Origin of the sequence: Psychrobacillus sp. OK032, assembly GCF_900111345.1 — a bacterium.
Classification (GTDB): Bacteria; Bacillota; Bacilli; order Bacillales_A; family Planococcaceae; genus Psychrobacillus.
The window spans coordinates 1-57671 of sequence record NZ_FOGY01000005.1 but is presented as its reverse complement, the minus strand read 5'-3'; the positions used below and the strand labels follow the sequence as shown (position 1 = coordinate 57671).

Annotated in this window: 60 protein-coding genes, 1 rRNA gene and 2 riboswitches (1 of these 63 running past the window's edge); of the genes, 44 read left to right on the top strand and 17 right to left on the bottom strand. The window is 37.2% G+C overall.

The features are described 5' to 3' along the window. From BMZ04_RS10975 to sufB, 15 genes are all read left to right on the top strand, one after another. Window positions 1-866 carry the end of an acyl-CoA dehydrogenase family protein gene (locus BMZ04_RS10975; protein WP_093269858.1) on the top strand. Its footprint begins 916 nt before the window's first position, so the window shows 866 of its 1782 coding nt (coding positions 917-1782); its start codon lies beyond the left edge, outside the window; the stop codon is at window positions 864-866. A gap of 200 nt (window positions 867-1066) precedes the next feature. Continuing rightward, window positions 1067-1429: an arsenate reductase family protein gene (locus BMZ04_RS10970; RefSeq protein WP_093269856.1), complete on the top strand. Its 363-nt coding sequence runs from the start codon at window positions 1067-1069 to the stop codon at window positions 1427-1429. 74 nt (window positions 1430-1503) lie between these two features. Beyond that, complete coding sequence (gcvH, locus tag BMZ04_RS10965; protein ID WP_093269852.1) at window positions 1504-1884, top strand: glycine cleavage system protein GcvH; 381 nt, start codon at window positions 1504-1506, stop codon at window positions 1882-1884. Between the two features lie 76 nt (window positions 1885-1960). Continuing rightward, the gene (locus BMZ04_RS10960) at window positions 1961-2311 is read left to right on the top strand and encodes a toprim domain-containing protein (protein WP_093269848.1); all 351 of its coding nucleotides are present in this window, start codon (window positions 1961-1963) and stop codon (window positions 2309-2311) included. A gap of 11 nt (window positions 2312-2322) precedes the next feature. Then, entirely contained in the window at window positions 2323-2643 is a 321-nt protein-coding gene (locus BMZ04_RS10955; protein ID WP_093269843.1) for a thioredoxin family protein, read from the top strand. Window positions 2644-2684: 41 nt separating this feature from the next. Continuing rightward, window positions 2685-2789: riboswitch (SAM riboswitch) on the top strand. A gap of 399 nt (window positions 2790-3188) precedes the next feature. Next, window positions 3189-4214, top strand: a complete 1026-nt coding sequence (locus tag BMZ04_RS10950; RefSeq protein ID WP_093269839.1) for a methionine ABC transporter ATP-binding protein — start codon at window positions 3189-3191, stop codon at window positions 4212-4214. Further along, window positions 4207-4875 carry a methionine ABC transporter permease gene (locus BMZ04_RS10945; RefSeq protein WP_093269834.1) on the top strand — a complete coding sequence of 223 codons (669 nt, stop codon included), beginning with the start codon at window positions 4207-4209 and terminating at the stop codon, window positions 4873-4875. Before BMZ04_RS10950 ends, BMZ04_RS10945 begins: the two co-directional genes overlap by 8 nt. A gap of 62 nt (window positions 4876-4937) precedes the next feature. Continuing rightward, window positions 4938-5744, top strand: coding sequence for a MetQ/NlpA family ABC transporter substrate-binding protein (locus BMZ04_RS10940; RefSeq protein ID WP_093269831.1), 807 nt, complete (start codon window positions 4938-4940; stop codon window positions 5742-5744). 1117 nt (window positions 5745-6861) lie between these two features. Then, entirely contained in the window at window positions 6862-7815 is a 954-nt protein-coding gene (locus BMZ04_RS10935; RefSeq protein WP_093269827.1) for a nuclease-related domain-containing protein, read from the top strand. A 298-nt stretch (window positions 7816-8113) separates the two neighbouring features. After that, window positions 8114-8269 (top strand): hypothetical protein, encoded by a 156-nt coding sequence (locus BMZ04_RS22380; RefSeq protein ID WP_177184412.1) that lies wholly within the window; start codon window positions 8114-8116, stop codon window positions 8267-8269. A 343-nt stretch (window positions 8270-8612) separates the two neighbouring features. Continuing rightward, on the top strand, window positions 8613-9392 hold the full coding sequence (sufC, locus tag BMZ04_RS10930; RefSeq protein ID WP_093269824.1) for a Fe-S cluster assembly ATPase SufC: 780 nt from the start codon (window positions 8613-8615) through the stop codon (window positions 9390-9392). An 18-nt stretch (window positions 9393-9410) separates the two neighbouring features. Further along, on the top strand, window positions 9411-10718 hold the full coding sequence (sufD, locus tag BMZ04_RS10925; RefSeq protein ID WP_093269820.1) for a Fe-S cluster assembly protein SufD: 1308 nt from the start codon (window positions 9411-9413) through the stop codon (window positions 10716-10718). After that, window positions 10718-11947: a cysteine desulfurase gene (locus BMZ04_RS10920; RefSeq protein ID WP_093269815.1), complete on the top strand. Its 1230-nt coding sequence runs from the start codon at window positions 10718-10720 to the stop codon at window positions 11945-11947. Before sufD ends, BMZ04_RS10920 begins: the two co-directional genes overlap by 1 nt. Next, window positions 11937-12380 (top strand): Fe-S cluster assembly sulfur transfer protein SufU, encoded by a 444-nt coding sequence (sufU, locus tag BMZ04_RS10915; protein WP_093269812.1) that lies wholly within the window; start codon window positions 11937-11939, stop codon window positions 12378-12380. The genes BMZ04_RS10920 and sufU overlap by 11 nt, the downstream gene beginning before the upstream one ends. Window positions 12381-12395: 15 nt before the next feature. Then, window positions 12396-13793 (top strand): Fe-S cluster assembly protein SufB, encoded by a 1398-nt coding sequence (gene sufB / locus BMZ04_RS10910; protein WP_093269808.1) that lies wholly within the window; start codon window positions 12396-12398, stop codon window positions 13791-13793. Window positions 13794-14339: 546 nt separating this feature from the next. Here the strand turns inward: sufB and BMZ04_RS10905 are convergent. Continuing rightward, window positions 14340-16946, bottom strand: coding sequence for a cation-translocating P-type ATPase (locus tag BMZ04_RS10905; RefSeq protein WP_093269802.1), 2607 nt, complete (start codon window positions 16944-16946; stop codon window positions 14340-14342). 216 nt (window positions 16947-17162) lie between these two features. On the opposite strand from BMZ04_RS10905, the gene BMZ04_RS10900 reads away from it, so the two are divergent. The 8 genes from BMZ04_RS10900 (at window position 17163) to BMZ04_RS10865 (ending at window position 24832) form a co-directional block, all read left to right on the top strand. After that, entirely contained in the window at window positions 17163-17534 is a 372-nt protein-coding gene (locus tag BMZ04_RS10900; RefSeq protein WP_093269797.1) for an MntP/YtaF family protein, read from the top strand. Window positions 17535-17614: 80 nt separating this feature from the next. Next, a complete protein-coding gene (locus BMZ04_RS10895) occupies window positions 17615-18466 on the top strand; it encodes a DUF72 domain-containing protein (RefSeq protein WP_093269793.1) in 852 nt (283 codons plus the stop codon). Beyond that, the gene (locus BMZ04_RS10890) at window positions 18466-19284 is read left to right on the top strand and encodes a sulfite exporter TauE/SafE family protein (RefSeq protein ID WP_093269790.1); all 819 of its coding nucleotides are present in this window, start codon (window positions 18466-18468) and stop codon (window positions 19282-19284) included. Before BMZ04_RS10895 ends, BMZ04_RS10890 begins: the two co-directional genes overlap by 1 nt. A gap of 70 nt (window positions 19285-19354) precedes the next feature. After that, complete coding sequence (locus BMZ04_RS10885; protein ID WP_093269787.1) at window positions 19355-20722, top strand: bifunctional metallophosphatase/5'-nucleotidase; 1368 nt, start codon at window positions 19355-19357, stop codon at window positions 20720-20722. Between the two features lie 39 nt (window positions 20723-20761). Further along, window positions 20762-21538 carry a sporulation protein YunB gene (gene yunB, locus BMZ04_RS10880; protein WP_093269784.1) on the top strand — a complete coding sequence of 259 codons (777 nt, stop codon included), beginning with the start codon at window positions 20762-20764 and terminating at the stop codon, window positions 21536-21538. A gap of 48 nt (window positions 21539-21586) precedes the next feature. Then, window positions 21587-21770, top strand: a riboswitch (Lysine riboswitch). Between the two features lie 93 nt (window positions 21771-21863). Next, window positions 21864-23435, top strand: a complete 1572-nt coding sequence (locus BMZ04_RS10875; RefSeq protein ID WP_093269779.1) for a Na+/H+ antiporter NhaC family protein — start codon at window positions 21864-21866, stop codon at window positions 23433-23435. A 105-nt stretch (window positions 23436-23540) separates the two neighbouring features. Then, complete coding sequence (gene lipA, locus BMZ04_RS10870) at window positions 23541-24476, top strand: lipoyl synthase (RefSeq protein ID WP_093269775.1); 936 nt, start codon at window positions 23541-23543, stop codon at window positions 24474-24476. Window positions 24477-24490: 14 nt separating this feature from the next. Then, complete coding sequence (locus tag BMZ04_RS10865) at window positions 24491-24832, top strand: YutD family protein (RefSeq protein WP_093269772.1); 342 nt, start codon at window positions 24491-24493, stop codon at window positions 24830-24832. A gap of 820 nt (window positions 24833-25652) precedes the next feature. Here BMZ04_RS10865 and BMZ04_RS10855 read toward each other — a convergent pair. Then, a complete protein-coding gene (locus BMZ04_RS10855) occupies window positions 25653-25919 on the bottom strand; it encodes a DUF3055 domain-containing protein (protein ID WP_093269763.1) in 267 nt (88 codons plus the stop codon). Window positions 25920-26004: 85 nt separating this feature from the next. Between BMZ04_RS10855 and BMZ04_RS10850 the strand changes: the two genes are divergently transcribed. Together BMZ04_RS10850 and BMZ04_RS10845 are read left to right on the top strand one after the other, a co-directional pair. Continuing rightward, window positions 26005-26466, top strand: coding sequence for a DUF86 domain-containing protein (locus BMZ04_RS10850; protein WP_093269759.1), 462 nt, complete (start codon window positions 26005-26007; stop codon window positions 26464-26466). After that, window positions 26453-27217, top strand: a complete 765-nt coding sequence (locus tag BMZ04_RS10845) for a TIGR01457 family HAD-type hydrolase (RefSeq protein WP_093269756.1) — start codon at window positions 26453-26455, stop codon at window positions 27215-27217. The genes BMZ04_RS10850 and BMZ04_RS10845 overlap by 14 nt, the downstream gene beginning before the upstream one ends. Window positions 27218-27237: 20 nt before the next feature. On the opposite strand, the gene BMZ04_RS10840 is transcribed toward BMZ04_RS10845, so the two are convergent. Further along, a complete protein-coding gene (locus BMZ04_RS10840) occupies window positions 27238-27474 on the bottom strand; it encodes a YuzB family protein (protein WP_093269753.1) in 237 nt (78 codons plus the stop codon). Between the two features lie 127 nt (window positions 27475-27601). Between BMZ04_RS10840 and BMZ04_RS10835 the strand changes: the two genes are divergently transcribed. After that, window positions 27602-28669, top strand: a complete 1068-nt coding sequence (locus tag BMZ04_RS10835; protein WP_093269747.1) for an NAD(P)/FAD-dependent oxidoreductase — start codon at window positions 27602-27604, stop codon at window positions 28667-28669. A 95-nt stretch (window positions 28670-28764) separates the two neighbouring features. Here the strand turns inward: BMZ04_RS10835 and BMZ04_RS10830 are convergent, their stop codons facing one another. Continuing rightward, entirely contained in the window at window positions 28765-29097 is a 333-nt protein-coding gene (locus tag BMZ04_RS10830) for a YuzD family protein (protein WP_093270676.1), read from the bottom strand. A gap of 83 nt (window positions 29098-29180) precedes the next feature. On the opposite strand from BMZ04_RS10830, the gene BMZ04_RS10825 reads away from it, so the two are divergent. Next, a complete protein-coding gene (locus BMZ04_RS10825) occupies window positions 29181-29414 on the top strand; it encodes a NifU family protein (RefSeq protein WP_093269744.1) in 234 nt (77 codons plus the stop codon). Window positions 29415-29569: 155 nt separating this feature from the next. Here BMZ04_RS10825 and BMZ04_RS22810 read toward each other — a convergent pair whose 3' ends face one another. The 3 genes from BMZ04_RS22810 to BMZ04_RS10815 all read right to left on the bottom strand — a co-directional run bounded on the left by BMZ04_RS22810 (window position 29570) and on the right by BMZ04_RS10815 (window position 31640). Next, complete coding sequence (locus tag BMZ04_RS22810) at window positions 29570-29914, bottom strand: hypothetical protein (protein WP_255367898.1); 345 nt, start codon at window positions 29912-29914, stop codon at window positions 29570-29572. Beyond that, the gene (locus tag BMZ04_RS22805; protein ID WP_255367897.1) at window positions 29911-30402 is read right to left on the bottom strand and encodes a hypothetical protein; all 492 of its coding nucleotides are present in this window, start codon (window positions 30400-30402) and stop codon (window positions 29911-29913) included. Before BMZ04_RS22805 ends, BMZ04_RS22810 begins: the two co-directional genes overlap by 4 nt. A gap of 452 nt (window positions 30403-30854) precedes the next feature. Beyond that, window positions 30855-31640, bottom strand: coding sequence for a DUF2225 domain-containing protein (locus tag BMZ04_RS10815; protein ID WP_255367896.1), 786 nt, complete (start codon window positions 31638-31640; stop codon window positions 30855-30857). A gap of 150 nt (window positions 31641-31790) precedes the next feature. Between BMZ04_RS10815 and BMZ04_RS10810 the strand changes: the two genes are divergently transcribed. The 5 genes from BMZ04_RS10810 (at window position 31791) to BMZ04_RS10795 (ending at window position 35055) form a co-directional block, all read left to right on the top strand. Beyond that, window positions 31791-32153 (top strand): HesB/IscA family protein, encoded by a 363-nt coding sequence (locus BMZ04_RS10810; protein WP_093270672.1) that lies wholly within the window; start codon window positions 31791-31793, stop codon window positions 32151-32153. A gap of 230 nt (window positions 32154-32383) precedes the next feature. After that, on the top strand, window positions 32384-33595 hold the full coding sequence (locus BMZ04_RS10805) for an NAD(P)/FAD-dependent oxidoreductase (protein ID WP_093269737.1): 1212 nt from the start codon (window positions 32384-32386) through the stop codon (window positions 33593-33595). Between the two features lie 318 nt (window positions 33596-33913). After that, window positions 33914-34408: an NUDIX domain-containing protein gene (locus BMZ04_RS10800; RefSeq protein WP_093269733.1), complete on the top strand. Its 495-nt coding sequence runs from the start codon at window positions 33914-33916 to the stop codon at window positions 34406-34408. Window positions 34409-34507: 99 nt separating this feature from the next. Further along, window positions 34508-34633 (top strand): YuiA family protein, encoded by a 126-nt coding sequence (locus BMZ04_RS22375; RefSeq protein WP_177184411.1) that lies wholly within the window; start codon window positions 34508-34510, stop codon window positions 34631-34633. Window positions 34634-34728: 95 nt separating this feature from the next. Beyond that, entirely contained in the window at window positions 34729-35055 is a 327-nt protein-coding gene (locus BMZ04_RS10795) for a YuiB family protein (RefSeq protein ID WP_177184410.1), read from the top strand. 87 nt (window positions 35056-35142) lie between these two features. Here BMZ04_RS10795 and BMZ04_RS10790 read toward each other — a convergent pair whose 3' ends face one another. Next, complete coding sequence (locus BMZ04_RS10790) at window positions 35143-35619, bottom strand: divergent PAP2 family protein (RefSeq protein ID WP_177184409.1); 477 nt, start codon at window positions 35617-35619, stop codon at window positions 35143-35145. A 120-nt stretch (window positions 35620-35739) separates the two neighbouring features. Between BMZ04_RS10790 and BMZ04_RS10785 the strand changes: the two genes are divergently transcribed. Further along, window positions 35740-37242 (top strand): leucyl aminopeptidase, encoded by a 1503-nt coding sequence (locus BMZ04_RS10785; protein ID WP_093269726.1) that lies wholly within the window; start codon window positions 35740-35742, stop codon window positions 37240-37242. A 59-nt stretch (window positions 37243-37301) separates the two neighbouring features. Then, entirely contained in the window at window positions 37302-37601 is a 300-nt protein-coding gene (locus BMZ04_RS10780) for a hypothetical protein (RefSeq protein ID WP_093269723.1), read from the top strand. 52 nt (window positions 37602-37653) lie between these two features. Here BMZ04_RS10780 and BMZ04_RS10775 read toward each other — a convergent pair whose 3' ends face one another. Continuing rightward, a complete protein-coding gene (locus BMZ04_RS10775) occupies window positions 37654-37806 on the bottom strand; it encodes a cation:proton antiporter (protein ID WP_255367894.1) in 153 nt (50 codons plus the stop codon). Window positions 37807-37965: 159 nt separating this feature from the next. On the opposite strand from BMZ04_RS10775, the gene BMZ04_RS10770 reads away from it, so the two are divergent. Then, window positions 37966-38526 (top strand): DUF5366 family protein, encoded by a 561-nt coding sequence (locus BMZ04_RS10770; RefSeq protein WP_093269717.1) that lies wholly within the window; start codon window positions 37966-37968, stop codon window positions 38524-38526. A gap of 21 nt (window positions 38527-38547) precedes the next feature. Here BMZ04_RS10770 and BMZ04_RS10765 read toward each other — a convergent pair whose 3' ends face one another. Further along, window positions 38548-40419, bottom strand: coding sequence for a transglycosylase domain-containing protein (locus BMZ04_RS10765; RefSeq protein WP_093269714.1), 1872 nt, complete (start codon window positions 40417-40419; stop codon window positions 38548-38550). Window positions 40420-40571: 152 nt separating this feature from the next. Further along, entirely contained in the window at window positions 40572-41807 is a 1236-nt protein-coding gene (locus BMZ04_RS10760; RefSeq protein ID WP_093269711.1) for an MFS transporter, read from the bottom strand. Between the two features lie 139 nt (window positions 41808-41946). Between BMZ04_RS10760 and BMZ04_RS10755 the strand changes: the two genes are divergently transcribed. Both BMZ04_RS10755 and BMZ04_RS10750 read left to right on the top strand, forming a co-directional pair. Next, on the top strand, window positions 41947-42684 hold the full coding sequence (locus tag BMZ04_RS10755) for a peptidylprolyl isomerase (RefSeq protein WP_304442097.1): 738 nt from the start codon (window positions 41947-41949) through the stop codon (window positions 42682-42684). Window positions 42685-42700: 16 nt separating this feature from the next. Next, the gene (locus BMZ04_RS10750; RefSeq protein WP_093269706.1) at window positions 42701-42925 is read left to right on the top strand and encodes a hypothetical protein; all 225 of its coding nucleotides are present in this window, start codon (window positions 42701-42703) and stop codon (window positions 42923-42925) included. Between the two features lie 847 nt (window positions 42926-43772). On the opposite strand, the gene BMZ04_RS10745 is transcribed toward BMZ04_RS10750, so the two are convergent. Further along, window positions 43773-44939: a MalY/PatB family protein gene (locus BMZ04_RS10745; protein WP_093269702.1), complete on the bottom strand. Its 1167-nt coding sequence runs from the start codon at window positions 44937-44939 to the stop codon at window positions 43773-43775. Window positions 44940-45015: 76 nt separating this feature from the next. Between BMZ04_RS10745 and BMZ04_RS10740 the strand changes: the two genes are divergently transcribed. Then, window positions 45016-45276, top strand: a complete 261-nt coding sequence (locus BMZ04_RS10740; RefSeq protein ID WP_093269698.1) for a DUF1871 family protein — start codon at window positions 45016-45018, stop codon at window positions 45274-45276. A 48-nt stretch (window positions 45277-45324) separates the two neighbouring features. Here the strand turns inward: BMZ04_RS10740 and BMZ04_RS10735 are convergent, their stop codons facing one another. Next, a complete protein-coding gene (locus BMZ04_RS10735; RefSeq protein ID WP_093269693.1) occupies window positions 45325-45537 on the bottom strand; it encodes a helix-turn-helix domain-containing protein in 213 nt (70 codons plus the stop codon). Between the two features lie 97 nt (window positions 45538-45634). Further along, the gene (locus BMZ04_RS10730; RefSeq protein ID WP_093269688.1) at window positions 45635-46972 is read right to left on the bottom strand and encodes a sodium-dependent transporter; all 1338 of its coding nucleotides are present in this window, start codon (window positions 46970-46972) and stop codon (window positions 45635-45637) included. A 361-nt stretch (window positions 46973-47333) separates the two neighbouring features. On the opposite strand from BMZ04_RS10730, the gene yugI reads away from it, so the two are divergent. Beyond that, the gene (gene yugI / locus BMZ04_RS10725; RefSeq protein ID WP_093269683.1) at window positions 47334-47705 is read left to right on the top strand and encodes a S1 domain-containing post-transcriptional regulator GSP13; all 372 of its coding nucleotides are present in this window, start codon (window positions 47334-47336) and stop codon (window positions 47703-47705) included. A 159-nt stretch (window positions 47706-47864) separates the two neighbouring features. Here yugI and BMZ04_RS10720 read toward each other — a convergent pair whose 3' ends face one another. Further along, the gene (locus BMZ04_RS10720; protein ID WP_093269680.1) at window positions 47865-49184 is read right to left on the bottom strand and encodes an AAA-type ATPase lid domain-containing protein; all 1320 of its coding nucleotides are present in this window, start codon (window positions 49182-49184) and stop codon (window positions 47865-47867) included. Window positions 49185-49319: 135 nt separating this feature from the next. Here BMZ04_RS10720 and pruA point away from each other — a divergent pair, with 135 nt between their 5' ends. The 4 genes from pruA (at window position 49320) to BMZ04_RS10700 (ending at window position 54798) form a co-directional block, all read left to right on the top strand. Then, window positions 49320-50864, top strand: a complete 1545-nt coding sequence (gene pruA, locus BMZ04_RS10715) for an L-glutamate gamma-semialdehyde dehydrogenase (RefSeq protein WP_093269675.1) — start codon at window positions 49320-49322, stop codon at window positions 50862-50864. Window positions 50865-51026: 162 nt separating this feature from the next. Beyond that, window positions 51027-52223 (top strand): ornithine--oxo-acid transaminase, encoded by a 1197-nt coding sequence (locus BMZ04_RS10710; protein WP_093269670.1) that lies wholly within the window; start codon window positions 51027-51029, stop codon window positions 52221-52223. Window positions 52224-52302: 79 nt separating this feature from the next. Continuing rightward, window positions 52303-53547: a Glu/Leu/Phe/Val family dehydrogenase gene (locus tag BMZ04_RS10705; RefSeq protein ID WP_093269665.1), complete on the top strand. Its 1245-nt coding sequence runs from the start codon at window positions 52303-52305 to the stop codon at window positions 53545-53547. Window positions 53548-53634: 87 nt separating this feature from the next. Then, entirely contained in the window at window positions 53635-54798 is a 1164-nt protein-coding gene (locus tag BMZ04_RS10700; RefSeq protein WP_093269660.1) for an iron-containing alcohol dehydrogenase, read from the top strand. Between the two features lie 304 nt (window positions 54799-55102). Here the strand turns inward: BMZ04_RS10700 and BMZ04_RS10695 are convergent, their stop codons facing one another. Beyond that, on the bottom strand, window positions 55103-56092 hold the full coding sequence (locus tag BMZ04_RS10695; RefSeq protein WP_093269655.1) for a cation diffusion facilitator family transporter: 990 nt from the start codon (window positions 56090-56092) through the stop codon (window positions 55103-55105). Between the two features lie 16 nt (window positions 56093-56108). Continuing rightward, window positions 56109-56828, bottom strand: coding sequence for an MgtC/SapB family protein (locus BMZ04_RS10690; protein ID WP_093269651.1), 720 nt, complete (start codon window positions 56826-56828; stop codon window positions 56109-56111). Window positions 56829-57354: 526 nt separating this feature from the next. Between BMZ04_RS10690 and BMZ04_RS10685 the strand changes: the two genes are divergently transcribed. Further along, a 16S ribosomal RNA gene (locus tag BMZ04_RS10685) occupies window positions 57355-57671 on the top strand; the annotation flags it as partial.

Sequence of the window (57671 nt, the reverse complement as noted above, 5' to 3'; positions counted from 1 at the left end):
AATTAGCGACAATGGCGTCTAAATTATATGCAACTGAAAGCTTAATCTACCGTACAGTTGGTTATTTTGAGGAGCGTATGAGCAGATTGAGTGAAGCAGAGCAAAAAGATGGGAAAGCAATTGCAGCGTCAATAGCGGAATATGCAATTGAATGTTCTATTAACAAAGTAGTAGGTTCAGAAGTGCTCGATTATATCGCAGACGAAGCGGTTCAGCTACATGGTGGATATGGCTTCATGCAAGAATATGAAGTAGAACGCATTTATCGTGACTCTCGTATTAACCGTATTTTCGAAGGAACAAATGAAATTAACCGACTAATCGTTCCAGGAACTTTCTTGAAAAAAGCAATGAAAGGCGAATTGCCACTCCTTCAAAAAGCACAAAGTCTTCAAGAAGAGCTACTCATGATGATGCCGGAAGAAGTAGGTGATGAACCATTAGCGCAAGAAAAGTTATTAGTAGCGAATGCAAAGAAAATTGGTTTACTAGTAGCAGGTCTTGCAGCACAACGATTCGGCACAAAACTAGAGGCAGAGCAAGAAGTACTTGTGAACATTGCTGATATTGCAAATAACTTATTCGCCATGGAGTCTGCAGTATTACGTACAGAAAAAGCAATAGCTCGTGATGGAGTAGAAAAGGCGAACCAAAAACTACTTTATACGCAAATCTTCTGTCAAGAAGCATTCGAAGAAATTGAAAAAGATGCGAAAGAAACTCTAATCGCATCTATAGAAGGCGATACATTACGCATGATGCTTTCCGCTCTTCGTAAACTAACTCGATACACGCCGTATAATGTTATTACTAAAAAACGTGAAGCATCGGTTAAGTTGATTGATGCGGAGAAATATGTCGTTTAACTTTACTCAGCGAATAGGCATGTCGCATTCATGCAACAACGGTTAGCTGATCTGCATGACGCGACCTTTTATCACAATTCAAAATCTGGACATAATTACGACTCGGCGTAATGATTGACCTCACCGCAAAAATACTGTGAACCGCAAATGCGCTTCACAGTATTTTTTGATATGATAAGAAGAAAAAAAGGTGAGAAATAATGACGATTCAATTTTTTGGTTATCCTAAATGTAGTTCATGTAATAAAGCAAGTAAGTGGTTGAAGGAAAATGATGTAGAATTTACATATCATCATATTGTTGAGAATCCTCCTACAAAAGAGTTAATACAAGAAATATTAGAAAAAACAAACATCGAATTAAAGAAACTTTTTAATACGAGCGGTACGAAATACAGAGAGTTGCAATTAAAGGAAAAGCTACCAAATATGACGGAAGCGGAACAAATCGAAACGCTAGTATCTGATGGGATGCTTGTGAAAAGACCACTTGTTTTTAATGATGAACATTTGACACTTGGTTTTAAAGAAGAAGAGTTTGAACAAATTTGGACAAAGTATTAAAGTAGTTGTTTTTACGATAAAAATATGTGAATATTATAGATGAATGTAGAACATATTTGAGAGGGGTATAATTTATGAGCACACCAAAAGAATTGAAGTACTCAGAAGAGCATGAATGGGTAAAAACAGAAGGTGGAAATGCACGTATCGGTATTACTCATTTTGCACAATCTGAGCTTGGGGATATCGTGTTTGTTGAGCTTCCACAAGTGGGAGACGATATTAAAGCAGGAGATCCATTCGGTAGTGTAGAATCAGTTAAAACTGTTTCAGAACTTTATGCGCCTATTAGTGGGAAAGTTGTTGAAGTAAATAGTGAGCTAGAAGATAGCCCTGAATTTGTAAACGAATCTCCGTATGAAAATGCATGGATGATCGTTGTAGAACCATCAGATACTACAGAAATCGATGGTTTATTAACTGCTGATCAATACGAAGAATTAATTTCAGAATAATAATCAAAACGCCGGTTGTTTGTCGGCGTTTTTTTCATATACTAATTTAACGATGATGATTAGGGAGAGAAGCTAATTGGCTAATGTTTTTAGTGAAAAGGTAATTCTCGTCGAAGGAAGGTCGGATAAGCTTCAACTTTTACGACTTCTTGATGAATCCCCAGAAATTATTTGCACCAATGGTACGATCTCCAATGTGAAGCTGGAGGAAATTTTAAGCCCATATGATGATTTGCCGATCTATGCTTTTTTAGATGCGGATAAATCAGGCGAACAAATACGTTCAATCGTCCGAAAGGAATATCCAGAAGCAATTCATCTATACACCAATCCGATGTATTGTGAAGTGGCAAACACCCCTTTCAAAGTTTTGGCTTCTATATTGAAACGTGTTAATATTAAAGTGAAAAAAGAATTTTTACTTTAGGATGATGTTTTGTGAATGAATGGACGCGTGAACAGTGGGAGCATTATAAAAATGACAACGAGCTTTCACTATTCTATCTCTATACACCGATGTGCGGTACTTGCATGGTGGCAAGTAAGATGATGCTAGTTATTAATGAATTAGTGCCGAATCCAGTAGGCCAAGCAAATATAAATTATTTAGAAAACCTTGCAATGGAATATGAAATAGAAAGCGTCCCATGCTTATTGATCGCCAAAAAGGGACACGTATATAAAAAAATATACGCATTTCAATCGGTTCCTTTTTTGTTAGAAACCATAAAAAACATTGACGATCAAGCTGTGATATGATAATATACGTCTTGCTGAGCTTTAAAAATTAAATAGTGTTACTCTTATTAAGAGTGGTGGAGGGAAGTGCCCTACGAAGCCCGGCAACCGTCATGAGAATGAAATGGTGCCAAATCACGCAAAGCGTATGCTTTGGGAAATGAGAGAATGGATAAGTTCTTTTTAGATGAAAACTTACTTCCCTTCTGCTCTTTTGCAGGAGGGATTTTTTACTTTATTCAGTGGCATTAAACCCTGCGCCTGGTTACTCGTCGCAAATAATAACTGCTGAATATTAAGGAACTCTGGCTAAGATCGCCGCGTCCTGTGGCAACGATTGCATGACCCACATCCTGTGGGACTCGGGCGCCTGAGTGACTAACATCCTGTTGGCCCAAAGCCTCCAGCGGATGCCGCAGATTTTGAAAGGTGTGGAACGTTGTTAGCCTAAACACGTCACATCCAGGTGACAACGGCAACTGACCTGTATCACGCAGGTCTCAGCTCAATTCAAAATCTGGGCACAATTACGGAGAGGCGTAATTGATTAGAAAGGTGAGATTTACATGATAAGTTTAAAAGACGTTTCGAAGAAGTTTAATACGAAACAAGGTACAATAATTGCTGTTGATGATGTAAATCTTGACATAAAGCAAGGCGAAATTTTCGGCATTATTGGATATAGTGGTGCTGGAAAAAGTACATTAATCCGGTTGCTCAATGGATTAGAGAAACCAACTGGTGGAAAAATAATCGTAAATGGAAAAGAAATTACTTCGATAAACGAGGACAAGCTTCGTCAAGTTCGACACAAAGTAAGTATGATTTTTCAACATTTTAACTTGTTATGGTCTAGAACAGTTGCAGAAAATATTGCTTTCCCGCTTGAAATTGCCGGAGTTCCAAAGGATCAGCGATTGGCACGCGTCAATGAGTTGATAGAACTTGTCGGGTTAGAAGGAAGAGGGAATTATTATCCTTCGCAACTATCAGGTGGACAGAAACAGCGTGTAGGAATTGCCCGTGCATTAGCAAATCGTCCAGAAGTTTTACTTTGTGATGAAGCGACATCTGCACTTGATCCAGAAACTACGGATGCTATTTTAGATCTTTTAGTCAGCATCAATGAGAAACTTGGTTTAACCATCGTATTAATCACACACGAAATGCAAGTCATTCAAAAGATCTGTAATCGAGTGGCAGTAATGGAAGGTGGGCGTGTTGTAGAAGAAGGGGATGTGCTAGAAGTCTTCCAAAATCCACAACAACCTATTACGAAAAGGTTTGTTACACAAGTTTCTGACACGACACAAACAATGCAAACGATACAAAACTTAGTGGATTTATATCCAAACGGCAAGTTAATCAAACTCACTTTTGTTGGAGAACAAACCGAGCAACCAATATTATCTAGGCTCATCAAACAATTCAAGTTGGAAGTTAATATCGTTCAAGGGAATATTTCGCACACAAAAAGTGGTGCATTTGGAACATTGATTCTTCAATTAGATGGCGACGCATCAGCGATAGATGAAGCAATACAATTTATTCATGAACAGAAAGTAAGTACAGAGGTGATCAACAATGATTAATACGCTTTTCCCGAATGTTGATTGGCCTAAAATGTGGGAAGCCGCACTAGAGACATTATATATGACAGCAGTTTCCACTATTTTAACTGCAATTTTTGGTTTAGCACTTGGGCTTTTATTATTTTTAACAAGTCCACAACAAGCATGGGCAAATAAATTAGCGAACTGGTTAACAGGGGCTTTTGTTAATATTTTCCGATCAATTCCGTTTATTATTTTAATTATTTTATTAATCCCTTTTACAAAATTACTTCTTGATACAATTCGTGGTCCGAATGCGGCGTTCCCTGCTCTTGTCATTGGGGCTGCTCCGTTCTATGCACGTATGGTGTTAATCGGTTTACGAGAAATTGATAAAGGTGTTTTAGAAGCGGCCAGATCAATGGGTGCGAAAACGTCTACTATTATATGGAAGGTTTTACTTCCTGAATCGATGCCAGCTTTAGTTTCTGGGATTACTGTCACTTGTATTTCACTCGTTGGATATACGGCAATGGCGGGAATAATTGGTGCCGGCGGATTAGGAACACTTGCGTTTTTAGATGGCTTCCAACGCAATCAAACGGATGTCACATTAATGTCAACGATTTTAATTCTAATCCTTGTATTTATTATTCAATGGATTGGCGATATGATCACTATGAAAATTGACAAACGGTAATGGTGTTCACGGGTTTACCCGATCACATATAAAAATGGGGAAAATAAAAGGAGAGAATTAGCATGAAAAAGTTTTTAGCAGGAGCATTATTATCAGTAAGTGCACTGACACTTGCGGCTTGTGGAGAAGAAGAAAGTAATCAATTAGTAGTAGGTGCTTCAAACACACCACATGCTGTCATTTTAGAAGAAGTAAAACCAATCTTGGAAGAGCAAGGTATTGAATTAGTTATAGAATCTTATCAAGACTATGTATTACCAAATAAAGATTTAGAATCTGGTGAGTTAGATGCTAACTATTTTCAACATATTCCATATCTAGAGGATCAAATTGCTACATTTGATTATGATTTCGTCAATGCTGGTGGAATTCACATCGAACCAATCGGATTATATTCTAAAAAATATGATTCTGTTGAAGAGCTTCCAGAAGGTGCTACGATTTTAATGAGTAACTCAGTTCCTGACCATGGTCGTGTTTTAGCTATGCTTGAAAATGCAGGATTAATCACTTTGGCAGAAGGAGTAAATAAAACTACTGCTGAAATCTCTGATATCGTGGATAATCCAAAAAATCTTCAATTCGACCCTAACTACGAATCTGCTTTAATGGTTCAGTTGTATGAAAATGACGAAGGTGATGCATTACTTATTAACTCAAACTACGCAATCGATGCTGGGTTAAATCCAATTGAAGACTCTATCGCAATTGAAAACTCAGATTCACCATATGTAAATATCATTGCTACAAAAGCTGGCGACGAAAACAATGAAAACATTAAAGCATTAGTAGACGCGTTACACTCACAAGAAATCCAAGACTTCATCCAAAACGAGTGGGGCGGTTCAATCGTACCAGTGACGGAATAAATAAAGAATGATCAAGCGGGCACGCGTTAAGTGCCTGCTTTTTTAGTTTTTCTAGAAGTGAAATCGCTTAGTTGTGTATGCACGGTATAGGGAGAGTAACCGCCAGTAAAGATTGCAGCGCTCCTAAGAGATGCCCATGCGCTCCTAAAGAAAGATTATCCGCTCCTAAACGAAGCGCATCCGCTCGCAGAATTTCGTATCGCTCCTAAAAGATGCCCATGCGCTCGTAAAGAAAGGTTATCCGCTCCTAAACAAAGCGCATCCGCTCGCAGAATTTCGTATCGCTCCTAAGAGATGCCCATGCGCTCGTAAAGAAAGATTATCCGCTCCTAAACGAAGCGCATCCGCTCGCAGGAATTCGCAGCGCTCCTAAAAGAGGCCCATGCGCTCGTAAAGAAAGATTATCCGCTTCCTAAACGAAGCGCATCCGCTCGCAGAATTTCGCAGCGCTCCTAAGAGATGCCCATGCGCCCCTAAAGAAAGGTTATCCGCTCCTAAACGAAGCGCATCCGCTCGCAGAATTTCGTATCGCTCCTAAAAGATGCCCATGCGCTCGTAAAGAAAGATTATCCGCTCCTAAACGAAGCGCATCCGCCCGCAGAATTTAGTATCGCTCCTAAAAGATGCCCATGCGCTCGTAAAGAAAGGTTATCCGCTCCTAAACAAAGCGCATCCGCTCGCAGAATTTCGTATCGCTCCTAAAAGATGCCCATGCGCTCGTAAAGAAAGATTATCCGCTCCTAAACGAAGCGCATCCGCCCGCAGAATTTCGTATCGCTCCTAAAAGATGCCCATGCGCTCGTAAAGAAAGATTATCCGCTCCTAAACGAAGCGCATCCGCTCGCAGAATTTCGTATCGCTCCTAAGAGATGCCCATGCGCTCCTAAAGAAAGATTATCCGCTCCTAAGAGATGCGCATCCGCTCGTAAAGAAAGGTTATCCGCTCCTAAAAACAAAGCGCATCCACCGGTAATACTTCACTGTGCCCCTGAGTGAAACTTATTTTCTTGAAAAAACCACCTATTCGCACATCGGAAAGAATATCACGTTCAATTCTCAGAAATTATTAGTATTATTTTTCTGTTCATGCTATTCTGATTTTTGAGGTGGTGGAAAATTGATTGTAAAAGCGTATTCTAAATCTATTCATTTGGAAGCGATGGAAATGCTTCTGAAGCGACTTTCTGTAGATCATCCAATTTATTCAAAAATATCAAATCAAATTGGTACTACTAGAGCGGGTGATATCGGGGAGGAGATGGTTTTTCGAGAACTCGAGAAAATGAAATTGCCTTTTAAATACTATGTTTTTCATAAATTACTTCTGTTTGCAGAGAATGCATTTGAGTTGGATATTTTACTAATCACTCCTTTTGGCGCTATTATTTTGGAAGTGAAAAATTTTTCGGGGATATTAGAATTCACTGGGAATCCATCACAGATCATACAACACAAAGAATCAGGGGAGATAAATAAATACCCTTGTCCAGCAGCCCAATTAAATGAATATAAGTATCAACTCTTGCAGTTTTTCAATGATCAAAACATCCCGATACCGATATACGGAGCAGTTGTTTTTGCATCACGAAAGAGCTTCGTAAAAATTACTTCTGATAAGGCAGAAATTCTTTATAGAAACGAAGTGAGCCCGTTCCTTCGAAAATTTCAAAAACTTAAACCCACACTGACTGAAGAAGATATGGAAAAAATAAAAGATATTCTTCTACAGAAAAATACCCCATTTGCTTATTTTCCACTTTCCAAACATTTTTCTATCCAATCAGAAGATATCATTCGAGGTGTTGAATGTAATAGATGTGGATATCTAGGAATGCAAAAAAGAAACCGAACATGGTACTGCCCATCATGTAGAAAAAATGATTCCTCTGCATATAAAAACACTATTACCTCCTACTTTCTATTATGCAAAGATTCTATTACAAATAAAGAATGTAGAGATTTTCTCCTTTTAAGCAATAGACACGAAGCAAAAAGGATCTTAGCCAACTCAAATCTAATTAAAACTGGGAATAATAAATCGACAATATATAAAATAAAGCATAGTTTATAATTGGTCATTCCTAAAGTTCCTTTTCCTCTCTCAAACAGTAATCCAAATAATCGTAATGCAAGCTGGGGCTTTAACGGTGCAATGAAAGGGTTAATGATTGCCCCATTAGAGTGCAAGATAGTTTTGGTACTGCAACAAACGTAAAAGGCGATAGAGCACTTCTATTATCATTAATAGATTCAACAAAGAAAATAAATGTTTAATATGAATGTACGTGGGTATGTAACATAGTGTAGGTGTAAAATATCGAAAGGAATGATTCATTATCAATTCAGAGGGATTACCTTACACGGAACAAATGGACCACGCATTCAGAGGGGTACACGGATTCGGATACGACGAATTACGGAACAGCCAAGCTTTGCGAATGAAAGTTGAAAAAAGAAGACAGCGAGATTACGAGAAAAGTATACAAGTTGTTGCTAGAATTGATGCGCAATCATTTAGAGGCTAATAAGATTAAATCCATGAAGACATGTTCTTCGTGGATTTTTTTTACTTGACTCAGCAAATACTTCAAAATCTGTACACGATTATGCCAAGGCGTAATTGATTTAACACTACCAACATAGTGAAATCAATTCTCAATTAGACGGTCGTATTGAAAATATCAACTTATTCCAATTTCAAAAAAAGTTTAAGAGAAAAGACATAAATATCAAGATTTTTCTATGTTTTATATATTAAATAAGAAACTGTTTCAAAAGATTTGCCTAAGACTTCAGTTTGGGTTAAGATTAGAATGATAATAAATTAGAATGGTTAAACATTCATAGTTACTTAATGGAGGTTATTCAATGTCAACTTTAGTGATTAAGGATTTACACGTTGCAATAGACGGTAAAGAGATACTTAAAGGTGTTAACTTAACTATTAACACAAATGAAATTCACGCAGTTATGGGTCCAAATGGTACTGGTAAATCTACTTTAGCATCTGCTATTATGGGTCATCCTAAATATGAAGTAACTTCTGGTTCAGTTGAATTAGACGGAGAAGATGTATTAGCAATGGAAGTAGACGAGCGCGCACAAGCAGGTCTATTTTTAGCAATGCAATATCCAAGTGAAATTACTGGAGTTACTAACGCAGACTTCTTACGTTCAGCTATTAACTCTCGTCGCCCAGAAGGTGAAGAAATCTCATTAATGAAATTCATCCGCGAATTAGATAGCAAGATGGAATTTTTAGAAATGGACCTTGATATGGCACAACGTTATTTAAATGAAGGATTCTCAGGTGGAGAGAAAAAACGTAATGAAATTCTTCAATTAATGATGTTACAACCAAAATTCGCTATCTTAGATGAAATTGACTCTGGTCTAGATATCGATGCACTTAAAGTTGTTTCTAAAGGGATCAATGAAATGCGTGGGGAAGGCTTCGGAAGTCTTGTAATCACTCACTACCAACGTTTACTTAACTACATCACTCCGGATTATGTACACGTAATGATGCAAGGTCGCGTAGTAAAATCAGGTGGTCCTGAGCTTGCGCATAAATTAGAAGCACAAGGTTATGACTGGATTAAAGAAGAATTAGGAATTGAAGACGAGACAGTTGGACAAGAAGCATAAGAAAGGGGACGAATACGCATGACGGTTGAAACAAAATTGGCATTAACCGAGCAAGATATCCGCTCCTTTTCAGAAGGTAACCAAGAACCAAGCTGGATGACGGATCTTCGTCTAAAAGCATTCGGTGAACTTGAGACACTTCCAATGCCAACACCAGATAAAACAAAAATTACAAATTGGAATTTCACTGAATTTCCTACACATACTGTAGAAAGCAATGCCTTTTCTTCATTAGATGAACTTCCAGAAGAAGTAAAAGTACTTGTGCATGCAGAAGAACAAAAAAACATCTATATTCAGCATAATAATACACCTGCTTTTGTATCATTATCAGAAGATTTACAAGCAAAAGGTGTCATTTTTACGGATATTTACACAGCCCTTCGTGAGCATAGTGATCTTGTTCAAAAATACTTTATGACTGATGGTGTAAAAGTAAATGAACATAAACTCACTGCACTTCATGCAGCACTTTTAAATGGTGGAGTATTTGTATACGTACCGAAAAATGTTGTAGTAGAAGAGCCAATTCAAGTTATTTATTTACATGATAATGATTCAGCATCTCTATTCAACCACACATTACTTGTTGCGGATGATAACAGTGCTGTAACATATGTAGAAAATTACTTATCTACAGTAGAAAAAACAACTGGCCAAGCGAATATTATTTCAGAAGTTATTGTAAAAGATAATGCGAAAGTAACATTTGGTACTGTAGATGTATTAGCAGAAGGATTTACAACTTATGTAAACCGTCGCGGGGTAACTGGTCGTGATGCAGTGCTTGAATGGGCACTAGGGATGATGAACGACAGCAATACAATTTCTGAAAATGTAACTCATTTAGTTGGAGATAACTCAGAAGGCCACGTGAAAATGGTTGTTGTAGGTCGCGGGAAACAAAAGCAAAACTTTACAACAAAAGTTATTCACTGGGGTAAACATACAGAAGGCCAAATCTTGAAACACGGTGTGATGAAAGATGAAGCTTCTTCTATTTTCAATGGTATCGGGAAAATTGAATTCGGTGCAACAAAATCGAATGCAGAACAAACTTCCCGTGTCCTTATGTTAAGTGAAAAAGCTCGTGGGGATGCAAACCCAATTCTTTTAATCGATGAAGATGATGTAACAGCAGGTCACGCAGCTTCTGTTGGCCGAGTAGATCCACTTCAGTTGTACTATCTAATGAGCCGCGGTATTTCACAACAAGAAGCAGAGCGTTTAGTAATCCACGGATTCCTTGCCCCTGTAGTGAATGAATTGCCAATCGAAGGCGTGAAGAAACAGCTGACGGAGGTTATTGAAAGGAAAGTTCGCTAATGCTCAGTAAAGAGATTCGAAGCTATTTTCCCATATTAAATCAAGAGATTAATGGTCATCCACTCGTTTATTTGGACAGTGGGGCCACTTCTCAAAAGCCAGTACAAGTTATTGAAGCGATTAAAAAGTATTATGAGTTCGAAAATTCAAATGTTCACCGTGGTGTTCATACACTTGGTAACCGTGCGACTGAAAGCTATGAAGGAGCACGTGAAAAAGTTCGTAAATTCATGAATGCTAAATCTACACAAGAAATTATTTTCACTCGTGGTACAACGACTTCTATTAATACAGTTGCACAAAGCTATGGTCGTGCAAATGTAAAAGAAGGCGATGAAATTGTTATTACGCATATGGAACACCATTCGAATATCATTCCTTGGCAACAACTTGCGAAAGAAACTGGAGCTACACTGAAATATATCGACTTAGAAGCAGACGGGACACTTTCATTGGAAAAAGTCAGTGCAACAATTACGGATAAAACAAAAATCGTATCGATAGTCTATGTTTCCAACGTACTTGGTACGATGAACCCGATTAAAGAAATTACACAAATTGCACATGAACATGGAGCTATTATGGTTGTGGATGGAGCTCAAGCTGCACCGCACTTAAAGTTAGATGTTCAAAACTTAGATTGTGATTTCCTTGCTTTTTCTGGTCATAAAATGTGTGGTCCTACTGGTATTGGTGTACTTTACGGAAAACAAGCATTGCTAGAAAAAATGGAGCCAATTGAATTCGGTGGAGAAATGATCGACTTTGTAGGATTGTATGAATCTACGTGGAAAGAGCTTCCTTGGAAATTTGAAGGTGGCACACCAATCATAGCGGGTGCAATTGGTCTTGCAGCTGCAATTGATTTCCTAGAAGAGATTGGATTAGATGAAATAGAAAAACATGAGCATGAACTTGCTACTTACGCAATGGATAAAATGCTAACAATTGAAGGCTTGACTATTTATGGACCAAACGATCCGTCTAAGCGAGCTGGAATTGTAACATTCAACTTAGATGATGTGCATCCACATGATGTTGCAACCGTACTTGATATGAGCGGTATTGCTGTTCGTGCAGGTCATCATTGTGCACAACCATTGATGAAATGGTTACAATGTACGGCTACTGCAAGAGCAAGTTTTTATCTTTATAATACAGAAGAAGATATTGACCGTTTAGTTGCTGGATTGCGCACTACAAAGGAGTATTTTAACGATGCCTTCTAATAATTTAGATCAATTATATCGACAAGTAATAATGGATCACTATAAAAATCCTCGTAATAAAGGAAGTATAGAGGATGGCGCATTGACAATTGATATGAATAACCCGACATGCGGTGACCGTATTCATCTAACACTTCAAGTGGAAGATGGTGTCGTTCAAAATGCAAAGTTTGACGGGGAAGGTTGTTCTATTTCCATGTCATCTGCATCGATGATGACACAAGCAGTAAAAGGAAAGAAAATTGATGAAGCACTTCAATTATCACATATCTTTTCTGATATGATGCTTGGGAAAGAATACGATGATTCCATTGACCTCGGGGATATTGAAGCATTAAATGGTGTTGCAAAATTTCCTGCACGTATTAAGTGTGCGACACTTGCGTGGAAAGCGATGGAAAAAGGCGTTTCGGAAGAACAACAACAAAATTAGAACGGAGGAATTACGATGGCTAAAAAAATGCCTGAGATTGGCGATTATAAATATGGTTTCCACGATAAAGACGTATCCATTTTCCGTTCAAAACGTGGGTTAACGAAAGATATCGTTGAAGAAATTTCACGTATGAAAAATGAACCACAATGGATGTTAGATTATCGTTTAAAAGCATTAGAAATTTTCTATTCTAAACCGATGCCTCAATGGGGTGGAGATTTAGCCCCACTTGACTTCGAAGAAATTACGTATTATGTAAAACCATCTGAAGCTACACAAAAATCATGGGATGAAGTACCTGAAGAAATCAAAGCAACATTTGATAAACTAGGTATCCCTGAAGCAGAACAAAAATACCTTGCTGGTGTTTCTGCACAGTATGAATCAGAAGTTGTTTACCATAACATGAAACAAGAACTAGAAGATATGGGTATTGTATTTAAAGATACTGACTCTGCACTTCGTGAAAATGAAGATATTTTCAAAAAATACTGGGGTACTGTTATTCCTTCAACAGATAACAAATTCTCAGCACTTAACTCAGCTGTATGGTCAGGTGGATCATTTATCTATGTACCACCAGGCATAAAAGTAGATACACCACTACAAGCGTACTTCCGTATTAACTCTGAAAACATGGGTCAATTCGAACGTACACTAATCATTGTAGATGAGGGTGCTTCTGTACATTACGTAGAAGGATGTACTGCACCTGTTTATACTACAAACTCACTTCACTCTGCTGTAGTTGAAATTATTGTTAAAAAAGATGCTTATTGCCGTTATACAACAATTCAAAACTGGGCGAACAACGTTTATAACCTAGTTACAAAACGTACGATTGTTGAAGAAAACGGAACAATGGAATGGATTGATGGGAACATCGGTTCAAAATTAACAATGAAATACCCAGCATGTATCTTAAAAGGTGAAGGTGCACGTGGTATGACACTTTCAATCGCGATTGCTGGTAAAGGTCAACACCAAGATGCTGGTGCGAAAATGATGCACTTAGCACCAAATACGTCATCTACCATTGTTTCGAAATCTATTTCAAAACAAGGTGGTAAAGTAACATACCGTGGTATCGTACACTTTGGACGTAAAGCAACAGGTGCCCGTGCGAACATCGAATGTGATACATTAATCATGGATAACCAGTCTACTTCGGATACAATTCCATACAATGAAATATTGAATGATAATATTTCTCTTGAGCATGAAGCGAAAGTTTCTAAAGTATCAGAAGAACAATTATTCTACTTGATGAGTCGTGGATTAAGTGAAGAAGAAGCAACAGAAATGATCGTAATGGGCTTCATCGAGCCATTCACAAAAGAACTTCCAATGGAATATGCGGTAGAGATGAACCGTCTAATCAAGTTCGAAATGGAAGGTTCAATCGGTTAATCATTGCTAAACAATAGTAAAAGGAGGCGAACTTCATTAGTTCGTCTCCTTTTTTGTATTAAGCGCAGTATAGAGATGATGCGTCGTATGGCAAAGTATCGGACATTTAAAGCTGGAGAAGAATGTAAATTTATAAATGCGCAATATATCACGGTATTCGCAACGTTGAAGTGCATATGCGCAACATTATCCTTCAAACGCGTAACATTATAGGGCATTTGCGCAACGCTTACAAAAACGAGTCGCAGTCATCGTTGTCTCATTCTAAGTAAACCTGCTATTTTAATAATTGGTTGCTTTCACGAGTAATCTGGTTGCTCTCGTGCTGATTTGATTGCTTTCCGACTAGAAATGATTACTTTCATTGATTGGTTTGTTGATCTAAGCATTTTACTGGATTCAGGCAAATGAAAAATTGGATAAAGTTTTGTTTTTAGCGAGTAGAGTAGATACTAATTAAGTAAGCAATTTCCATTGATTTTCGCTGCAGGCGGTCACTAGTCAACTCACAACGATGCTTTATCCCTAAACTGCGCAAACTATATTCTATTTACTTCTCACAAACAACAATTTATACCACTGGTTAACTATAAATGGCATTAAGGATAATGCATAGATATATACCAATTGAACACTATCTAATGTTGCGACATTAAACATATCTGCAAGCGATGGGACAAACAACACTAAATGTAAACACAAAATACCTATTAAAAATGCTAGCCATGTATATTTATTCGAAAATACACCAATTTTGAAAATCGATTCTTTCGATCGGGAGTTGAAGCCATGTATTAGTCTAGACAAACATAATGTTGTAAATGCCATTGTAGTCGCAGTTAGCGTATCTCCAGCCTGTAATCCCATTCGAAAAGCAATAATAGTAGCAATAGCAATTAATAAACCTTCTAGTATTACTTGTGTAGTAAACTTTTTATTTAGTAATGGCTTGCGAATATCCCTAGGTTTGTCCTTCATTATATTTTTATTATGTGGTTCTAAACCTATTGCAATTGCCGGTAAACTATCGGTCAGTAGGTTTATAAATAGTAGATGAACGGGTGCAAAGGGGACTGGTAAACCTAAAATGGTGGCATATAGAACAACGAAAATAGCACCAGCATTCCCTGACAATAAGAACAAGATAGCATTTTTGATATTCGTATAAAGGCTTCTTCCATTCGAAATCGCTTTGACGATCGTTGAAAAATTATCATCTGTTAAGATCATCGAGGATGCATCTTTTGCTACTTCGGTACCGGTTATCCCCATCGCGACACCGATATCAGCTTGTTTTAATGCGGGACCATCATTAACACCATCTCCCGTCATGGCAACGACATTTCCTTTTTCTTGCCAAGCTTTCACGATACGAATTTTATGTTCTGGTGTTACCCGGGCATAGACGGAGATATCTTGCACTTTTTCTTGTAGCTGTTTATCGGTTAATTGTTCAATTTCATGTCCTTCTATTGCTTCGGATTGATCTTTTAAAATACCAATTTGCTTAGCAATGGAAATTGCTGTTATTTTATGATCCCCTGTTATCATGACGGGTTTAATACCTGCATTAATACAGCTTTCAACCGCTGCTTTTGATTCTTTTCTAGGAGGATCCATCATCGCTATTAATCCGGCAAAGATTAAATCTTTTTCGTCATCTGCACCAATTGATCTATTCTGCCTTATTTCCTTGTAAGTAATTGCAAGCACTCTTAAACCATTCATAGAAAATTTATGATTTACATCTTCGATTTTTTTACGATCGATTTCCGTTAGATCTACTATTCCCCTAGAAGTAACAATTTTTAAAGTTTTAGGTAGAAGGACATCTAATGCGCCTTTAGTTATCATAATATTTTGCTTGCCGATATGATTTATTGTACTCATTAGTTTTCTATCTGAATCAAAAGGAATTTCCCCTACTCTTGGATTGTGATCTCTAATGTTTAGTGCATCAAGGTCGTACTGCTTCCCTAATTTTACGAGCGCAATTTCAGTAGGGTCCCCGATTTCTTTATGTCCTGTTAGAAAGGAGTTATTACATAGTAAGGCCATTAAAAGAAGGTTTTTCTCCATCTCATTTTTTGTTTGTATTTGGTCATGTGGGATGACTTTTTGGTCCACGTAGACATGTTGAACAGTCATTTTATTTTCCGTTAATGTTCCAGTTTTATCAGAACAAATAACGGATACACTTCCTAAACTTTCAACTGCATAAAGCTTTCGTATAATGGCATTTTCCTTTGCCATTTTATGTGTTCCAAAAGCTAGCACGATTGTGACAATCGAACTTAATGCTTCTGGAATGGCTGCAACTGCAAGCGCAACGGCAAACATAAACGAATCTACGAGCTCGCGTCCTCGAAAAAGATCGATCGTGAAAATAGCTAAACAAATCATTGTAATCCCTAAAGCTAAATTTCCACCAAAATGATCGAGGCTAACTTGTAGCGGAGTTTTCTTTTCCTTTGCAGTATCTAGTAAATTGGCGATTTTCCCGATTTCAGTTTCCATTCCGATTGCCGTAACGATGCCAGTTCCACGTCCATTCGTAACAAAGCTTCCTGTGAAAACCATATTTTTTTTATCAGCAATAATGACATTATCTTCTTTGATGGTCGCGGCACTTTTCTCTACTGAAAGTGATTCGCCTGTTAGCGAACTTTCATTGATATGCAGATTATAGCTTTCTAATAATCTACCATCCGCATTTATATAGTCGCCAGCCTCCAAATAAAGCAAATCTCCAACTACTACATCTTCAGAAGGAATTTCGACTATTTGATTGTTCCGCAACACTTTTGCAATTGGGGTGGTTAGAGCTTTTAGGTTGTCCAAAGACTGCTCTGCTTTTACATGTTGTACAGTGCCTAAAATTGCGTTTAAAATAACGACAATCATTATCACGATGGTGCTTTCTACTTCCCCTAATAGAAATGAAATGAAAGCGGCAATCATTAATATAATGACTAGTAAATCTTTAAATTGACCGAAGAATACGGCGAATGTGCTTGTCCTTTTTCCTTCCACCAATTTATTATAACCGTATTCTTGTTGTCTTATTTGGACGTCATAATCACTTAATCCTTGATTTGTCACGTCTAACATCTCCATGACTTTACGCGATGATTGTTGATGGTATGCTACCATGTATTTCTCCTTTCTTGTTAAAAATGATTAGACTACTTTACGTAGAAGAATTCCTCCATAAGACTTGAACTCTATCAATACTATTCCTGTTTCTAGTCCAGTATGATAATAATCGATTAAATTCTGAGTGAAACAAATAAGTGCTCTATGTAAGAAGGATTTTTAACGAATTTTAATCTTTTACATATCCTTAATGATTTTTACGAGGAGGATTTTATGCATTGGATAACCATTATACTTATTGGCATAGCAGCTAATTTAGACAACTTGGGGATTATTCTTGCTTATGGAGCTAAACTAACGAAAATCGCGATTGGCTCGAACATTATGATTGCTTTTATATCCATGTTCCTTACTTATGTGGCTGTTTTTACCGGAGGTGCGATTACTGTATATATTTCTCCTAGTCTAGCTAACTTTGCGGGTAGTCTTTTGTTATGTGTTATGTGTTATTGGTTTCTGGTTTTTATGGTCCAGTCGATCATCCAACAAGTATATTTACTGACGAAAACATTTATTGGTAAATATTCAACTGTAATTTCTGGGTACTTATTTATTTTTATAGGGGTATATGAAATGTTCGCTTAATTTATATCATTTTTTCATTTCACTGTAACTGGGCTAAAAGCAATGATATGATACTAATATATGAATAATGAGGTGAAAGAATGATTCAAATTGGGTTAACCGGCTGGGGAGATCATCCAGATTTATATTTTTCATCGGCAAAAGATAAGCTAAAAGATTATAGTGCACATTTTCCAGTTGTTGAAGTAGACACCTCTTTTTATGCTATTCCATCTATTAAAAATAGTTCTAAGTGGATTAAAGAAACGCCTGATAATTTTCAATTTGTAGTAAAGGCATATCAAGAAATAACGGGACATTTACGTGGAGAGTCCCATTATGAATCAATGGATGAGATGTTCCAGCGCTATAGGGAGTCCCTTCAACCTTTTAAAGAAGCTGGAAAACTTTCGATGGTTTTAGTACAATTTCCCCCTTGGTTTATATGTGTCAAAGAAAATGTAGAGTACATACGTAGGGTGAAAGAAGAATTGAATGGATTTGAGCTAGCAATTGAATTTCGTCATCAATCTTGGTATTCTTCTAAATTACAAGAAGGAACGCTTGATTTTTTGAAAAGTCATGAACTTCACCATACTGTGTGTGATGAGCCGCAAGTTGGCGAAGGTTCTGTTCCGTTAATACCTATTGCCACTTCTGAAAAAGTACTCGTTCGATTACATGGTCGAAATACATATGGTTGGATCAACCCAGGCAATAATGAAAACTGGCGAGAAGTACGTTATTTATACGATTATAATAAGGAAGAGCTCGCATATACTCAGAACATAGTAGAGCAATTACAGAAACAAGCAAAAGAGGTAGTTGTGTTATTTAATAATAATTCCGGAGGGCATGCTGCAAAAAATGCGAAGGCTTTTCAAAAAATGCTCGGCATTGAATTTGAAGGACTTGCTCCGAAACAATTAGACTTATTTGAAGGTGGGATATAATGGAGTGGGTATTACTAGTAGTTGCCGGGTTATTTTCTGGTATAGTTGGAGCGTTAGTAGGTTTAGGTGGAGGAGTCATTTTAGTTCCGGCTGTGTTGTTTTTTGGGACGACACTTGCATTAATTCCTAATATTACGCCACAAAGTGTTGTTGGGCTTTCTGTTGTTATGATGATTTTTACAGGTCTTTCTTCCACGCTTTCGTATATGAAAACAAAAACGGTGGATTTTAGAAGTGGTTTTATCTTTTTTATAGGGAGTATTCCTGGGACAATACTTGGAGCATGGGTGAATAAGGGGTTGGATTTACCTTCTTTTAATTTATATTTTGGTATTTTACTTATTGTTTTATCTACCCTTTTACTTGTGCGTGATCGTCTAAAACCAGTTAAGTGGTTTGTGGAAAATGGAAAGCAACGAACGTTTACAGATGAAAAAGAAACCTATGTATATGGGTATCCCATTTGGTTTGCCCTGCTGTTAACATTTGGAGTTGGATTTGCTTCTGGATTATTTGGTATTGGCGGCGGTTCCATTATCGTACCTGCCATGATTTTATTGTTCTTATTTCCTCCGCACGTTGCAGTTGGGACATCAATGTTCATGGTGTTTTTATCGTCGATCGTAAATTCGGCGACCCATATATCACTTGGAAATGTACCTTGGCTTTACACCATTCCAGTTATTCCTGCAGCTTATATTGGTGCAAAAATTGGTGCAAGATTAAATAAAAAATTAAATTCAGATACACTTGTTTTTGCGCTTAGAATTGTACTGTTATTATTAGGATTACGCTCTATTATCGATGGGTTATTTTAGTTTTCTTCGGAGCTAATATGAAATAAGTAAGCCGAGGCGTATTTGATTATATAGAAGAGGTGTATGAAAGATGAGAGAAACAATCCATATTTATCATACAAATGATTTACATAGCCATTTAGAAAATTGGCCGACTATTCACCAGTTTCTCTCGGAGCGTCATAGAAGTCATGGGCCAACCGATTCCTATTTAACACTCGATATCGGAGATCATATTGACCGTTCTAATGTGTTTACAGAAGGTACGCTTGGAAAAGGAAACGTCCAATTACTAAATGATGCGGGATATGATTATGTCACCATTGGTAACAATGAAGGAATAACGCTTAGTCATGATGATTTAAACACATTGTATGAAGCTGCAAACTTCGAGGTAATCGTGTCCAATTTTACAGATTTAAGCGGGAATATTCCTTCTTGGGTACTTCCTTATAAAATTCATGTGACACCGACTGGAATACGAATTGGACTTGTAGCTGCGACCGCTGATTTTGGTTTGTACTATGAGCAATTAGGTTGGCGTATTCAACAGCCAATCGACCGTTTGAAAGAAGTTTGCAAGGAAATAGAAAAAGACGTCGATGTGCTTGTTTGTTTATCTCATTTAGGGATGTCGCAGGATGAGATCATGACAGAGAAGATACCAGAAATCGATCTTATTTTAGGTTCGCATACGCATCATTTCTTTGAGGAAGGCAAAATGATAGGGAACACTTTACAAGCTGCTGCAGGTAAGTATGGTGCTTATGTTGGGCAAGTGACGATAGATTTTGATCATGAGACGAAAAGAATCGTATCAAAGCAAGCCGTGTTATTTGCTATAGATACTTTAGCAAAACCGAAAAATAATGATGTACAACTGAAAAAATGGGATGCGCTTGGTAATGAGGAGCTTTCTGAAGCTGTTCTTCATAATGAGGCTTCTTTATACAAAGAGTGGTTTGGTCCTTCGGAGATGTCACGATTTTTTGGTAAGGCTTTGCTCGCATTTACGAAGGCTGATTGTGCGATGTTTCCTGCTGGCATATTTTTGGCAGACTTACAAAAAGGACCTATTACTGCGAGCGACTTGCATCGATGTTTGCCACATCCGATTAATCCATGTGTCATTACGTTGACAGGTGCAGAGTTATTGGAAATTGTGGAGCAATCTAAAAATGAAAAATGGCCACACTTGGAGGTAAAAGGACTCGGATTTAGGGGCAAATACTTAGGTGCAATTATTTTTGAGCAACTGAAGGAAGATGAGCAAGGGGATATTTTTATAGGTGGAGAACTTTTGTTACTTAAAAAAGTGTATACACTTGCTACACTGGATATGTTTACATTCGGTTATTTTTTTCCATCCTTTAAATTTGCCACGAAAGAATACTTTATGCCGGAGTTAATACGTGATGTGGTTAAGTGGTACGGGAATAAGTTATTAAGTCAAGCATAAAAAACCCTCTAATTACATAGTAGTAATAAGGGGGATTTTTTGCTATTCTATCGTAAAAAAAAGCATTTTACTATTTTTACTGCTCAGCGAAAACTAGCTATACTAATAGCGCTTTTCATCTTATCAGTTGCAGGAGTATTTTTTGTCGTTAATAACCGCTTGACTCCAACATATCTTGATTATGCGGAGGTGCAAACGAATAAAATCGCATCGATGGTTATTAGTAAAGCGATCAATTCAAGAACAGCAAACGTATTAGATGTAAATGATATTATTGAAGAAGTACCTTCTAATAATGGTAGTACAAATATGGTGACAACGAAATTTAATACGGAAATTATTAATCGTGTGTTAGCAGATACAAATAGTCTAGTGCAAGCGCATCTAGAGCAAGCGGAAAAAGGGAACTTATCAAGTTTGCCTTATCTGGATGATATTGAATATGATAAGCAAACGATGGAAGATCAAGGTGGCGTTGTATTTTTCGTGCCGATGGGGCAGGCGACGAATATTCCCCTTATCGGTAACCTAGGACCAAAAATTCCGATCCGATTTCATGTAATTGGGAACGTGCAATCGACCGTTGTCTCGACTATAGAGGAATTTGGAATTAATAATGCGTATGTGGAAGTAAGTATTAATATTAAAGTAAATGTTCAAATAATAGTTCCCCTTGCTAGTAAGATCAGTGTTGTAGAACAAAAAATTCCTGTTGCGATGGGATTAGTGCAAGGGCAAGTGCCACATATATACACAGGTGGAGATGGATCCTCTGCTCCATCCGTAGAGGTACCGATTCCATTACCTGAAAAATAAAAATTCCTGGGAAAACAGAAAGAACTGTTACAATAGAGAAAATGAATATAAATAGGTAGAGGCTGCAAAGCTTAATAGTACTATACAGGAAGATGACGCTTATGATCGTATAGGAAAGGAAGTTTTGCCGAAGCTAGATATGGTTCGTCAAACGATATTTAGTTGGGGTTATTCTAAAAAAGAATAACACTGTCATTTATATGAAAAATATAAATGGTGAGCTACAAGGATAAATTATCATTTTTATGCTTAAATTCAATAGTGGAAGCCGACCTATATACATGTGTAGGTTGGCTTTTTTATATTTTTTGAGGAGGAACAAGTTTTGGAAAATACGATATTTTCTTTATTGCCACCGTTACTTGCTATTATTATGGTGCTAATAACGAAGCGAGTTATTTTATCTCTAGGAGTTGGAATTGTTTCTGCGGCGCTTCTCGTAGAAAATTTTGCTCCAGTGGATTCGTTGTTATTATTATGGGAATCATTTAAAACTTCTTTTTGGGATGAAGGGATAAATGCTTATAATATTTATATTTTGCTCTTCATATTATTTCTTGGTGTCATAACAGCGTTTGTTAGTTTATCAGGCGGTAGTATAGCATTTGCCAAATGGGCAATTAAAAAGATTAAAACTCGTCGAGGATCGAAATTATTAACAGCTTTTCTAGGAATGCTTATATTTGTAGATGATTATTTTAATGCGTTAGCAGTTGGTCAAATTGCAAGACCTATTACTGATTCGCATCGTGTCTCACGCGCAAAGCTTGCATATTTTATAGATTCTACCTCTGCCCCTGTTTGTGTTGTGTCACCAGTTTCTAGTTGGGGAGCATTTCTAATTAGTCAGTTAGGTGTTATTTTTACAACGCATGCAGTAACAGCTTATACACCGCTTGAAGCATTTGTGTTAATGGCACCGATGAATTTTTATGTTATTGCGACGTTGGCGATTGTGTTTTTCATTGCATGGACTGACTTTGACTTATTGGAAATGAAAAAGCATGAGAAAAGAGCTATAGAAACTGGGGAACTTTTCGACACGACAAAACCAAATCCAGGAGATCTGCAAGGAAATTTTCCGGAAAATAATTATGGGAAAGTAGTAGATTTAGTATTACCGATTGTTTCATTAATAGTCGTAACACTATTAGCAATGTTTTGGACAGGCTATAAACTTTCAGGTTATGACTTGAATATATTTGTCATCTTTGAATATACAGATGTTCCATTTTCTTTATTTATCGGTGGTTTGATAGGGACGATTTTAGCTATTGCACTGTATATACGTCAATTTAATAAGAATCCAGAAGCAAGCTTTAGCTACGTGTGGAAAGCAATTGTAACAGGTGTTCGTTCGATGCTTCCCGCTATATTAATTTTAATTTTTGCATGGTCTTTATCCTTCTTGATCAATGCACTAGAAACAGGTGTATTTTTAGCTAATCTTGTAACGGATAATAATATTCCAGTAGGCGTGATTCCCGCACTGCTATTTGTATTAACAGCATTTATGGCATTTGCGACTGGATCGTCATGGGGATCATTCGGAATTTTATTGCCAATTGGGGCAAGCATTATTATGGCGATAGATCCAGAGTTATTATTACCTGTGCTAGCAGCGGTTTTAGCAGGAGCAGTTTTTGGAGATCATTGTTCACCGATATCCGATACAACAATCATGTCTTCAACTGGGGCAGGCGTAAATGTAATCGATCATGTTATGACGCAATTACCATATGCAATAATTAGTGCGGTCATAGCGGCAATTGGTTATTTAGTTCTTGGTTTAACAGATTCGATTTTAATTGGACTTGTTTCGGTTATAGGAATTCTTATTATATTATTTGTTGTGTGGAATACGAAAAGTAAGATGGAGATTGAAGCGAACAAATAAGCCATTTTAGGTCTGAAAGTGTGAGTTCAGAAGGTTGTTTGAATTCTAATAATATGGTACATTGACAACAGTGTAGTCAGTTTATGAAGAATGGAGTAGGTACAAGTGACATCGTGTAAACCACCGAAATCAGAGCATCAACGCAAACCAGATTGGTTAAAAATAAAACTCAATACGAATGAAGACTATAAGGGTCTAAAAAAATTAATGCGCGAAAATAATTTACATACAGTTTGTGAAGAAGCAAGATGTCCGAATATTCATGAATGTTGGGGTTCTCGAAGAACTGCTACTTTTATGATTTTAGGGGCAGTTTGTACTCGTGCTTGTCGTTTCTGCGCGGTTAAAACAGGCCTACCAAATGAATTAGATTTAGCAGAACCGGAACGCGTTGCAGATTCTGTTGTTATAATGAATCTAAAACATGTAGTAGTAACAGCGGTAGCGCGTGACGATTTAAAAGATGGCGGTTCAGAAGTTTTTGCCGAAACCATTCGTGCAATCCGTCGCAAAAATCCATTTACGACAATCGAAGTACTGCCTTCTGATATGGGAGGAATTGAACAAAATATCCGAAACATAATGGATGCAAAACCAGATATTTTGAACCATAATATTGAAACAGTTCGTCGATTAACTCCAAGAGTTCGTGCAAGAGCAAAATACGATCGTTCGCTTGAACTACTGCGTCGTGCTAAAGAAATGCAACCATCTATCCCAACGAAGTCTTCGTTAATGTTAGGTTTAGGGGAAACACATGAAGAGATAATAGAAGTAATGGATGATCTTCGTGCAAACAATGTAGATATTATGACGATTGGTCAATATTTACAACCAACGAAAAAGCATTTACCTGTTCTAAAATATTATTCACCTGCTGAGTTTGGGGAATTACGTAAAATTGCAATGAGTAAAGGTTTCTCTCATTGTGAAGCAGGTCCACTTGTAAGAAGTAGCTATCATGCAGATGAGCAAGTAAATGCTGCAGCGAAACAAAGACAAGCACAAGGTGAGGAACTTCTAGCTACTCAAAATAGCTAATGGATGGTGATTGAATGATAGTTGCAGAAGGTTTTACATATGAAATTATAGAAAATTACCGAGATGCATATAAAGAAGATGCTTTTATGGATCGATATAGTGAGATTCTCTCGAAGTACGACTATATAATGGGTGACTGGGGATATGGCCAGCTTCGTCTAAAAGGATTTTTTGAAGATCGAAATCATAAATCGACATTTGATACGAAAATAAGTACGATGAAAGATTATTTGTATGAGTATTGCAATTTCGGCTGTGCGTATTTTCTGATTAAAAAAACGGGAGTTGCACCGAAAGTAAAAAAGACCGTAATAGATGAAACAATACAAGAAAACCTAGAGCAGGATCATTTATGATCTTACTCTAGGTTTTTTATTAGGTAATAAATTTGTTTCCGAAGCTTACCGCTCGTTTAATAAAATATTGTATGCAAGCGAGACAAAGTTGCGACTGAGTCATCTTATGGCTTCGCGTAATAGACAGAGTGCGTCGTAAGGCGGTATCCGCTTAGATTTCCGCTACAGGGCGGACGCTTTCCGCGGGCGTTGCCTCAGCCTCCTCGGAGCTGCGCTCCTGCGGGGTCTTCGGCTAACGCTATTCCCGCTGGAGTCGCCGCCCTTTCGCTTCAATCCACAATATTTGCTAACTAATTAGGGTCACTACTTTCAATTCAATCTTATGTAGTATTGCTAATAATAAATCCAGTAGATGGCTATGAGCAACAAACCAGTCACTGAAAGGAACTAAATTCAGCACGAGAGCAACCAAATCACTGGTGAAAGCAATTAAATCTTAAAATAATAAGTTTACTTGGATTAAAACGACAATGATTTTCCGATAGATGGTTGGATAATTCGAACTTTATCCTGCAAAAAGCTTCACATATTTTAAGACAGCATTTTCTATTTAGGTTTAATAAATATTGCGTAGTAGACCTAATCAATTTAAATCTCTGATAATTGCAGATACCAAATTAGCAAGAGATTCCCATCGATTGCAGCGCAAGGCGGCGACTCCTGCGGGATCAAGCGGGACAGGTGAGACCCCGCAGGAGCAAAGCAACGAGGAGGCTCACCGCCCGCCCCGCGGAAAGCGTCCGCCTGCAGCGAAAATCATTGCGGTCACTTCATTTAGACTCACTAAGACGCAGTATACCTATATTGCGCAACACTTTTCTTAGTTTAGTAATTCTCTTAAGTAATCTCTTAATTCTTCTGCTTCTACTTCCGTTCTATTATAAACATGCTCTAGATAGCCTGGTTCTTCTAAATCGTCTGGTCCGAGTATTGCTGCTCTACCATATTGAATATCCATTACAAGCACTTTTCCAAAAAAACGAGAGCTTTGTAAGATAGCTAAATCATATCTTTGGGAATCCCCTGTAAAACCTACGAATCTCGTTTTTGTATCTTCCACATCATCATATAAAAAAAATCGCTCCATCTAGTGACACTCCTTCCTTACTACGAATTATGGTACTATAGAAGTGAGGTATATATCAACTGAACATGACTCAGGAGGCTTTCAAATGTATTTTGTAGATCGAAAAAAAATTGCTGAGACAATCGCACATATGAATAAGTTACTAACACTAATAGAAGGTAAAACAGATTGGCATTCGGACGAACTAGCTAAATTAGCTCTAGAGCGCGTAGGTCATAATATGATTGAATCCATCATTGATGTAGGAAATTCAATGATTGACGGGTTTATTATGCGTGATCCTGGTGGTTATGATGATATTATCGATATTTTAACGGATGAAAAAGTTATTCCACAAGAAATGGATGCTCCATTAAAAGAAGTAATTGAATTTAGAAAAGAACTAGTACGTCACTTTTATGCAGTTGATCATAAGAAATTAGAACAAATACTCGTTACGAATTTAGCTTATTTAAAACAATTCCCTGGCCATGTAGAAAGTTATTTGCTCCATGAATTAGGGCCTGTCTCTGCTTTTTTACCAGAGGATTCCAATGTTAAATTATAAAGCTTATTTCTTGGATTTAGACGGAACAGTGTATAGAGGGACAACACCTATTAAAGAAGCTGTGGATTTTGTTCATTATTTACAAAACAATGGTATCGAGCCCTTTTTTGTAACGAATAATTCTTCGATGACTCAGAAACAACTGCAAGAAAAAATTGCGAAGATGGATATTCATGTAGATATAGACCATATTATCTCTTCCTCAATTGCTGCTGCGAATTATATCGAGGAACATTTTCAAGGTAAATCGGTGTATATGATCGGGGAAAATGGATTACAAGATGCACTGGACGCTAAACATGTAGTTCGGACAGAGGATATTGCGGATGTAGTAGTGATGGGAATTGACCGCGCTATTAATTATGAGAAGCTTGCAACTGCATGTCTTTCTATTCGAGCAGGAGCAGCGTTTATCTCGACAAATAGTGATCATGCTTTTCCAGATGAAAGGGGATTAATACCGGGCAATGGAGCTTTTACAAAATTAGTCGAGCACTCTACGGGTGTCGAGCCATTATTTGTAGGAAAACCACAACCATTTATGCTAGAGTTTATACAAAAGAAATACGGGTATAAAAAAGAAGAGATGATTATGATTGGAGACAATTATCTAACGGATATTTTAACTGGTATTCATATGGGCATTCATACGGCGCATGTGAATAGTGGGGTGAATCGAACAGAGGAAGTTCAAAGAAAAAATGAGCAACCGACTTATTGTTTAGAATCATTACATGATTGGATAGAATAAAAAAAGAAGAAAATCCACTATTAGAATAGCGGATTTTCTTCAATGTATGCATATATTTTTTTCACAAGATCTTCTGGAGAATCCCCTTCGACTACATCTCCATTTACGATTGCGAGTAAAGTTTCGGAGCAAAGTGAACAATGACTGAGGCAGCCATATTCAAGTACATCTAAGTTAGGATCTTGTTCTAAAATTTCAAAAGCTTCTTGAGAACCATTTGCAAGGTTGCTTATACAAAATTCAACCATAGGATTCATAGCTGTCACCTCACTACAAAATCATGCTACTCCTTTTTTCGTTATCCGTCAATTTAGAAGCTCCCTTGTGAAAAGCATCACAATCATTTATAATTTTAGATGACATTGAGAGATGAGGGATATTATTATGCGAAAATTAGTATTATTAGGTGGAGGATATGGGAATATGCGGGTATTGTCGCGTATGTTGCCGAATAATTTACCGCTTGATGTAGAAATCACCTTAATTGACCGAACACCATTTCACAGTTTAAAAACCGAATTTTATTCATTAGCTGCTGGAACATCCTCTGATCATGAAGTTCGTGTGGGATTCCCAGAAAGTGATAAATTAACGATTAAGTATGGAGAAATTACGGAAATTGATGTAGAAGGCAAACAAGTATTATTAGCAGATGGTCAAGTGGTCTCTTACGATGACCTTGTTATTGGACTGGGTTGTGAAGATAAGTATCATGGGGTACCTGGTGCGGATGAATTTACGTATAGTATTCAGACGATTGGACGGTCTCGTGACACATACACGAAGATCGGCGGACTTTCTGCTGGGTCAATCGTAGGAATTGTCGGTGCAGGATTAAGTGGAATAGAGTTAGCTAGTGAACTTCGCGAGAGTCGTCCCGATTTAAGAATTAAATTATTTGATCGCAGCCCTCGTATTTTAAGAGATTTCCCAGAACGTTTGAGTAACTATGTGCAAAAGTGGTTCGATTCAAACGATGTAGAAGTAGTTAGTAATTCAAATATAACAAAAGTAGAACCAAATAAATTGTATAATCATGAAGAGGTTATCCCTGTAGATGTGGTTGTATGGACTGCAGGTATCCAACCAGCAGCTACAGTGCGTGCATTACCAGGTGAAAAAGATAATTCTGGTCGGGCTATATTAACGCCATATCATGATTTACCAAATTACGAGAACGTCTTCGTTTTAGGAGATTGTGCATCTCTACCTTTTGCTCCAAGTGCTCAATTAGCGGAAGAACAAGCGGAGCAAATAGTCAAAGTTTTACAAGCCCGTTGGAGAGGTTTACCGCTTCCTGAAGAAATGCCAGAAATTAAGTTAAAAGGTTTTATGGGATCTCTTGGGAAGAAGCAAGGATTTGCTTACATGGCAGATATTTCAGTTACAGGTCGTATTGCAAGACTAATGAAATCAGGATTGCTGTGGATGTATAAACGACATAACGGATAATGAAAAAACTTCGAAGCGCGCCGATAAAACGCTGTTTCGAAGTTTTTATTTTAGCAACGAACACTGATCAATTCCTCATCAAATGAGAAATTCTATTATTCTATTTCAGTGACATACCCATATTTCTCTAGTGCTGCATATACTGGTTTTAGCTGAATATAGCCCTCACCGATCACTTCTTCATTAATCATAACAAGTGGATAGAAAAACTCATCTTCTGCGATTCGGTTTGCAATATCTTGTTGTTTCTCATTCTCAATTGGCTGCTCAATATCAATATACGTAAACGTTACTTCATTTGCTGGAAATTTACGGTCAATTGCTGCTTGAAGCCATTCGTAAGTATCTTTGGAGGATGGCGCATTTACGCAACTGGCGCACACTATATCGGCACCATAAATTTCTATATTTAACGCTTGAGGTTTCATCATCATTTAGCTCCTTCGAATTCTTTATTGGATTTTTTCCCTTACTGATATTATAATGATTATAATGAAAGGAGTCGATAGATATGACTGATACAATGAATGCACAAGTACAAGAAGTTTTAGATAAATTGCGCCCATTTTTACTACGTGATGGGGGAGACTGTGAGCTTGTAGACATAGAAGACGGTATTGTAAAGCTACGCCTTCTAGGGGCTTGCGGAACTTGCCCAAGTTCGACAATTACATTAAAAGCAGGTATTGAACGCGCTCTTTTAGAAGAAGTACCTGGAGTAGTGGAAGTAGAACAAGTATTTTAATTGAAAATATACAACTAATTGCACCGCAACTGCGGTGCTTTTTGTATATAAAAATAAATTTCCCACTTAAATAAACGGAGCTATACCATATATTTATTTTCAACAGTTATTTCACTAAATCCCCATTTTGTCTAATAACTTTCTAAACAGAATTTTTATTTGTTTTTATTAAGCCACGTGATAGCAATTAAGTAACCGATAACAGGTGATGTCCCATATCCCATAATTGGCATTGGGAAATTACCAAATAAAGTTACCAACATTGTCGTTAGAAAGTAAACCCCTAATGATAAAGAAATGATATTTTTTTTACCGTAAAAAAAGAATGGATATAGTAATAATATAAGAGAGAAAATACCTATAATGAACCAGATATTCCCCAGGTCCGCAACTAAAAGAATAATATGTTCAACATAAGGAACTGGTGCTAAATCATCGAGAAAAACCCACGAAACGATAACCAAGACTGCTGTAATTGTAATACTTAGTAACTTTATCATCCAATTACTAATTTTTTCCACGAGATTATTACAATCGCACATGCAAATGCAGTTAATTGACCTGCATCTGGATGAAATAGCAATATTACATAGCGTCCACGATTGTTTATTGCGAATTTCCATAAATGAATAATTAATAAAGGCAAAATAATACTTGCTATATATAGTTTAATTGGTCCAAAGGATAACCATCGATGAACTCCATCTAAATCTTTAAACAAAAATGGTAAAACTAATAAAGCTATTATAATAATATTACTAAAATTACCTTTACTAATTTTTCTTTCCTTTGTCCTAATTAAAAAAATAGAACCCAAAACGGTTCCTAATATCCAAATTATTATGTTTTGAATCCAAATACTCGAAGTCACACCAAATGATATCATTGCAATAGTTCCTATAAAGATAGCTGGAAACATAAGAAAATAAGATTTGATATATTTAATATTATTCATGTTTATATGTCCTTTTGTAAATTTAGTATTCATAAAAATTGTAACACAAAAACATCAACATTTTTATTCTTTATTAAACAAACTGGCACTGTATAAGTTTCAATAAAAAATCTAAACAAAAGTCTCCAAGTAGCAACAAAAAAATGACTATCAAATCTATGCACAATTTGATAGTCATTTTACATTACATTTTTAATGTTTGCGATAGGAAACTGTTATTAATAAAGGGCTTCTTTTTCTTTGCTTAGAAAAATAAAATTCTAATATGTGGATAACTTTCTACAAGAGCTTCTACGTCCAGACTCCAGCGCCTTGCTCCTGCGCAAGCTCGTCGCAGTAAAACCATGTGCTCCTGCGCAAGCTCGTCGCAGTAAAACCATGTGCTCCTGCGCACAGCTCGTCGCAGAAGAACGTTGCCCCTCGGGGTCAAATGTGAAAAAGCTGTGGTGGCTGGGGAGCTGCCTCCTGGGCACGCACGATGCGGGTCATGCATCCGTTGCCACAGGATGTGGCGTGCTTAGGATGCCTTCCCGTCCCATTTGCCTGTCGGGGCAGAGATAGGCGCTTGCGCTTTTGTTCTTATTGTCCCGAATTTCTTGCCAACGATCTTTTGCCATTTCTACAATTTTAGGCTCAAGTGATGTACTTTGTTTTTCAATTACTTTCGAAAAGTAACGTATCGCGTATTCCACATCTCCAATTCTTCGGGATAACTCTGCAATTAAGTAGAGCACTCTCGTTTCAGACATTTGCGTTCCACTAAAATCTCCGCTGGAATAGGAATCAGCATAGCGATCTCTTGCTATTCCGATAAAGCGTCGTTCATCTGCATGCTTTTGTTGCAAACGGTATAACCAAGCAGTACGGAGTGCTAAACCAGCAATATTGATGGATTTCTCTTTTTTAATAGTCCCACAAAAGATGCCTAGTTTGTATGTGTTAATGCCATCATCTATACTTCTCTCATTTCCATATGAACGTGGAACCCATTTGTTTGCAATTTTTTTTTGAATTTCGTCATTCATACCAGGTGCAAAGTATTTGGAGAACTCTTCTGTAAATGAAAATCCGCAATGATTACAAACGAATATATTATAAAGTAAAGGATTTATTTCCTTATTTTGATAGATGGGTTGAAAATCTGAAGTATAAGAATCTACTTTGACAAATTTAGATCGGACTTTAGTCGTTTTAAATTGTTTTTTGCAGTGTAAGCATTCAATACTTTTTTGATAATATGGAGTAATTTCCATAAAAAAACCTCTTTTCATCCAACTTGCCCCTAGTTCCATTATACTTTATAGTTCTCTTGAATGCGAGATAATAAAAATCACATATATTAAAATAGATTCAAGTAGTTTCCCTTGTCTAGATAGTAAAAACACTGCTATGATATAACAAAGGAAGGAATGGTGATTCAGATGACAGAAGTAGTGATTATATCTGAAGCGGCAGCTTACCGCATAAAAGAAATGATGACGCATAATGGCGAAGAAGGAGCTATGCTTCGCGTTTCGGTAAATGGTGGTGGATGTAGCGGTCTTTCTTATGGAATGGGTTTTGAACATGAAAAAAAGGAAGATGATATAGAACTTTTACAACATGGGATTAATATTGTAGTATCTAAAGAGGATGCTTCGATATTAAATGGAACGACAATAGATTACAAAGAGTCCTTAATGGGTGGTGGCTTTACGATAGACAATCCAAATGCTATCGCATCCTGTGGCTGTGGAACTTCATTTAGAACGGCAAAAAAAGCTGGTACTCCTGAAAATTGTTAAAAAAAAGGAGAGAGCATTTTCTTCAACTGGAAAATGCTCTCTTTTATATTAGTTTTCTGTAAATTTTAACTTAACATTCCGCTAACAATGTATTGAAATAGCATGGTAAAAGGGATAATATAAGAGTTAAGAGGTTTCTGTCGCAAATTAGACAAACGAAAACGTTAAAATGACTAATAATTTGTGTCTTAAAGGTCTTCTAAAATATATAAAAGGTGGTTGCGATTTTCTTGAAAAGACCAACAATTCTAGTATTAGGTGCAGGATACGGTGGATTAACTACTGTAGTGAACCTTCAGAAATTAGTAGGAACAGATGAAGCAGATATTATTCTTGTAAATAAAAATGATTACCATTATGAATCTACATGGTTACACGAAGCTTCTGCAGGTACATTACGTCCGGAACAAGTTCGATACGATGTAAAAAGTGTCATTAACGCAAGCAAAGTAACTTTTGTAAAAGCAACAGTTGATGCAATTGATGTAAATACAAAGAAAGTAGCAACAAGTGCTGGTGAGTATACATATGACTACCTAGTAATTGGTTTAGGTTTTGAAGGAGAAACTTTCGGAATTCCTGGCTTGGACAAGTATGCGCTTTCAATTGCAAATGTAAATGCTGCTCGTCAAATTCGTGACCATATTGAATATCAGTTTGCTAACTGGTCAACTGATGATGTGCAAGACGATACGCGTTTAACGATTGTTGTAGGTGGAGCAGGATTTTCTGGTATAGAGTTTTTAGGTGAATTAGGAAACCGCATACCTGAACTATGCAAAGAATACGACGTACCAAAAGAAAAAGTACGTGTTGTATGTGTAGAAGCTGCGCCAATGGTACTACCTGGCTTTGACCCTGAATTGGTAGAGTACGCTGTTAGACGATTAGAAGCTAAAGGGATTGAATTCTCTATTGGAACACCAGTAGTAGAAGCAACTCCAGAAGGCGTTAAGATTAAAAAAGGCGAAGACGAATTCGAATTCATCACAGCTGGTACTGTTGTATGGGCAGCTGGCGTTCGCGGAAATCGCTTAATCGAATCATCTGGCATTGAAAATATGCGTGCTCGCGTTAAAGTAGAAAAAGACATGCGTGCTCCTGGATTCCCAGATGTATTTATCGTTGGAGACTGTGCGCTTATGATCAATGAAGAGATTAATCGTCCATATCCTCCTACTGCACAAATTGCTATGCAACAAGCTGTAACTATAGCAAAAAATATTGTTGCTCTAATTAAAGGCAATGATACAGAAGAGTTTGTACCTGCTCTAAAAGGAGCAGTATGTTCACTAGGTGAGCATGATGCAATCGGAGATGTAATGGGTAGAAAGCTTACGGGAACAAAAGCTTCCATTATGAAAAAAGTTATTGATAACCGTGCGCTTTACATGATCGGTGGAGTTCCACTCGTATTGAAAAAAGGTAAATTTAGTTTATAATATATAAATATTATTAGCTCCCCCCTAATTTAAAGGTGGGAGCTTTTTTAAAAATAAGAAAGTTAATACATTTTATATAGTATCGATTTAGCTCCAGCGCCTTACCCCACGGGGACAAATGTGAAAAAGCTGCTTCTGCGCAAGCTTGTCGCAAACAAAATCGCTTTTAGTGGCTGAGGAGCTGCCTCCTGTGCCCGGACGATGCGGGTCATCATCCGTTGCTACAGGATGTGGCGTACTTTTTTGGTACCTTCTCGTCACATTTGCCTGTCGGGGTAGACATAGGCGCTTGCGCTTTTTTTAAAGGGGGGTTTATACATGGCGAAATTAGAACGAGGAAATATATGGCTAGGTGTAGCTGGTTTAGTTATAAATGAGACAGGTGAATGGCTTGTGGTGAAAAAAAGATATGGCGGACTTAATGGAAGATGGTCACTTCCGGCGGGATTTGTCAACAATGACGAAACTGTAGATGAAGCCGTCTTAAGAGAAGTTAAGGAAGAGACTGGAGTGGAGTGTATAGTTCAACATATGATTGGTTTTAGAAGTGGTGTTATCCAAAATAAGATTAGCGATAACATGGCTATTTTTCTATTGCAACCTATCGAAAAAGATCCCATTCTTCAAGCACAATTATCGGAGCTATTTGAAGTGAAATGGATACATCCATCCAAATTATTGCATGATGCTGATGCTTCCGTTATGATCCATGAATTAGCAGAAAAGAAGTTTGAGGACGGGTTTAATATACTTGACGGAATAAATCCGGGGGATGTCTTTGGTTATACGAGTTATAAGCTATTTATTAAATAGGGTAAACTAAATAATAAATAAATTGTTTTCTTTATTTACAATTAAATCCTTTCGTGTTATATTATCTGAATATTAAATAAATTAAAAAGGATGATGTAAATGACGAGAGTGAAGAAAGAGGTAGTTACAAAAACTTGTCCATATTGCAAAGGGGAAGGCTATTTTCAATTACGCTTAGGCGGTTCAGAAACATGTAACTGTTGCAATGGATCAGGGAAAAAATAATCCCTTTATGACAAATAGGTGAAAATACACAAGTACATTGAATACTCTCCTCCGTTAAGGTAAACTATTAAAAGATGCTACGGAGGTAATAGATTATGGGAGATTTTATGCTTGTGCAAATGATCATTTCGGTGCTCATATTTTTTGTCATGTTTTTTGGAATCGCTTTTTTACTGAATATGTTACTTAGAATGACATGGTTTATGGCAATTCTTTATCCAATTGTTGTTGTATTTATTATTGATGAAGTTGCTTTTTTTGATTATTTCACGAAGCCAGGAATTGCTTTCTCAGCGCTTGGAGATAAATTAGTGTCACTGCATGCAGCAGATATTATTATTTTGTCTAGTGGACTTGTAGGGGCAATTGCAGCTGGATTTGTTATTAAATTCTTAAGAAAAAATGGATATCAAATGTTCTAAAAGGATGACTCGTATCGGAGTCATCCTTTTTTCAATAGATAAGAAAGTATAAAATTTTTACTTAGTATCCTTGCGCTTGCGCTTTTCTCATAAAATGGCCGTATAAATAATGATTGAAATTGCGATTCCAGTTAACGCGCCCATAAATACTTCGATCGGTTTATGACCGAGTAGGGTTTTTAACTCTTCAATTTTTTCTTCGTTTTTCATATGAGACCAATCTTTTGTTTGCGTAACAAAGTTTTGAAAATCTACGCGCATTTGGTTAATGACCACTGCTTGTTTCCCCGCTTGGAAACGAACACCAGTCGCGTCAAACATAACAATAACAGCAAATACGGTTGCAACTGCAAAGAGGTTAGAATCGATTCCACTTTCAAAAGCAATTGCGGTACAAAGCGAAGTTACAGCAGCTGAGTGAGAACTAGGCATTCCACCAGTAGAAGTGAATAATTTCCAATCTAATCTCCTTGTCATTAGAAAATGAATAGGGATTTTTACAAATTGCGCAAAGAAAATAGAAAAAAGTGCAGCCATTAATGGTGTGTTTTGGAGGATTGCCAAAGTAGACACCGCCTTTCAGATTAACTTGAGTAACTACAGTATAACACATTCATACAATTCGAAAAATGTATCTTCTTCCTATATAATAAGAATGAATCTGAATGAGTAGGGGGAAAAATAATGATTATTAGTACAAATGAAGTATTATTCGATGAAATTCAATCCGAAACACTAGTTGTAGCTGTTTCTAAACATGCTGAAAACACAAGTAAATGGGAAGATTTTTTAAGTAACTTTGGTGAACATATTGCACAATGGGTGAAAAGTGGGGATATTTCATCAGAACTTAAAAAGATTGTAAAAGTTCCCGTAGCAAACAATGATGCAGTGAAAAGAATTCTTTTTGTAGGAATTGGCGAACGTAAACAATTAACACAAGAAAATATTCGCGAAGCATTCGGTCTTGTTGGAAAAGAATTGTTAGCAAGCAAACCAGAGTCTTTAGCAATTTGGATTCCATCATTTAGCACGGAGTCTATTTTAGATGGAGATGTTGCTTATTTAGCTGCGGAAGGGCTTGGAATGGGTTCATTTATATATGAAGGGTATAAAACATCTTCTAATGTTCCGGACTACTACTTACCAGCAATTGAGCTATTAACAGATGAGGATAGTGACGAAGTAGTTTCTTATTTTGAAGTAGGCTCCATTTATGCGGATGCAGTAAATGAAGCAAGAATTTTAGTAAATACTCCAGGCAATGTCCTAACATCTACACAATTAGGAGAGTATGCAAGAGAACTTGGCAATACATATAATTTTGAAACCGAAATTTTAGGTAAGAAAGAAATCGAAGAGCTTGGGATGGGTGCTTTACTTGCTGTCAACCAAGGCTCCGTAGAAGAACCAAGATTACTTGTTTTAAAATACCAAGCGACAGAAAAATGGGAAGATGTTGTAGCACTTGTAGGGAAAGGTATTACATTTGATACTGGCGGCTACTCGATCAAAACAAAAACAGGTATTGTCGGTATGAAGGGGGATATGGGCGGAGCAGCTGCAGTATTAGGTGCGATGCAAATTATTGGTGAGCTTCGTCCAAACAAAAATGTAATTGCAGTTATTGCCTCGACAGATAATATGATCTCTGGAAATGCTTTTAAACCAGATGATGTAATTACATCGATGAGTGGGAAAACGATTGAAATTTTAAATACCGATGCAGAAGGACGATTAGTGCTAGCAGATGCAGTAACATATGCAAAACAACAAGGTGCTAACTATATTGTAGACGTTGCAACATTAACTGGTGGAGTTATTACGGCACTAGGATACGATAAAACAGGTGCACTTACAAATGACGAAGAATTCTTCGAAACATTCATGGAAGCTTCAATTGAAACAGGAGAATTTACATGGAGATTGCCTTTAACGGAAAATGATAAAAAACGTATTCGTAAAAGTGATGTAGCAGATTTAAACAACTCACCCGGTAGCGATGGTCATATGATTTTCGGCGGAGGATTTGTAGGTGAATTTGTAGAAAATACACCATGGATCCATCTAGATATTGCAGGGACGTCGGATACGAAAGCTGCATATGACTTCGGTCCAAAAGGTGGTACAGGAGTTATGGTACGTACGCTTGCTACATTAATCGAAAGAATGGCAGACGAAGAGTAGGGCAAACGCACAGGCTCACTTTCCCTAGTGGCATACACTGTGAGGAAAGGAGGAGAAGCATGGTTCGTTTTCGTGGAGGAGGATTTGGCGGTTTCAGGGGTCCTGGCTTTGGCGGTTTTAGAGGTCCTGGCTTTGGCGGATTTAGAGGTCCCGGCTTTGGAGGTTTTAGGGGTCCTGGTTTTGGGCGATTTGGAGGCTTTGGCTTTGGAGGTCCATTTGTAGGGGGCTTAGTCGGAGGTCTTTTAGGTTCTTCATTATATGGGGGATACGGATACGGAGGATACGGTTACGGCGGATATCCATATTACCCATCATATCCGTATGATCCGTATTATCCATATTACGATGGTTATTACTAATAAAAACAAAAGCTTTTGCAACGCGCGAATTTGTCGCGGTTGCAAAAGCTTTTTATTTGTTACGTTCGCTTTTTTTCTTTACTACTTCAGCAAGATCATTCCGAACGGATTTATCCCACATTTTCACTCCAGATAAATAAGCTGCACGTCCCATCATATGTCCTCCAACTGGACCAGTAACAAATAAGGCAAAAGCGCAATTCAAAATCTGGACGCAATTACGCCGAGACGTAATTGATTGTAACTCTAAAATTTATCGCAAAAGGTTAGTAATTGCATGACGAAAAAATTGACAGCTACTTGCGGAATGTATCTTCTCTTCGTTATGATAAAACTGAATACTTTATAGAATAAGAGGATAGTGATGAAAAACCCATATGTGTTCGGATTTTTGCCGTTAATAACGATTTTATTATTTAGTTTAAACTTTTCTGTTTACACGATGAATAAAGCAATTGAATTGTTTAAAGTCATAGGTGTATATAGTGGAATGAGAGAGTTCTTATCTGATTTAGAGCTGAAATTATTTCTGCTCATTATTTTAGTACTCGTTTATTTTATGCTTTTTTCGGCTTTGAAGCTTATTGCGGAAACGATTCATGAGATCGGGATGTTATTTTTTTCAAAGGATTTTGAAGGGAAGACTATTTCACAAGCACGTGGCGGTTACGTAATCTTTTTTGTAGGATCAGTAATTTCCGCTGTTGGTTTACAATCAATTCAATTATTGCTTCTACTATTTCTTGCAACTGCATTTATTTATTTTATTTATGTCGTATTTAAATTGAGTAATTCGATGAGCTTATTAGGGACGGTAGGGTTAATCATGTTCGAGATCATTGTCTGGAGTATATTTTTAGCTTTAATAATCTATGCAGTCATCAAGCTATATAATGGAATTATCGCTAGTTTGCCGTTATTATAAAATTCAAAAAGAAGCTACTGTTTAGTAGCTTCTTTTGTCGTTCCTCATAATTTGATTGAAGATGGAATGGTGTATTTTTTTCGATTCGATTCGTTTCATGTTTTTAGGCATATCATAGCCAATCCAAACAGCAGACGTATACGTGTCAGATAATCCGGCTATCCAATAATCCACATAATCATTCGTCGTCCCTGTTTTAGCACCAATATACGATGATTGTACAGAAATACCTTTTCCTGTTCCATTTGCGACTACATCACGTAATAAATTACGCATTGTTTGTACCGTTTTAGATGACCAAACCTCTTGTTCTTCCTCGTTCCATTCATATAATGTCTCGCCATCTATATCCACAACTTTACGAATTGCATGCGCGGGTTTATACATCCCGTTTATAAAACTTGTATATGCATCTGCCATTTCTAGTGGGGTAACTCCTTTTGTCAGCCCCCCTAATGCAGCTGCATAGGAATAATCCTCGTTTACTATATGGTTGAATTGAAAAGGTACCAATTTATCAAATGCAGTTTCGATACCAGTCGTTTGGAGCAAACGAACAGCAGGTGTGTTATAGCTAAAACTAAACGCTTGTTTAATCGTAACATTCCCAAAAATCGCTCCACCATAATTTTGAGGACAGTAAGTACCTATACATAATTTACCGGCATTTATCGTATTTTGCGGAGTTAAAGATGTCGTTTCAAACAATGGAGCATAGACAAGTAATGGTTTGAAAGCAGAACCTGGCTGTCTCACTGCTTGGTATGCTCGGTGAAAGTCGAACTTTTTATAGTTAATTCCTCCATATATACTAGTAATTTCTCTTGTATCATTATTTATAACAGCAGATGCTGCTTGTAAGCCGGCCGATTTAAGTAGTAAGTCGTTAACATACTTTTCATCCTTTAGTTGCTTAACTGGATCGAGAGCAGTAAATATGGTAATTCCTTTAGTACTGATTTCACTTACACGAGATTGCAGTTCTTTTTCGAATAAGGTTTTTTGTTGTTCGTTTTGCGCAGAAGCTATTTTTTCTGCAAAGCCTTCTTTATAGGCGATTAGATTTTTTAATTCCTCTAACACGTATGTACTGTAGGCAGGATATAGTTGTGTTTTCGTTTTTATGTGCAATACAATTGGATCTGCTTTTAATGTTTCTCCATCGGTTGCAGATATCTTTTGGTTTTTGACCAATACATCAATGAGTAACTCTTGTCTTTTTTTCGTTGCATCGAAATGGACTAAAGGGTCATATAACGTTGGGTTATTTGGAATAGCACTAATAAAGGCGAGTTCCGCTTCCGTTAACTCATTTAACGGTTGGCTAAAATAATATGTTGCAGCAGCCCCAATTCCATAAACTTGGTTCCCAAAATAAATCTCATTTAAATAATTAGATAGTATTTCCTCTTTTGTCGATTGTTTTTCCATTTCATACGCATACAATAATTCCGTTACTTTTCGCTCATACGTTTTTTCGGTAGTTAAATAACGTAGTCGGACGAGTTGTTGTGTTATGGTACTGGCACCTTGGTCTTTTGAATTGGCAATAGCGTTAACGAAAACCGCACGAAAAATGGCACTAAAGTTAAATCCAATATGATTGTAAAACTCTACATCCTCACTTTGTATGAACAACTCTTGTGCAAATAGAGGAATGGATTCAAGTGGAAGGGGTTCTCGCCATTCAACATAATCCTCTGAAAATACCTGCTCCTGTTCATCTAGGAAAACAATAGGTGAAGAAATCAATGGACTCGATAATTGAATTGACTCTGCGAGATTATCTTTATATGAACTAGCTACTTGTATTTCTGTGTGAATATAAGAATATAAAATCCATATGAATGGAAAGCAAAGTAATATGATGATAAAACCGATTGCTTGGCGCATTTGTTGTACTCCATTTCACAATAATCTAGATCATTTCCGCCTTGGCATATTTATGTACAAGATCCTGTGATATCCGCGGGGGCTCTACATGGATCTCTTATTGATCCATGTTAAAAGAATAGCACACTTTCTAGTCGAAAGTGTGCTAGTTTTTACGTTGTTTTCGCATGAAGCTCTTCATCTAACAATACATCTTCAAAATCCTGTATTGGTTTCTTCCTTGCAAAATAAATGATGAAAAAGGCGATTAAAAATAAGCTGCCAGTTACGAAAAATACAGAAGATATGCCGATATATCCACTTATAAAGCCACCAAACATAGGTCCAATAATATTCCCTAAGAAACGGAAACTTGTGTTATAGCCCATTAATTCCCCTTGTACTTCAATTGGTGCTTCCCTACGTATTAATGCAGTCGTTATTGGAATGAGACCACCAGATGCAATCCCAAATAAGAAACGTAGGACAATCAATTGCCATAAATCAGTAACGAATGCCTGAGGAATGATAAATATAAAGGCGATGATTAGTAAAGCGGATAATACTTTCTCGTATCCAATTGAATCTCCAAGTTTCCCCCAGGTTCTAGCAAATAATAAACTTCCGACCCCGGTTGCACTAAATGTAATTCCTGCCAGTAATGCAACTTGAGTTGAATTCGTTAAATGCGAAACATATAAAGATAGGAGCGGCTGAATACTAAATAAGCCGATTTGAACAATTGACGTAATCATTAATACATTTAAAATGAGTCGGTGGTGAAAAATACCGGAGATAACTGTTTTTCTAGAAAATTCATGATCGCTCTTATTCTTTACTTTTTTGATTTCTCGAATACCAAAAACAACGAGCAATGCAGCGATTGAAACAGCAGAAGAGGTAATGATAAAGGTATACTGAAAACCGAAAGTATCTGCTAAAAGCCCCCCCATTACCGGGCCAAATAGTGTACCAGAAACACTTCCCATTTGTAGCGTTCCCATCGTTTTTCCAGCTATATTTCTTGGAGTTTGTGCGCTTATGAAAGCTAGTGAAGTAGGGATAAATCCAGTAACAATCCCCATAAATAAACGAAGGACAAAAAATGCTTCCACGGAATGAACGAAGCCCATTAAAAAAACGCTTGTTGCGATACCGAAGCCATTAATAATGAGTATAGGCTTGTACCCATATTTATCCGCAATTCTTCCCCAAACGGGAGACATTAAAAAAGCGGTAACAAAAGTAACTCCGAAAACGAGTCCTGCCCATTTTTGGACATAAGCTTCAGAAAAGTCACCCATACTGTTTAAATATAATGACAAAAAGGGCATAATCATTGTCATTGTGCCTGCTACGAGAAAGTTAGAAACCCACATGATCGTAAAATTTCTCTTTTGTACGCTCATCGAAATCCCTTCTTTCTTTTTGTTGCGTACTTAATAGTCATATACTATTATAGAGTATTTCGAGGGACTAAGAAAGTTAGATACTTTGTCACTGAAAATAAGGAGCTAATATGTTAAAATAATTTGGGGTGAATGATTCGTGAAAAAGTTACTTATATTCGTTTTAATATGTACTGCTTTTTTCTTGAGCGCTTGTGGTAAAACTGCCACGGAAGCACCGAAAGAGGAAGCCGTAACGGAACAAGAAACAGCTGAAGATACAAATTCAGAACAACAAGGAGAGATAGGCGTGTATCCACAACTAAAGGCAGAAGTCGCGTCAAACGAGGCGTTAGTTATTATGCATACATCTATGGGGGATTTGAAAATCAAGCTATTCCCAGAATATGCACCGAAAACAGTCGAAAACTTTTTAACACATGCGGAAAACGGCTATTATGAAGGCATCATTTTCCATCGAATTATTCAAGATTTCATGATTCAAGGTGGAGACCCAACTGGAACAGGAATGGGTGGAGAAAGTATTTATGGTGAAGAGTTTGAAGACGAATTCTCGATGAACCTATTTAATTTAAGAGGCGCTTTATCTATGGCAAATGCTGGCCCTAATACGAATGGTAGTCAGTTCTTTATCGTTCAATCATCTCAACCACCAGCAACAGTAGAGCAATTAACAGCAGGTGGATGGCCAGAAGAAATTGCAGCAGCATATGCGAAGAATGGTGGAACACCACATTTAGACCAAAAGCATACAGTATTTGGACAAGTAATAGAAGGAATGGATATAGTCGATCAAATGGCTGCAGTTGAAACTGGGGCACAAGATAAACCAGTAGAAGATATTTCAATTGAATCCATCGAAATTATTCAAAAATAAGTAAGGAAGTGTAAAGATGTTTACTTTTTTACAACCAGGGTTCCTATATTTGTATTTCCCAGAAGATAAAACAGAATATATTCCAGTAGTACTCGAATTTCTTGTATTATTGGTTATTTGTATATTTGTTTTCAGATGGTTTAAAAAGAAATCAGCTAAAGACGCTGAAAAAGCGAAAGTATTAGAAGATAAGATCATGAAAATGAGAAGAGAAGAACTAGAAAAGCAGTCACCCCAATGAGGTGACTGCTTTTTAAGTTTTGGAAAATAAGATCGATGGTATGTCACAGTTTAGGAATAATGTGCATTAAAAAGCTCAATTAAGTGTCCGCTATGATTTCCGCTGCAGGCGGACGCTTTCCGCGGGCACGGCTTCAATCTCCTCGTCACTACGTTCCTGCGGGGCTTTCAGCTCGTGCTGTTCCCGCTGGAGTCGCCGCCTTACGCTTCAATCAACGAAGTATGCTTGCTAATTAGCGTTTAGCTAAACAACACCAATAAGAAATATTAGAACGGCCGCACGAAGGTAAAAGTGGCAGCTATCACTATTTGAAAAGAATTTCTTATTAAACAGTGAACATGAGCTTCACTATGTTATGAATTACTAAATAATGTATATTTTCATAATGTTAATAGTCGTTAGTCGTCTCCTATTAAGTAAACTCTTTGATATGGGAAATGATTGCTTCCGTACCTAAATTGATTGCTCTCATGCTAGTTTGGTTGCTTTCCTTATAGAACTAGTTGCTTTCAATGACCAGTTGGTTGCTCTTACCCATTTACTGGATCAATTTTTACGAGATACTTACTAATAATGGATTTTTCCTTTCGTTTCTAATAAAACATTTGGTTTATAAAGCGAGAATCTAATTAGTCAGCGAGCTTCATTGATTTTCGCGGAAGGGCGGCGACTCCTGCGGGATGAGTGAGACAGATGAAACTTCACAACGCACGCGTAGCGTCGGTGAAGGTTCATCGCTCACCCCGCGGAAAGCGTCCGCCCTGTAGCGAAAATCATTGCGGACACTTTGCCTAACTTGCTAAGACACAGTATTCCTAAAAGCGTAAGTAAAGCCTCTCGTGGATAATCATTCTAACGCTCTAGCAAATCGGGCAACGCCTTCTTGAATGATTTCAAACGGGCAGGCACAGTTCATTCTTAAAAAACCATCACCTGCTACTCCGTACTTCGTGCCCGGCTCGAGCGCAAGTCTCCCTTTCATTAACAATCTTTCCATTATATCTGGTTCAGAAAGTCCCGTATCCCGGTAATTAATCCATAACAAATATGTGCCTTCTGGTTTCACTACTTTTATGCCATCTATATTGGATAAATGCTCTATAGCGTAGTCCATATTAGATGAAAGAACCTCCATTAACTCCTCTAACCATGGTCCCCCTTCTTCATAAGCAGCTTGTAATGCCGTCAAAGCAAAAATATTTAGTCCCATTGTTCCGCGAGTCATTGCGAAATGCTCCAATGTTTTCCGTTTTTTTTCATCAGGTACAATACTAGCCGCGGCCTGAATTCCAGCAATATTGAATGTTTTAGTAGGCGCAAAGAATGTAATAATATTCGAAACATCTTCTACTGCATTAAGTAAAGGAGTATGTTTAAAAGGTTTATATGTGAGGTCAGAATGGATTTCATCCGACAAAATAAGGACATTATATTGTTTACATAGTGCTGCCATTTGTTTTAGATCTTCTTTGCTCCATACTTTGCCACCTGGATTATGCGGATTACATAAAATAAATACTTTTACCCCTTTTTGTAAGCACTCTTCAAAAACTTCCATATCCATTTCATATGAGTTGTTTTTTTCCTTCAGAAGGCATGTGATGACTTCTCGTCCTAAATTTTGAGGGATACTTGTGAATGGAGGATAAACAGGAGTATGGATCAGTACTTTATCGCCTAGTTCTGTAAATACTTCAATCGCTTCTGCCATGGCTGGTATAACTCCTTGGCGAAATAAAATCCATTCGTTGTTAATCGTTAATTGATGCTTGTTTAAAACCCAATTAGTCATTGCAGATTTAACTTCATCTGGTGTAATGGCGTAACCAAAAATAGGATGTTCCAAACGTTTATGAATAGCATCTTTAATAACCGGTGCAATAGCAAAATCCATATCTGCAATCCACATAGAGAGAACATCGGATGTATCCTCCAATGAATAAATTTGATCAAGCATGTCCCATTTGACAGAGAAGGTGTTTCTTCGGTTATAGATAGTAGAAAAATTAGACAAAATAATTTCTCCTTTCAATTTGAGATTATTATGTTATTATATCCCTAACTAATAAAAACTAGTAAGGTGAAACTAAATGGATACAATTGAAATGAATAGAAAAGCTGTTTGGACACTTCAAGAGTGGGATCCATTCAATCTAGGAGTAGATAGTTATGAAACAGAAACAGCTGATGTCGTAGCTGATTTACAAAATATTGATCATCCATCAGAGCTTGCGAAGCGAATTCAAGAGATTTATGAGCATTCGTTCGAGGAGTGGATTCCGCTTGAGAAATGTGTAGAGATTTCATATAAGTTAATTGCTTTAAAATATGAAATGAAATGTATAATTTAAAAAAAGAAAAAGCTTTCGGTTTCAGTCCATCCCGAAAGCTTTTTTGTTTTACGCATCTTGTAGGCCATCTAATAAATTGGATGCTGGAACTTCCAATGCGTTAGATAATTTTAAGATTGTTTGTACTGATGGTGTTTCATTACCCGATTCATATGCTTCTAGTTTTCCAGTTCCAATTCTTGTTTTTAAGGCAAGAGTTTCTAAAGAAATATTACGTTCTTCTCTTAGTTGTCGTAATTGTTCATGCAATTCTTTTTTCATGTATTCATCCACCCCTTTAAAAGTCTTAATTGTTACTATATTATAGCATAATTCTTTTTAGAACAGCTTTAAAGTATTGACAGATAAACTACTATTTTTACAAAAAGAATTTAATAATGCCTTGCAAAAAAATAAGAATGATTGCGATCGGTGCAGCAAAACGAACGATAATATACCATGTATTAAACAAAGGTTGCCCTAACTTTAGCTCGTTGTATAGCTCTGTCTTCTTTAATTGGTATCCAGCAAATAGCGAGATGAATAATGCACCTAGTGGTAATCCAAAACTGCTAGTGATAAAGTCAGCAAAGTCAAAGAAAATCATTCCTAAAATTTTAACATCCGAAAGGACTCCAAAAGATAATGCGCTAGGAATTCCAACTAAGAAAATAATGAAACCATATATCCAAGATGCTTTTCTACGGCGTTCATAGTTAGAGCGAATACCGATCGATACAGATATTTCTAACATCGAGATAGATGATGTCAGCGTTGCAAATAGTAAAAGGATGAAGAATATAATCATAAAAAATGCACCGAATGGTATTTGTTCAAATACTGCAGGTAAGATGATAAATGCCAAACCAGGTCCTTGATCTGGAGTGTATCCAAGTGCAAAAACAGCAGGGAATATGACAAGCCCAGCTAATATCGAAACACCAATATTCATCAGTGCTACATTCAGTGAAGAACTTCCAAGTTTTTCATCTTTCGATAAATATGAAGCATATGTAATCATAACCGCAACACCAACACTTAAGGAGAAAAAAGCTTGTCCAAGAGCTAGCAAAATTGTTTTTCCGTTAAAATAAGACCAATCCGGAACAAACAAAAACTTAATCCCTTCCATAGCACCTTCTAAAGTTACAGATCGTAGAACAAGTGCGATGAAGAAGACAAATAACAGAGGCATCATCCATTTACTAGCCCGTTCAATACCGCCTTTAATCCCTCCTTGCACAATCCAAATCGTTAACAGCATAAATGCTCCCTGAGCAATAATTACTTCCCAAGGGTTTTGGATAATGTTATTAAATAAATCACTGAAGTAATTTTCGCTTCCACCTTTAAGTTTAAAAAATACAGCTCTTACTAAATAGCTTAATATCCATCCACCTACTACACTATAAAAGGATAATATAATAGATGAAAATATTAACCCGGACCAGCCAAGAAGATACCATGGTTTTCCTGGTGCTTGTTTTTTGAAAGATGTGACAGGATCTGTTTGTCCACGTCTTCCAATGATGAATTCTGCAAGTAAAATAGGAAGACCGATTAAAAGTGTACTAAGGATGAAAAGAATAAGAAAGACACTACCACCATTAGTCCCAGCCATATATGGAAACTTCCAAATAGCCCCTAAGCCGATAGCACTCCCGGCTGCTGCTAATATAAATCCAATTTTCGATCCGAAATGATCTCGTTTTTCCAAAAATAACTCCTCCTTCATTTGGACTGTCTTATTGTACACGAGGTTTAATAGAAAATGTAGACTAATTTGTGAAACATTCTAGAACTATCTTTCGTATCACCTATACAACAAGAGAGAGCGGGAGTAACACTGTCTCAAAGCGCATTAATCGAACGCGCACAAAAAGGAGGTAAAAAGGCGTATACGGATCTAATACAACCGCATCATCAAATCGTGGAAAACTTTGCTTTCCAATGCGTGTAATATAAATGATATTCTAGATGTCGCACAATGCCGTTCAGTGATTTTTGCTAGGGAGCTTGGCGATATGTTATAATTTACCGTGACTATAACGTATATAAAGAAAGTAGGAACGGGTATTATGACAAAAATTTATAAGGTAGGAGATGTGGTCACGGGCAAAGTAACTGGCATTCAGCCATACGGAGCATTCGTTAGTTTAGATGAACATACACAAGGACTTGTGCATATTTCGGAAATAACCTATGGATACGTGAAAGAAGTTGGTGAGTTTTTGACAGTTGGCGAAGAGGTGGATGTGAAAATTCTCGAAATAGACGACGAAGCGGGGAAAATTAGTTTATCCATCCGTGAACTTCATGAAAAACCAGTTGTTCCTAAAAAAGAAGATAAACCTCGTAAAACACTACAAGCCCGTGTAGATGAGCATGATGTCGAAGGATTCAATACACTAAAAGAAAAACTAAGTGAATGGATAAAAAAATCTATTTAACGACTCGGTGAAGCAATTCTTTTAGCGAATTTGTGTAAATATAAAATGGTATTTGTGAAAAATGCTAAAAAAGTAGAGGAGGAACTTAGACAATTCCACACTCTACTTTTTTTATTTCTAGAAAAGACGACAGTTCTGCGGAAAGAGCCGTGCCTTAGTTTACTGGATGGTTCCATTTTTCATTTTACGTAATCGATACTGTAAGTTTTGGCGACTCATCCCAAGGGCTTCCGCAGCCTTTGTTACATTGCCATCATATTTATCCATCGCCTTTTGCAAGTAATATACTTCTGCTTCACGTAAGTACGCATCTAATGGAAGTAATTCTTTATCAGACGACACGACAAAATCCTCCGCTTTTTTTGTTGACTCATTGAAATCCTGAACTTTTAACTTAAAATGTAAAGGCAGCATGTCGATTTTTAATACGCGCTCCGTTGTAATCATCGAACTAATCTCATCTAAAAGTAATTCTAATTCCTTTAAATTTCCTGGCCAATCATAACTTAAAAAAGCTTGGATCACATCTTCGTCTATTTCTTGAATAGAGGAGCCATATCGATTTAAATAACGATGAAAATAATCTTCTACGAAAGGTAATATATCATCCGTTCGCTCTCTTAGTGGAGGAATATTGATCGTAACAGTTGTAAAATAATAATACAGTTCCTTGCTTAGTTGTTTTTTGGAGATTAGATCAATTGGGTCTAATCCGATACTGGCGATATATAAATTTTGACTTTCGCTATTTGCCTTTAATATATCTAATAGCTTATTTTGTAAATCGATGGATAATAAATCGATTCTTTCACAAAATATAGTGCAGTTCGATAGAGACCTAAGTTCTTTCTCAAATTTATCGATTAAATGTATATCCGAACTATGACAATACAAACTGATAAATTGCTCATTCGGTGGGGACAGTTGATGGTGAATTGCTTCTGCGATTAGGTCTTTCCCAGTGCCGGCCTCTCCTGTAAGCAGTATTGGCATTCGAACATGAGCTGCTTTAATAGACCGTTCCTTTACGTCTTTCATAAGCTGAGAAGCTGCTGTAATAGTGGAGAGGGTAATCGCTTCATTATATCTTTTTAATGGCTGATAAATTAGCCGTTCTAATGTTGTAATATCTCGAGAAAATTCAATAGCACCAATTAGTTTACCATTTTCAAAAACTGGGTATGTATCATTGATCGTCGTTATTTCCTGACCATTTCTATTCCAATACGTTTGCTTGACACGCAACACAGGTTTTTCGCTGTGCAACACTTTTAGCAAAGTACTTTCTTGCTGCTCAAACTGGAAAAGGTCCAATATGGATCGATCCACTACATCAACTGAATCTAGACCTTCAATTTCTTTCATTTTTTCATTGTAAATAATCGTTTTTCCTACTATATCAACAGCGTGAATCCCAACAGATACTTGCTCTGTAGCGAACTTATAAAAAGGGAGAAGCTTACTCAATCGGTCATTCATATAGCTCACCTCAAAAATATTTTAACATTTTAAAATTTAATACTTGAAAAACGCAACAATCTTTTGCATTATTATATATGTAAATGATTTATAAACGCAAATTATTTTTGCACTAACAATTAAAGGAGGATTTACATGTTACCTTATAAACACGAACCATTCACAGACTTCTCTAAGGAAGAAAACAAAAAAGCGATTAAAGAAGGATATAAAGTAGTAGAATCATACTTAGGTGAGGAATATCCATTAATCGTTGGTGGAGAGCGTATTACTACTGAAGGTAAAATCACTTCTTATAACCCGGCAAATAAAGAACAAGTGGTAGGTATTGTTTCAAAAGCAACGAAAGATATTGCTGAAAAAGCGATGAATATTGCAGATGAAACATTCAATACTTGGAAAAAAGTAAAACCTGAAGTACGTGCAGATGTACTTTTCAAAGCAGCAGCAATTATGCGTCGTCGCAAAGCTGAATTCTCTGCATTATTATCAAAAGAAGCAGGGAAAACATGGGTTGAAGCTGACGTAGAAGCAGCAGAAGCAATCGATTTCTTAGAATATTACGGTCGCCAGATGTTACGTTTAAAAGATGGTGTTCCAGTTGAAAGCCGTCCAGGCGAATATAACCGTTACGACTATATTCCATTAGGAGTTGCAGTAGTTATTTCTCCATGGAACTTCCCATTTGCTATTATGGCTGGTACAACAGTTGCTGCAATGGTTGCTGGTAATACAGTATTACTAAAACCTGCATCAACTACACCAATCGTTTCTTATAAATTTGTAGAAGTATTAGAAGAAGCTGGTATGCCTGCTGGTGTAGTTAACTTCATTCCTGGTTCAGGAGCAGAAATTGGTGACTTCTTAGTAGAACACCCACGTACTCGTCTAATCAGCTTCACTGGATCTCGTGATGTAGGTTTAGGGATTGTTGAAAAATCATCTAAATTGGCAGATGGTCAAATTTGGATTAAACGTACGATCCTTGAAATGGGTGGTAAAGATACAATCGTAGTAGATAAAGAAGCAGATTTAGAACTAGCTGCACAATCTATCGTAAAATCTGCATTCGGTTTTAGTGGCCAAAAATGTTCAGCTTGTTCACGTGCTGTAATCGTGGAAGATGTATACGATCAAGTAGTCGATCGAGTGGAAGAGTTAACAAAAGCATTGACAGTAGGGGTTCCTGATAATGATGAGCACTTCGTTGGTCCGGTTATCGATGGTTCTGCATTTAATAAAATTATGGAATACATCGAAATTGGTAAAGGGGAAGGCCGTTTAGTAGTTGGTGGTACTGGTGATGATTCAGAAGGTTACTTCATCCAACCAACAGTAATTGCAGACCTTTCTCCAACTGCACGTATTATGCAAGAAGAAATCTTTGGACCAGTTGTCGGACTTACAAAAGCAAAAGATTTTGACGAAGCAATTGAAATTGCAAACAATACGGAATACGGTTTGACAGGTGCAGTTATTACCAATAACCGCATGAACTTAGAAAAAGCTCGTGAAGATTTCCATGTAGGTAACCTTTACTTCAACCGTGGATGTACAGGTGCGATTGTAGGATACCAACCATTTGGTGGATTTAACATGTCTGGAACAGATTCAAAAGCTGGCGGTCCAGATTATATCGTACTTCATATGCAAGCAAAAACAACTTCTGAAATGCTTTAATACTATATAACATTAAATAGGTAGACACATCCTTGATGAGTCTACCTATTTTAAAAGACAAAAGAGAAAGTATATACTCTCTTATTAAGTATCGGTCTAGCTCCAGCGCCTCGAACAGACATAGGCGCTTGCGCTTTTCAAAAAGAAACGGGGGATATGAAAATGACAAACTCACAACATGTAATCGAGCAAACGGATAAATTTGGTGCAAATAACTACAATCCACTTCCAATCGTTATTTCGGAGGCAGAAGGTGTATGGGTAAAAGATCCAGAGGGTAATAAATATATGGATATGCTTTCTGCATACTCTGCAGTGAACCAGGGGCATCGTCATCCTAAAATTATTCAAGCACTAAAAGACCAAGCAGATCGTGTAACATTAACATCTCGCGCATTTCATAATGATCAATTAGGGCCATGGTATGAAAAAGTGAGTGAAATAACAGGAAAAGAAATGGTATTGCCGATGAACACTGGAGCAGAAGCAGTGGAAACTGCATTTAAAGCTGCGCGTCGTTGGGCTTACGATGTAAAAGGTGTTGCAGAAGATCAAGCCGAAATTATTGCGTGTAACGGGAACTTCCATGGTCGTACAATGACAGCGGTATCCCTATCATCGGATCCAGAATACAAACGTGGCTTTGGACCAATGTTACCTGGTATTAACTTAATCCCTTACGGTGATTTAGATGCACTAAAAGCTGCTATTACACCAAATACTGCAGCGTTTTTAATCGAACCTATTCAAGGGGAAGCAGGCATTCTTATTCCACCGGCTGGTTTTATGAAAGCAGCTTATGAACTATGTAAAGAAAATAATGTACTGTTTATCGCAGATGAAATCCAAGCAGGTCTGGCACGTACTGGTAAAATGTTCGCTTGTGAGTGGGAAGATGTAAATCCTGATATGTACATTTTAGGAAAAGCACTTGGTGGTGGGGTATTCCCAATTTCCTGTGTAGTTGCCGACCGTAATGTACTTGGAGTATTCAATCCAGGATCACATGGTTCTACATTTGGAGGAAATCCATTAGCTTGTGCAGTATCTGTTGCTTCATTAAATGTATTAACAGATGAAAAGCTTGCAGAACGTTCATTAGAACAAGGCGAATATTTCATGAATGCATTAAAAGAAATTCAACATCCTTCTATTAAAGAAGTCCGTGGACGTGGATTGTTTATCGGTATGGAGTTAACGGAAGAGGCGCGCCCATATTGTGAGCAGTTAAAAGAACTTGGATTATTATGTAAAGAAACGCATGATACTGTTATTCGTTTTGCACCACCTCTAGTGATTTCAAAAGAAGAACTAGATTGGGCTATTGACAAAATAAAAAAAGTGTTTAGCAATCAATAAATCTTAAACAAATCTGAACTAATGTATGTTACAATGGTTCCGAAGAAATAATTATGAATTAAAGAGGCGAAATAATCAAATGGCTGAAAACTTAAACCTGTTCACATCAACCCAGGCTGTCATTAAAGAGGCTCTGCAAAAATTAGGTTATGACGAAGCAATGTATGAATTACTGAAAGAACCGCTTAGAATGATGGAAGTACGTATTCCAGTAAGAATGGACGATAACACTGTAAAAGTATTTACAGGCTACCGTGCTCAACATAATGATGCTGTAGGACCTACTAAGGGTGGAGTGCGTTTCCATCCAGCAGTAACGCAAGAAGAAATGAAAGCACTTTCTATGTGGATGACATTGAAAGCTGGAATCGTTGATCTTCCATATGGTGGTGGTAAAGGTGGAGTAGCATGTGACCCACGTGAAATGTCCATGGGAGAAATCGAACGATTAAGTCGTGGTTATGTACGTGCTATTGGCCAAATCGTCGGACCTACAAAAGATATCCCTGCTCCAGATGTGTTTACTAATGCACAAATCATGGCATGGATGATGGATGAATATAGTCGTATGGACCAATTCAACTCACCAGGGTTTATCACAGGTAAACCACTTGTACTTGGTGGATCACAAGGACGTGATCGTGCTACAGCACAAGGTGTTACGATTATTATTAACGAAGCTGCAAAAAAACGTGATATTGATATGCAAGGTGCACGTGTAGTTATCCAAGGTTTTGGTAATGCTGGAAGCTTCTTAGCTAAGTTTTTAAGCGATCAAGGTGCAAAAGTTATTGGTATTTCTGATGCTTACGGGGCTTTACATGATCCTAACGGTTTAGATATTGATTATTTATTAGATCGTCGTGATAGTTTTGGTACAGTAACAACACTATTTGAAAATACAATTTCTAACCAAGAACTATTAGAGTTAGATTGTGATATATTAGTTCCAGCAGCGATTGAGAACCAAATTACCTCAGAAAATGCTCATAATATCAAAGCTACTATTGTAGTAGAAGCTGCGAATGGGCCAACAACTTCTGAAGCTACTAGAATCCTTTATGATAGAGGTATTCTATTAGTTCCTGACGTATTAGCTAGTGCTGGTGGAGTAACCGTTTCATACTTTGAGTGGGTTCAAAATAACCAAGGTTATTACTGGACTGAAGAAGAAGTAAATGAAAAACTAGTGAAAAAAATGGTAGATGCATTTGAAAATATTTATGAAGTAGCAACAACTCGCAACATTAATATGCGTTTAGCTGCTTACATGGTTGGTGTACGCAGAACGGCAGAAGCATCACGCTTCCGCGGTTGGGTATAATAAGTTTGTAATATGTAAAAACCGCTTGTAAAATACAAGCGGTTTTTACTAGCATTAAGGTAGATAGAATCAAAGGAGGAAGTTTCAATGAATGCATTTTCATTTTATAATCCTGTAAAGTTAATATTTGGTAAAGGGCAGTTAGCCAAATTATCAAATGAGCTTGTTAGTTATGGTCGAAAAGTTCTTGTAGTATATGGCGGGGGTAGTATAAAGAAAAACGGGTTATATGATCAAGTGATGGCAACTTTAAAAGAAGCGAATATGCAAGTATTTGAATTACCAGGAGTAGAACCGAATCCAAGACTTTCTACAGCAAAGCGTGGGGCAGAAATCTGTAAAAAAGAGGGAATTGAAGTTGTGTTAGCAGTTGGTGGTGGTTCTGTTATCGATTGTACAAAACTTATAGTAGCTGCGGCAAAATATGATGGAGATGCTTGGGACTTAGTAACACGAAAAGCAATCCCAAAAGAAGCACTTCCATTTGGAACGGTTTTAACATTAGCCGCAACGGGTTCTGAGATGAATGCAGGTTCTGTTATTACAAATGAAGAAACACAAGAAAAATACGGATGGGGAAGTCCACTCGTATTCCCGAAATTTTCGATTTTAGATCCAGTACATACATTTACTGTTCCTTTGGATCAAACAGTTTATGGTATTGTGGATATGATGTCTCATATGTTTGAGCAATATTATAATGAAGCAACGAATACGCCAGTCCATGATGAAATGATTGAAGGTGTCCTTCGTACTGTTATTGAAACAGCACCAAAGTTAGTTCAGGATTTGGAAAACTATGAGCTTCGTGAAACGATTTTATTTGCAGGTACTTTAGGATTGAACGGATTTTTACGCATGGGATATAACGGCGACTGGGCCAGTCATAATATAGAACATGCTGTTTCAGCAGTATATGATATTCCTCATGCGGGAGGATTGGCTATTATTTTCCCGAGATGGATGCGTCATAATGTACATGTAAATCCGGAGCGTTTTGCAAAGTTAGCAGTAAAGGTTTTTCAAGTGGACCCAACTGGAAAATCTGCAGAGGAAGTAGCGCTTGAAGGTATTGATCGATTAGTAGCGTTTTGGGCTTCACTCGATGCACCAACAAATTTAGCTGACTATAATATAGATAGTTCCAAAATTGATCTAATGGTAGAAAAAGCAATGGTCAACGGGAAATTTGGTAATTTTAATAAGTTAGATAAAGAAGACACAAAAGCAATACTAACTGCTTGTCTATAGAACAGCGGAAGCGCCTATTAAAGGAATACAGTCTAAGTTCGCGACATCGTGTCGCAACGACTGTATGACCTTCATCCTGAAGGCCTCCGACAGGCAAATGGGGAAGTGGTAGGTCTGCAAAGTGCGCTACATCCTGTGGTAAAAGCAGACATGACCCGCATCGTTGGCGGGCCCAGGAGGCAGTTCCTTAGCCACCACAAGCGATTTTGTTTGCGACGAGCTGCGCGCAGGAGCTAGACCGCTACTGAGTAAAAAGTTTATATTTTTGGATCTAAAAGAAAACACATGAGGGAGCAGCATAAGCTCAATCATGTGTTTTTAAAATTGTCTGTGGATCTCTATGGTGAATCCATTCTCTTATACCGTCGTCTTCATCGAATGCGATGGTGACATCTGTTACACCCTGTTGATTTAATATAAGTTCTTTCAATACATCATGAATATCATCTACTTTGGCAAACGTGAGAGTAGGATCTATTTCTGCAACTAATTTTACATGCAAAAATTCACCTTCTTTTATTACTTCTAATTCTTGGATATCCTTCACATTGGGGTTTTCGGATATGATATGGGCTATATGTACAAGCATTTGTTCATCTGTTTCTCCAAGAACACCCCTAGCGTTGTCTAAAAACACCTTCCCTACCACATAAAACATCATAATCCCAATGAGAATAGAGGCAATCCCTTCTGCTTGTAAAAATCCCGTAAAATGTGAGAGTAGCACAGCGATAAATGCAAGAATACCACCAGCAGTGGCTACTAAGTCTTCCATAAATACAAGTTTCGTTGCAGGTTTTGCGCGGTTTAAATGAGCAATACTCGTTGAAAGTGGGGCAAAGAAGCCACCTTTTATATTTACATCATGCAAAATTTCTTTTCCTGCTTTATAAAGAACAACAAATTCTAAAATAATCCCAATTCCTAAAACAATTAAACTGATAGCAACGCCACTTGAAGCTGCAGGATGCTGAATATGATGCCATCCTTCTTTAATGGTTTCGTAAGAAAGGATACCAACTAATAGTACGGCTCCCAAACAAACGAGATTAACTAATCGACCAAATCCATTAGGAAATCTAGGAGTAGGTGCTTTCTTTGATAAGGCGGAACCAATAAATACAAAGAATTGGTTCGCAGCATCCCCTATGGAGTGCATCATTTCTGCGAACATTGCTACATTACCCGTTAGGAAGAACGCTCCTGCCTTTAATGCAGCAATAATAGTATTTACAATTGCAGCAGTTAAAGAAGGTTTATTTCCTCCTTTAAGTAGTTTAAAAAATCCTTTCATACAATGACTCCTCCTACTAGATAGATTCTACTTCCACAGTCTCAATAAAATTCTGTTTTTTGATTGTATTATAAAATTCTACCGTATTTTTTTTAGTCACTATAGACAACCGCAAGTCGATTTCATGCTTGACGATATTATTGTCTAAAACAACATCTTTTATCCGGATACTTTCTATGTAAAGACCGCTAGCTTGGAGAAAATCATACACTTTCGCAATGCTTTCCGTATTTGAAACTATTACAATTAGTGATAATTCTTTCGATCTCAATCTTTTAGGTCCGATTTTCGCCATTAACGGTGGAATTATTTCAATTCCGATTAAGACAATACATACACTTAGTGCTGCTTCAAAATAAAATCCTGCTCCTACCGCGATCCCAATACCACCTGCACCCCAAATCATGGCAGCAGTCGTTAGTCCAGTAATACTATCATTACCTCTACGGAGAATAACCCCCGCACCAAGAAAACCAATTCCGCTTACAATCTGAGCGGCTAAGCGGAGGGGATCCATTGTTATGTTAATGCCTTCGTGTGGGTGAGCTTTGTAAGCGGATTCTATTGATATGTATGTGAGTAAGCAACTAAAAGTAGCAATAACGATGCTTGTCTTTAATCCAACCGGTTTCTTTTTTAGTTCCCTCTCTATACCAATTATTAAACTTAATAAAGCGGCAACAGTTAATTTAAATATTATTTCGGCACTACCATTTATGTTTGGCAACCATTCCATTATGTACTCCTCCTATATTTTTTATTGATAAGTGAGTGTATCTACTATATATATGAAGAAAGATAGCGACGTATATCATGATTAACTCTTAAGAACTTTATTAATGTAATACCCATTAACTGCAGGTTTATTCCTATTGGTCACTACTGTCCCTTCATACATGCGTATTTATACTAATAAAAATCGTAAGATTTAGAAGTAGTATTAATAAGATATAATCAATTCATTAAAGTTTTTTTAAAAAAGGGGTTGCTTTTTAATTTATAAACAGGTATATTAATACATGTCCTTCGGAACACAAATAAACATTTTAAAATCTTTTAAAAAAATGTTTGACATCTAATCCGAAAGAAGTTATACTAATAAAGTCGTCAAAACGAGACGGCAAAATGAACATTGAAAACTGAACATGCAAAACGTTAAGAAATATAGCTTGAAAGATTAACTTGTTAGTCTGATAGCAAAACAATTATGACATCATTTAATGATGATGCCAGCAAAACAAAATGAGCTTTTTAAGTTCTCTATTATGGAGAGTTTGATCCTGGCTCAGGACGAACGCTGGCGGCGTGCCTAATACATGCAAGTCGAGCGAATGATGAAGAAGCTTGCTTCTTCTGATTTAGCGGCGGACGGGTGAGTAACACGTGGGCAACCTGCCCTGTAGATTGGGATAACTCCGGGAAACCGGGGCTAATACCGAATAATCCATTTTCTCACATGAGGAAATGTTAAAAGACGGCATCTCGCTGTCACTACAGGATGGGCCCGCGGCGCATTAGCTAGTTGGTGGGGTAATGGCTCACCAAGGCGACGATGCGTAGCCGACCTGAGAGGGTGATC

Excerpts from the sequence above, each read along its gene's own strand:
- yugI (WP_093269683.1), top strand. The coding sequence starts at position 47,334 with ATGACAAAAATTTATAAGGTAGGAGATGTGGTCACGGGCAAAGTAACT.
- BMZ04_RS10810 (WP_093270672.1), top strand. The coding sequence starts at position 31,791 with ATGACAGAAGTAGTGATTATATCTGAAGCGGCAGCTTACCGCATAAAA.
- BMZ04_RS22810 (WP_255367898.1), bottom strand. The coding sequence starts at position 29,914 with ATGATAAAGTTACTAAGTATTACAATTACAGCAGTCTTGGTTATCGTT.
- sufU (WP_093269812.1), top strand. The coding sequence starts at position 11,937 with ATGCCTTCTAATAATTTAGATCAATTATATCGACAAGTAATAATGGAT.
- BMZ04_RS10895 (WP_093269793.1), top strand. The coding sequence starts at position 17,615 with ATGATTCAAATTGGGTTAACCGGCTGGGGAGATCATCCAGATTTATAT.
- BMZ04_RS10750 (WP_093269706.1), top strand. The coding sequence starts at position 42,701 with ATGTTTACTTTTTTACAACCAGGGTTCCTATATTTGTATTTCCCAGAA.
- BMZ04_RS10695 (WP_093269655.1), bottom strand. The coding sequence starts at position 56,092 with ATGAAAGGATTTTTTAAACTACTTAAAGGAGGAAATAAACCTTCTTTA.
- BMZ04_RS10780 (WP_093269723.1), top strand. The coding sequence starts at position 37,302 with ATGGTTCGTTTTCGTGGAGGAGGATTTGGCGGTTTCAGGGGTCCTGGC.
- BMZ04_RS10890 (WP_093269790.1), top strand. The coding sequence starts at position 18,466 with ATGGAGTGGGTATTACTAGTAGTTGCCGGGTTATTTTCTGGTATAGTT.
- BMZ04_RS10720 (WP_093269680.1), bottom strand. The coding sequence starts at position 49,184 with ATGAATGACCGATTGAGTAAGCTTCTCCCTTTTTATAAGTTCGCTACA.
- BMZ04_RS10830 (WP_093270676.1), bottom strand. The coding sequence starts at position 29,097 with ATGAAACCTCAAGCGTTAAATATAGAAATTTATGGTGCCGATATAGTG.
- BMZ04_RS10690 (WP_093269651.1), bottom strand. The coding sequence starts at position 56,828 with ATGGAATGGTTGCCAAACATAAATGGTAGTGCCGAAATAATATTTAAA.
- BMZ04_RS10800 (WP_093269733.1), top strand. The coding sequence starts at position 33,914 with ATGGCGAAATTAGAACGAGGAAATATATGGCTAGGTGTAGCTGGTTTA.
- BMZ04_RS22380 (WP_177184412.1), top strand. The coding sequence starts at position 8,114 with ATGGACCACGCATTCAGAGGGGTACACGGATTCGGATACGACGAATTA.
- BMZ04_RS10760 (WP_093269711.1), bottom strand. The coding sequence starts at position 41,807 with ATGAGCGTACAAAAGAGAAATTTTACGATCATGTGGGTTTCTAACTTT.
- sufD (WP_093269820.1), top strand. The coding sequence starts at position 9,411 with ATGACGGTTGAAACAAAATTGGCATTAACCGAGCAAGATATCCGCTCC.
- BMZ04_RS10850 (WP_093269759.1), top strand. The coding sequence starts at position 26,005 with ATGTATTTTGTAGATCGAAAAAAAATTGCTGAGACAATCGCACATATG.
- BMZ04_RS10765 (WP_093269714.1), bottom strand. The coding sequence starts at position 40,419 with ATGCGCCAAGCAATCGGTTTTATCATCATATTACTTTGCTTTCCATTC.
- sufC (WP_093269824.1), top strand. The coding sequence starts at position 8,613 with ATGTCAACTTTAGTGATTAAGGATTTACACGTTGCAATAGACGGTAAA.
- pruA (WP_093269675.1), top strand. The coding sequence starts at position 49,320 with ATGTTACCTTATAAACACGAACCATTCACAGACTTCTCTAAGGAAGAA.
- BMZ04_RS10905 (WP_093269802.1), bottom strand. The coding sequence starts at position 16,946 with ATGGTAGCATACCATCAACAATCATCGCGTAAAGTCATGGAGATGTTA.
- BMZ04_RS10970 (WP_093269856.1), top strand. The coding sequence starts at position 1,067 with ATGACGATTCAATTTTTTGGTTATCCTAAATGTAGTTCATGTAATAAA.
- gcvH (WP_093269852.1), top strand. The coding sequence starts at position 1,504 with ATGAGCACACCAAAAGAATTGAAGTACTCAGAAGAGCATGAATGGGTA.
- BMZ04_RS10795 (WP_177184410.1), top strand. The coding sequence starts at position 34,729 with ATGGGAGATTTTATGCTTGTGCAAATGATCATTTCGGTGCTCATATTT.
- sufB (WP_093269808.1), top strand. The coding sequence starts at position 12,396 with ATGGCTAAAAAAATGCCTGAGATTGGCGATTATAAATATGGTTTCCAC.
- BMZ04_RS10835 (WP_093269747.1), top strand. The coding sequence starts at position 27,602 with ATGCGAAAATTAGTATTATTAGGTGGAGGATATGGGAATATGCGGGTA.
- BMZ04_RS10785 (WP_093269726.1), top strand. The coding sequence starts at position 35,740 with ATGATTATTAGTACAAATGAAGTATTATTCGATGAAATTCAATCCGAA.
- BMZ04_RS10950 (WP_093269839.1), top strand. The coding sequence starts at position 3,189 with ATGATAAGTTTAAAAGACGTTTCGAAGAAGTTTAATACGAAACAAGGT.
- BMZ04_RS10815 (WP_255367896.1), bottom strand. The coding sequence starts at position 31,640 with ATGAAAAGAGGTTTTTTTATGGAAATTACTCCATATTATCAAAAAAGT.
- BMZ04_RS10740 (WP_093269698.1), top strand. The coding sequence starts at position 45,016 with ATGGATACAATTGAAATGAATAGAAAAGCTGTTTGGACACTTCAAGAG.
- BMZ04_RS10920 (WP_093269815.1), top strand. The coding sequence starts at position 10,718 with ATGCTCAGTAAAGAGATTCGAAGCTATTTTCCCATATTAAATCAAGAG.
- BMZ04_RS10945 (WP_093269834.1), top strand. The coding sequence starts at position 4,207 with ATGATTAATACGCTTTTCCCGAATGTTGATTGGCCTAAAATGTGGGAA.
- BMZ04_RS10705 (WP_093269665.1), top strand. The coding sequence starts at position 52,303 with ATGGCTGAAAACTTAAACCTGTTCACATCAACCCAGGCTGTCATTAAA.
- BMZ04_RS10840 (WP_093269753.1), bottom strand. The coding sequence starts at position 27,474 with ATGAATCCTATGGTTGAATTTTGTATAAGCAACCTTGCAAATGGTTCT.
- BMZ04_RS10710 (WP_093269670.1), top strand. The coding sequence starts at position 51,027 with ATGACAAACTCACAACATGTAATCGAGCAAACGGATAAATTTGGTGCA.
- BMZ04_RS10885 (WP_093269787.1), top strand. The coding sequence starts at position 19,355 with ATGAGAGAAACAATCCATATTTATCATACAAATGATTTACATAGCCAT.
- BMZ04_RS22805 (WP_255367897.1), bottom strand. The coding sequence starts at position 30,402 with ATGAATACTAAATTTACAAAAGGACATATAAACATGAATAATATTAAA.
- BMZ04_RS10855 (WP_093269763.1), bottom strand. The coding sequence starts at position 25,919 with ATGGAGCGATTTTTTTTATATGATGATGTGGAAGATACAAAAACGAGA.
- BMZ04_RS10900 (WP_093269797.1), top strand. The coding sequence starts at position 17,163 with ATGCATTGGATAACCATTATACTTATTGGCATAGCAGCTAATTTAGAC.
- BMZ04_RS10735 (WP_093269693.1), bottom strand. The coding sequence starts at position 45,537 with ATGAAAAAAGAATTGCATGAACAATTACGACAACTAAGAGAAGAACGT.
- BMZ04_RS10770 (WP_093269717.1), top strand. The coding sequence starts at position 37,966 with ATGAAAAACCCATATGTGTTCGGATTTTTGCCGTTAATAACGATTTTA.
- BMZ04_RS10845 (WP_093269756.1), top strand. The coding sequence starts at position 26,453 with ATGTTAAATTATAAAGCTTATTTCTTGGATTTAGACGGAACAGTGTAT.
- BMZ04_RS10940 (WP_093269831.1), top strand. The coding sequence starts at position 4,938 with ATGAAAAAGTTTTTAGCAGGAGCATTATTATCAGTAAGTGCACTGACA.
- BMZ04_RS10865 (WP_093269772.1), top strand. The coding sequence starts at position 24,491 with ATGATAGTTGCAGAAGGTTTTACATATGAAATTATAGAAAATTACCGA.
- BMZ04_RS10700 (WP_093269660.1), top strand. The coding sequence starts at position 53,635 with ATGAATGCATTTTCATTTTATAATCCTGTAAAGTTAATATTTGGTAAA.
- BMZ04_RS22375 (WP_177184411.1), top strand. The coding sequence starts at position 34,508 with ATGACGAGAGTGAAGAAAGAGGTAGTTACAAAAACTTGTCCATATTGC.
- BMZ04_RS10825 (WP_093269744.1), top strand. The coding sequence starts at position 29,181 with ATGACTGATACAATGAATGCACAAGTACAAGAAGTTTTAGATAAATTG.